Annotated in this window: 63 protein-coding genes, 2 tRNA genes, 1 rRNA gene and 2 pseudogenes (1 of these 68 only partly in view); 44 read left to right on the forward strand and 24 right to left on the reverse strand. The window is 50.4% G+C overall.

What is annotated here, in order from left to right:
* Positions 1 to 198 precede the first annotated feature (198 nt).
* From rrf to AC0YNV_RS34060, 12 genes are all read left to right on the forward strand, one after another.
* Positions 199 to 315 (forward strand): 5S ribosomal RNA (gene rrf, locus AC0YNV_RS34005).
* 201 nt (positions 316 to 516) lie between these two features.
* Positions 517 to 1764 (forward strand): putative glycoside hydrolase, encoded by a 1248-nt coding sequence (locus tag AC0YNV_RS34010; RefSeq protein ID WP_475772016.1) that lies wholly within the window; start codon positions 517 to 519, stop codon positions 1762 to 1764.
* 310 nt (positions 1765 to 2074) lie between these two features.
* Positions 2075 to 3532 carry an IMP dehydrogenase gene (gene guaB / locus AC0YNV_RS34015; protein ID WP_210046888.1) on the forward strand — a complete coding sequence of 486 codons (1458 nt, stop codon included), beginning with the start codon at positions 2075 to 2077 and terminating at the stop codon, positions 3530 to 3532.
* Between the two features lie 201 nt (positions 3533 to 3733).
* Positions 3734 to 5032, forward strand: coding sequence for a D-alanyl-D-alanine carboxypeptidase family protein (locus tag AC0YNV_RS34020; RefSeq protein ID WP_379113794.1), 1299 nt, complete (start codon positions 3734 to 3736; stop codon positions 5030 to 5032).
* 132 nt (positions 5033 to 5164) lie between these two features.
* Complete coding sequence (gene pdxS, locus AC0YNV_RS34025; protein ID WP_210046887.1) at positions 5165 to 6046, forward strand: pyridoxal 5'-phosphate synthase lyase subunit PdxS; 882 nt, start codon at positions 5165 to 5167, stop codon at positions 6044 to 6046.
* A gap of 37 nt (positions 6047 to 6083) precedes the next feature.
* Complete coding sequence (pdxT, locus tag AC0YNV_RS34030; RefSeq protein ID WP_210046886.1) at positions 6084 to 6671, forward strand: pyridoxal 5'-phosphate synthase glutaminase subunit PdxT; 588 nt, start codon at positions 6084 to 6086, stop codon at positions 6669 to 6671.
* A gap of 76 nt (positions 6672 to 6747) precedes the next feature.
* A complete protein-coding gene (gene serS / locus AC0YNV_RS34035) occupies positions 6748 to 8031 on the forward strand; it encodes a serine--tRNA ligase (protein WP_475772017.1) in 1284 nt (427 codons plus the stop codon).
* Positions 8032 to 8118: 87 nt separating this feature from the next.
* Positions 8119 to 8207: transfer RNA gene (locus AC0YNV_RS34040), tRNA-Ser, on the forward strand.
* Between the two features lie 180 nt (positions 8208 to 8387).
* A complete protein-coding gene (locus AC0YNV_RS34045; RefSeq protein WP_475772018.1) occupies positions 8388 to 8735 on the forward strand; it encodes a hypothetical protein in 348 nt (115 codons plus the stop codon).
* Between the two features lie 41 nt (positions 8736 to 8776).
* Complete coding sequence (locus tag AC0YNV_RS34050; protein ID WP_210046883.1) at positions 8777 to 8953, forward strand: hypothetical protein; 177 nt, start codon at positions 8777 to 8779, stop codon at positions 8951 to 8953.
* Between the two features lie 27 nt (positions 8954 to 8980).
* Complete coding sequence (locus tag AC0YNV_RS34055; protein ID WP_210046882.1) at positions 8981 to 9124, forward strand: small acid-soluble spore protein P; 144 nt, start codon at positions 8981 to 8983, stop codon at positions 9122 to 9124.
* Between the two features lie 165 nt (positions 9125 to 9289).
* Positions 9290 to 10411: a hypothetical protein gene (locus AC0YNV_RS34060; RefSeq protein WP_475772019.1), complete on the forward strand. Its 1122-nt coding sequence runs from the start codon at positions 9290 to 9292 to the stop codon at positions 10409 to 10411.
* Positions 10412 to 10520: 109 nt separating this feature from the next.
* Here the strand turns inward: AC0YNV_RS34060 and AC0YNV_RS34065 are convergent, their stop codons facing one another.
* Both AC0YNV_RS34065 and AC0YNV_RS34070 read right to left on the reverse strand, forming a co-directional pair.
* Positions 10521 to 11354 carry a helix-turn-helix domain-containing protein gene (locus tag AC0YNV_RS34065; RefSeq protein WP_475772020.1) on the reverse strand — a complete coding sequence of 278 codons (834 nt, stop codon included), beginning with the start codon at positions 11352 to 11354 and terminating at the stop codon, positions 10521 to 10523.
* A gap of 108 nt (positions 11355 to 11462) precedes the next feature.
* Positions 11463 to 11539: transfer RNA gene (locus AC0YNV_RS34070), tRNA-Arg, on the reverse strand.
* Between the two features lie 329 nt (positions 11540 to 11868).
* On the opposite strand from AC0YNV_RS34070, the gene AC0YNV_RS34075 reads away from it, so the two are divergent.
* The gene (locus AC0YNV_RS34075) at positions 11869 to 12066 is read left to right on the forward strand and encodes a Spo0E family sporulation regulatory protein-aspartic acid phosphatase (RefSeq protein WP_210046879.1); all 198 of its coding nucleotides are present in this window, start codon (positions 11869 to 11871) and stop codon (positions 12064 to 12066) included.
* Between the two features lie 11 nt (positions 12067 to 12077).
* Here the strand turns inward: AC0YNV_RS34075 and tadA are convergent, their stop codons facing one another.
* Positions 12078 to 12554 (reverse strand): tRNA adenosine(34) deaminase TadA, encoded by a 477-nt coding sequence (gene tadA / locus AC0YNV_RS34080; protein WP_379113796.1) that lies wholly within the window; start codon positions 12552 to 12554, stop codon positions 12078 to 12080.
* A 284-nt stretch (positions 12555 to 12838) separates the two neighbouring features.
* On the opposite strand from tadA, the gene AC0YNV_RS34085 reads away from it, so the two are divergent.
* On the forward strand, positions 12839 to 15151 hold the full coding sequence (locus AC0YNV_RS34085) for an ATP-binding protein (protein WP_475772021.1): 2313 nt from the start codon (positions 12839 to 12841) through the stop codon (positions 15149 to 15151).
* Positions 15152 to 15198: 47 nt separating this feature from the next.
* Positions 15199 to 15897: a pseudouridine synthase gene (locus AC0YNV_RS34090; RefSeq protein WP_210046878.1), complete on the forward strand. Its 699-nt coding sequence runs from the start codon at positions 15199 to 15201 to the stop codon at positions 15895 to 15897.
* Positions 15898 to 16069: 172 nt separating this feature from the next.
* On the opposite strand, the gene motB is transcribed toward AC0YNV_RS34090, so the two are convergent.
* Both motB and motA read right to left on the reverse strand, forming a co-directional pair.
* Positions 16070 to 16882, reverse strand: a complete 813-nt coding sequence (gene motB, locus AC0YNV_RS34095; RefSeq protein ID WP_210046877.1) for a flagellar motor protein MotB — start codon at positions 16880 to 16882, stop codon at positions 16070 to 16072.
* Positions 16866 to 17666, reverse strand: coding sequence for a flagellar motor stator protein MotA (gene motA / locus AC0YNV_RS34100; RefSeq protein WP_475772022.1), 801 nt, complete (start codon positions 17664 to 17666; stop codon positions 16866 to 16868). Before motA ends, motB begins: the two co-directional genes overlap by 17 nt.
* A gap of 275 nt (positions 17667 to 17941) precedes the next feature.
* On the opposite strand from motA, the gene AC0YNV_RS34105 reads away from it, so the two are divergent.
* From AC0YNV_RS34105 to AC0YNV_RS34115, 3 genes are all read left to right on the forward strand, one after another.
* Positions 17942 to 18235 carry a hypothetical protein gene (locus AC0YNV_RS34105; protein ID WP_210046875.1) on the forward strand — a complete coding sequence of 98 codons (294 nt, stop codon included), beginning with the start codon at positions 17942 to 17944 and terminating at the stop codon, positions 18233 to 18235.
* A 25-nt stretch (positions 18236 to 18260) separates the two neighbouring features.
* Positions 18261 to 18563, forward strand: a complete 303-nt coding sequence (locus tag AC0YNV_RS34110) for a 4a-hydroxytetrahydrobiopterin dehydratase (protein ID WP_475772023.1) — start codon at positions 18261 to 18263, stop codon at positions 18561 to 18563.
* Between the two features lie 156 nt (positions 18564 to 18719).
* Positions 18720 to 19961, forward strand: a complete 1242-nt coding sequence (locus AC0YNV_RS34115; RefSeq protein ID WP_475772024.1) for an EAL domain-containing protein — start codon at positions 18720 to 18722, stop codon at positions 19959 to 19961.
* Between the two features lie 145 nt (positions 19962 to 20106).
* Here AC0YNV_RS34115 and AC0YNV_RS34120 read toward each other — a convergent pair whose 3' ends face one another.
* The gene (locus tag AC0YNV_RS34120; RefSeq protein ID WP_475772025.1) at positions 20107 to 20310 is read right to left on the reverse strand and encodes a DUF378 domain-containing protein; all 204 of its coding nucleotides are present in this window, start codon (positions 20308 to 20310) and stop codon (positions 20107 to 20109) included.
* 135 nt (positions 20311 to 20445) lie between these two features.
* A complete protein-coding gene (locus AC0YNV_RS34125; protein ID WP_475772026.1) occupies positions 20446 to 20961 on the reverse strand; it encodes a GNAT family N-acetyltransferase in 516 nt (171 codons plus the stop codon).
* 170 nt (positions 20962 to 21131) lie between these two features.
* Here AC0YNV_RS34125 and AC0YNV_RS34130 point away from each other — a divergent pair, with 170 nt between their 5' ends.
* On the forward strand, positions 21132 to 21563 hold the full coding sequence (locus tag AC0YNV_RS34130; protein WP_210046871.1) for a universal stress protein: 432 nt from the start codon (positions 21132 to 21134) through the stop codon (positions 21561 to 21563).
* A 136-nt stretch (positions 21564 to 21699) separates the two neighbouring features.
* Here the strand turns inward: AC0YNV_RS34130 and hflC are convergent, their stop codons facing one another.
* Entirely contained in the window at positions 21700 to 22566 is an 867-nt protein-coding gene (gene hflC, locus AC0YNV_RS34135; protein ID WP_475772027.1) for a protease modulator HflC, read from the reverse strand.
* On the reverse strand, positions 22563 to 23594 hold the full coding sequence (gene hflK / locus AC0YNV_RS34140) for an FtsH protease activity modulator HflK (RefSeq protein WP_475772028.1): 1032 nt from the start codon (positions 23592 to 23594) through the stop codon (positions 22563 to 22565). Before hflK ends, hflC begins: the two co-directional genes overlap by 4 nt.
* A gap of 185 nt (positions 23595 to 23779) precedes the next feature.
* Between hflK and AC0YNV_RS34145 the strand changes: the two genes are divergently transcribed.
* The 6 genes from AC0YNV_RS34145 to AC0YNV_RS34170 all read left to right on the forward strand — a co-directional run bounded on the left by AC0YNV_RS34145 (position 23780) and on the right by AC0YNV_RS34170 (position 28356).
* Positions 23780 to 24994 (forward strand): MFS transporter, encoded by a 1215-nt coding sequence (locus AC0YNV_RS34145; RefSeq protein WP_475772029.1) that lies wholly within the window; start codon positions 23780 to 23782, stop codon positions 24992 to 24994.
* A 15-nt stretch (positions 24995 to 25009) separates the two neighbouring features.
* Positions 25010 to 25849, forward strand: a complete 840-nt coding sequence (locus AC0YNV_RS34150) for a sulfurtransferase (protein ID WP_475772030.1) — start codon at positions 25010 to 25012, stop codon at positions 25847 to 25849.
* Between the two features lie 45 nt (positions 25850 to 25894).
* A complete protein-coding gene (locus AC0YNV_RS34155; protein ID WP_475772031.1) occupies positions 25895 to 26272 on the forward strand; it encodes a hypothetical protein in 378 nt (125 codons plus the stop codon).
* Between the two features lie 111 nt (positions 26273 to 26383).
* Positions 26384 to 26866: a DUF2975 domain-containing protein gene (locus tag AC0YNV_RS34160; RefSeq protein ID WP_475772032.1), complete on the forward strand. Its 483-nt coding sequence runs from the start codon at positions 26384 to 26386 to the stop codon at positions 26864 to 26866.
* A 10-nt stretch (positions 26867 to 26876) separates the two neighbouring features.
* Positions 26877 to 27095: a helix-turn-helix domain-containing protein gene (locus tag AC0YNV_RS34165; RefSeq protein ID WP_210046864.1), complete on the forward strand. Its 219-nt coding sequence runs from the start codon at positions 26877 to 26879 to the stop codon at positions 27093 to 27095.
* 13 nt (positions 27096 to 27108) lie between these two features.
* The gene (locus tag AC0YNV_RS34170; RefSeq protein WP_475772033.1) at positions 27109 to 28356 is read left to right on the forward strand and encodes a DUF4153 domain-containing protein; all 1248 of its coding nucleotides are present in this window, start codon (positions 27109 to 27111) and stop codon (positions 28354 to 28356) included.
* 140 nt (positions 28357 to 28496) lie between these two features.
* Here AC0YNV_RS34170 and AC0YNV_RS34175 read toward each other — a convergent pair whose 3' ends face one another.
* Positions 28497 to 28811, reverse strand: a complete 315-nt coding sequence (locus tag AC0YNV_RS34175) for a hypothetical protein (protein ID WP_210046862.1) — start codon at positions 28809 to 28811, stop codon at positions 28497 to 28499.
* Positions 28804 to 29172, reverse strand: a complete 369-nt coding sequence (locus tag AC0YNV_RS34180) for a DUF6864 domain-containing function (protein WP_475772034.1) — start codon at positions 29170 to 29172, stop codon at positions 28804 to 28806. The genes AC0YNV_RS34175 and AC0YNV_RS34180 overlap by 8 nt, the downstream gene beginning before the upstream one ends.
* A gap of 287 nt (positions 29173 to 29459) precedes the next feature.
* Here AC0YNV_RS34180 and AC0YNV_RS34185 point away from each other — a divergent pair, with 287 nt between their 5' ends.
* Genes AC0YNV_RS34185 through AC0YNV_RS34195 form a run of 3 tightly spaced genes read left to right on the forward strand, consistent with a single transcriptional unit; the run spans position 29460 to position 30622 of the window.
* Positions 29460 to 29909 carry a MarR family winged helix-turn-helix transcriptional regulator gene (locus AC0YNV_RS34185; RefSeq protein ID WP_475772035.1) on the forward strand — a complete coding sequence of 150 codons (450 nt, stop codon included), beginning with the start codon at positions 29460 to 29462 and terminating at the stop codon, positions 29907 to 29909.
* Positions 29910 to 29927: 18 nt separating this feature from the next.
* Entirely contained in the window at positions 29928 to 30254 is a 327-nt protein-coding gene (locus tag AC0YNV_RS34190; protein ID WP_475772036.1) for a luciferase domain-containing protein, read from the forward strand.
* Positions 30251 to 30622, forward strand: coding sequence for a VOC family protein (locus AC0YNV_RS34195; protein WP_475772037.1), 372 nt, complete (start codon positions 30251 to 30253; stop codon positions 30620 to 30622). The genes AC0YNV_RS34190 and AC0YNV_RS34195 overlap by 4 nt, the downstream gene beginning before the upstream one ends.
* A 110-nt stretch (positions 30623 to 30732) precedes the next feature.
* Here AC0YNV_RS34195 and AC0YNV_RS34200 read toward each other — a convergent pair whose 3' ends face one another.
* The 3 genes from AC0YNV_RS34200 to AC0YNV_RS34210 form a co-directional block, all read right to left on the reverse strand.
* Complete coding sequence (locus tag AC0YNV_RS34200; protein WP_210046858.1) at positions 30733 to 31023, reverse strand: transporter; 291 nt, start codon at positions 31021 to 31023, stop codon at positions 30733 to 30735.
* 40 nt (positions 31024 to 31063) lie between these two features.
* The gene (locus AC0YNV_RS34205) at positions 31064 to 31384 is read right to left on the reverse strand and encodes a hypothetical protein (RefSeq protein WP_210046857.1); all 321 of its coding nucleotides are present in this window, start codon (positions 31382 to 31384) and stop codon (positions 31064 to 31066) included.
* A 168-nt stretch (positions 31385 to 31552) separates the two neighbouring features.
* A complete protein-coding gene (locus AC0YNV_RS34210; protein WP_475772038.1) occupies positions 31553 to 32497 on the reverse strand; it encodes a substrate-binding domain-containing protein in 945 nt (314 codons plus the stop codon).
* A 176-nt stretch (positions 32498 to 32673) separates the two neighbouring features.
* Here AC0YNV_RS34210 and modA point away from each other — a divergent pair, with 176 nt between their 5' ends.
* The 8 genes from modA (at position 32674) to AC0YNV_RS34250 (ending at position 39340) form a co-directional block, all read left to right on the forward strand.
* Positions 32674 to 33477, forward strand: coding sequence for a molybdate ABC transporter substrate-binding protein (modA, locus tag AC0YNV_RS34215; RefSeq protein ID WP_475772039.1), 804 nt, complete (start codon positions 32674 to 32676; stop codon positions 33475 to 33477).
* Between the two features lies 1 nt (position 33478).
* The gene (modB, locus tag AC0YNV_RS34220; RefSeq protein ID WP_210046854.1) at positions 33479 to 34144 is read left to right on the forward strand and encodes a molybdate ABC transporter permease subunit; all 666 of its coding nucleotides are present in this window, start codon (positions 33479 to 33481) and stop codon (positions 34142 to 34144) included.
* 168 nt (positions 34145 to 34312) lie between these two features.
* Positions 34313 to 35065 (forward strand): RNA polymerase sigma factor, encoded by a 753-nt coding sequence (locus AC0YNV_RS34225; RefSeq protein ID WP_475772040.1) that lies wholly within the window; start codon positions 34313 to 34315, stop codon positions 35063 to 35065.
* 25 nt (positions 35066 to 35090) lie between these two features.
* Positions 35091 to 35768: an HD domain-containing protein gene (locus AC0YNV_RS34230; protein ID WP_475772041.1), complete on the forward strand. Its 678-nt coding sequence runs from the start codon at positions 35091 to 35093 to the stop codon at positions 35766 to 35768.
* 187 nt (positions 35769 to 35955) lie between these two features.
* Positions 35956 to 36864 (forward strand): MBL fold metallo-hydrolase, encoded by a 909-nt coding sequence (locus AC0YNV_RS34235; protein WP_475772042.1) that lies wholly within the window; start codon positions 35956 to 35958, stop codon positions 36862 to 36864.
* A 132-nt stretch (positions 36865 to 36996) separates the two neighbouring features.
* Positions 36997 to 37986, forward strand: coding sequence for a helix-turn-helix transcriptional regulator (locus AC0YNV_RS34240; protein ID WP_475772043.1), 990 nt, complete (start codon positions 36997 to 36999; stop codon positions 37984 to 37986).
* Positions 37987 to 38152: 166 nt separating this feature from the next.
* Complete coding sequence (locus tag AC0YNV_RS34245; protein WP_475772044.1) at positions 38153 to 38794, forward strand: DUF2306 domain-containing protein; 642 nt, start codon at positions 38153 to 38155, stop codon at positions 38792 to 38794.
* Positions 38795 to 38872: 78 nt separating this feature from the next.
* Positions 38873 to 39340 carry a VOC family protein gene (locus AC0YNV_RS34250; RefSeq protein ID WP_210046849.1) on the forward strand — a complete coding sequence of 156 codons (468 nt, stop codon included), beginning with the start codon at positions 38873 to 38875 and terminating at the stop codon, positions 39338 to 39340.
* Between the two features lie 71 nt (positions 39341 to 39411).
* On the opposite strand, the gene AC0YNV_RS34255 is transcribed toward AC0YNV_RS34250, so the two are convergent.
* Positions 39412 to 39795, reverse strand: a complete 384-nt coding sequence (locus AC0YNV_RS34255) for a hypothetical protein (protein ID WP_475772045.1) — start codon at positions 39793 to 39795, stop codon at positions 39412 to 39414.
* Between the two features lie 426 nt (positions 39796 to 40221).
* Between AC0YNV_RS34255 and AC0YNV_RS34260 the strand changes: the two genes are divergently transcribed.
* From AC0YNV_RS34260 to AC0YNV_RS34290, 7 genes and pseudogenes are all read left to right on the forward strand, one after another.
* On the forward strand, positions 40222 to 41235 hold the full coding sequence (locus AC0YNV_RS34260) for an ABC transporter substrate-binding protein (protein WP_475772046.1): 1014 nt from the start codon (positions 40222 to 40224) through the stop codon (positions 41233 to 41235).
* 110 nt (positions 41236 to 41345) lie between these two features.
* Positions 41346 to 42872, forward strand: coding sequence for an AraC family transcriptional regulator (locus tag AC0YNV_RS34265; protein ID WP_475772047.1), 1527 nt, complete (start codon positions 41346 to 41348; stop codon positions 42870 to 42872).
* Positions 42873 to 42940: 68 nt separating this feature from the next.
* Positions 42941 to 43327: a GNAT family N-acetyltransferase gene (locus AC0YNV_RS34270; protein WP_475772048.1), complete on the forward strand. Its 387-nt coding sequence runs from the start codon at positions 42941 to 42943 to the stop codon at positions 43325 to 43327.
* A gap of 260 nt (positions 43328 to 43587) precedes the next feature.
* A pseudogene (locus AC0YNV_RS34275) lies at positions 43588 to 44301 on the forward strand (carbohydrate ABC transporter permease); the annotation flags it as partial.
* Between the two features lie 486 nt (positions 44302 to 44787).
* Positions 44788 to 45378: a TetR/AcrR family transcriptional regulator gene (locus tag AC0YNV_RS34280; protein ID WP_475772049.1), complete on the forward strand. Its 591-nt coding sequence runs from the start codon at positions 44788 to 44790 to the stop codon at positions 45376 to 45378.
* A gap of 106 nt (positions 45379 to 45484) precedes the next feature.
* On the forward strand, positions 45485 to 45913 hold the full coding sequence (locus tag AC0YNV_RS34285) for a DUF6157 family protein (protein WP_475772050.1): 429 nt from the start codon (positions 45485 to 45487) through the stop codon (positions 45911 to 45913).
* Between the two features lie 386 nt (positions 45914 to 46299).
* A pseudogene (locus tag AC0YNV_RS34290) lies at positions 46300 to 47324 on the forward strand (ABC transporter substrate-binding protein).
* Positions 47325 to 47432: 108 nt separating this feature from the next.
* Here AC0YNV_RS34290 and AC0YNV_RS34295 read toward each other — a convergent pair.
* The 4 genes from AC0YNV_RS34295 to AC0YNV_RS34310 all read right to left on the reverse strand — a co-directional run bounded on the left by AC0YNV_RS34295 (position 47433) and on the right by AC0YNV_RS34310 (position 50712).
* Complete coding sequence (locus AC0YNV_RS34295) at positions 47433 to 48197, reverse strand: exodeoxyribonuclease III (RefSeq protein WP_475772051.1); 765 nt, start codon at positions 48195 to 48197, stop codon at positions 47433 to 47435.
* 173 nt (positions 48198 to 48370) lie between these two features.
* Positions 48371 to 49210 (reverse strand): lipoate--protein ligase family protein, encoded by an 840-nt coding sequence (locus tag AC0YNV_RS34300; protein ID WP_475772052.1) that lies wholly within the window; start codon positions 49208 to 49210, stop codon positions 48371 to 48373.
* Between the two features lie 139 nt (positions 49211 to 49349).
* A complete protein-coding gene (locus tag AC0YNV_RS34305) occupies positions 49350 to 50033 on the reverse strand; it encodes a Rossmann-fold NAD(P)-binding domain-containing protein (RefSeq protein WP_475772053.1) in 684 nt (227 codons plus the stop codon).
* Positions 50034 to 50115: 82 nt separating this feature from the next.
* Positions 50116 to 50712, reverse strand: a complete 597-nt coding sequence (locus AC0YNV_RS34310; protein ID WP_475772054.1) for a TetR/AcrR family transcriptional regulator — start codon at positions 50710 to 50712, stop codon at positions 50116 to 50118.
* Between the two features lie 113 nt (positions 50713 to 50825).
* Here AC0YNV_RS34310 and AC0YNV_RS34315 point away from each other — a divergent pair, with 113 nt between their 5' ends.
* Complete coding sequence (locus tag AC0YNV_RS34315; RefSeq protein ID WP_475772055.1) at positions 50826 to 51371, forward strand: hypothetical protein; 546 nt, start codon at positions 50826 to 50828, stop codon at positions 51369 to 51371.
* A 350-nt stretch (positions 51372 to 51721) separates the two neighbouring features.
* Here the strand turns inward: AC0YNV_RS34315 and AC0YNV_RS34320 are convergent, their stop codons facing one another.
* From AC0YNV_RS34320 to AC0YNV_RS34340, 5 genes are all read right to left on the reverse strand, one after another.
* A complete protein-coding gene (locus AC0YNV_RS34320; protein WP_475772056.1) occupies positions 51722 to 52270 on the reverse strand; it encodes a DUF2812 domain-containing protein in 549 nt (182 codons plus the stop codon).
* A complete protein-coding gene (locus AC0YNV_RS34325) occupies positions 52263 to 52613 on the reverse strand; it encodes a PadR family transcriptional regulator (RefSeq protein ID WP_210046205.1) in 351 nt (116 codons plus the stop codon). Before AC0YNV_RS34325 ends, AC0YNV_RS34320 begins: the two co-directional genes overlap by 8 nt.
* Positions 52614 to 53276: 663 nt before the next feature.
* Positions 53277 to 54674: a sulfatase family protein gene (locus tag AC0YNV_RS34330; protein ID WP_475772057.1), complete on the reverse strand. Its 1398-nt coding sequence runs from the start codon at positions 54672 to 54674 to the stop codon at positions 53277 to 53279.
* 106 nt (positions 54675 to 54780) lie between these two features.
* A complete protein-coding gene (locus tag AC0YNV_RS34335) occupies positions 54781 to 55614 on the reverse strand; it encodes a carbohydrate ABC transporter permease (RefSeq protein ID WP_475772058.1) in 834 nt (277 codons plus the stop codon).
* Positions 55611 to 55908, reverse strand: the end of a protein-coding gene (locus AC0YNV_RS34340) for a carbohydrate ABC transporter permease (protein WP_475772059.1). The gene runs 581 nt beyond the window's last position; only the last 298 of its 879 coding nucleotides appear in the window; the start codon falls outside the window, past its right edge; its stop codon occupies positions 55611 to 55613. Before AC0YNV_RS34340 ends, AC0YNV_RS34335 begins: the two co-directional genes overlap by 4 nt.

The following is a 55908-nucleotide window of genomic DNA, read 5'->3' on the forward strand; positions in this document are numbered from 1 at the left end:
GGAAGCATCGCAAGATGTGCAGCTGACGAATACTAATCGGTCGAGGGCTTATCCTACACCGGAACAAGAGAAGTCTTGTTCCACCCGTCAGCCGAAGGGCTGAAGGGAATCGACCGCTAAACGTTTCGCAAACGTTCGTATCCAGTTTTCAGGGTGTAACCACCCTTATGATGATCGGTCCATAGCCGAGCCATCCCGTTTGGTAGCAATGGCGAAGGGGAACCACGCGTACCCATCCCGAACACGACCGTTAAGCCCTTCAGCGCCGATGGTACTTGGACCGCAGGGTCCTGGGAGAGTAGGACGTTGCCAAGCACGAGAAGCCGACCGCAGTTCTGCGGTCGGTTTTTTGTTGTCTGCTGATATCTTCCCTGAATGGTATCTCACCCGGTTTGTTCCTTGCCCTCCAGTGATCCCCACTTCTGGCTATAACTCCTTTACAACTCCATGTATCGGTATGCTCATACTACATAGGAGAGCAATGATTGAGGATGATGGGGGGTATTTATTATCATTATGACTATATGGGTTAAACGATGCTTGGTCTTGGTGCTATCAGGTCTGATGATATTAGGTTATTCAGGATGCAGCGCCAATCATCGAAGCGGCAAGTCATCGGCTGAAATATCGGAAAAGAACCAAGCACAACAAACAATCGAACAATCATCCAGCCGTTCATTATCTACTCACTCTCAATCCCAACGAAAAGAACCTGCTTCTCTCCCCACTGTCTTGAATGCTGACCAAAAAGAGCAGATTAGAAAGCCAAGCGAACCCGTCAGAGGGATATATGTCTCCGGATGGGTCGCAGGCAGTCGGAAGTACATGGACCGCCTCATTCACCTAATAGATACGACGAATCTGAATGCCATGGTTATCGATGTGAAAAATGACTATGGCGAACTAACGTATCGTTCCAATATTCCGGAAGTACGTACAATGGGAGCGGCCTCTCATCCAGCCATCAAGGATATTCATGCTTTAATCAACAGGCTGAAATCCAGGAATATATACTGCATCGGCCGTATTGTCGTGTTCAATGATCCGTTATATGTTCGGAAGAAACCAGAGTTGGCTTTTCAAAAGAAAAACGGTGGTGTATGGCTTGATCATCAAGGTAAGTCATGGATCGACCCTTATCAACCGGAACCCCGTTCTTATAACATCGCAATAGCAGAGGAGGCGGCCAGCCTCGGGTTTGACGAGATCCAGTTTGATTATGTCCGTTTCCCGGACAATGGGGCAAGAGTGGACACGGAAGTGCGGTATGCGGATATAAATGGCAGCAGCAAGGCTGAGGTTATTCAGTTATTTTTGCAGCAGGCCAAAGATCGTCTTCACTCTGCGGGAGTACGCATTTCGGCGGATGTATTCGGCTTGGTAACATCATCCAAGGATGATATGGGGATTGGACAGTCATGGCCGGCTATAGCGAGCGTTGTCGATGTTATCTCACCCATGACGTACCCGTCCCATTATTCGCAGGGAATGTATGGAATAAACAGTCCTGATCTTCAGCCCTATAAGGTTATTCGCAAGGCCATGGCGGATGCGATGCGGCGCAATAAAGCGTTGAATGCCACCCCCAACAAACAGGCTGCACAAATCCGCCCTTGGCTCCAGGGCTTTACAGCCACCTGGGTACACCCGCATCAGCGTTATGGGGCGCATCAGATCAATAAACAAATTCAGGCTGCGAATGAGCAAGGTGTAAATGAATTCCTGCTTTGGAGCTCCAATTGTAAATATGATTATCGTTCATGATTGGAGTATTAAGAGGGCATCGCGAATCCTTGACAGCCCCTAACCCCTCTGCTAATATTGCAATAATATAAGTGAGTCGAATCAATTTATTCACAATAAGAAGCCCGATTTTGAAATATAAGAAAGTATCGATTAGCTCTATACTTTAATTATATTTTTAAGGGAAGGAACATGGCATACCGCCGAAAAGGAGAAAAGGCGAGCGTAAGATGAAATGACTTTTCGGCTCGTCTGCGTTAACAATGTTTTCTTGCACAGCGGTGGCCGTTTCTTCCCTCTTTCGGAAACCATTTGAAGGAGGATCATATCAGTGTGGGAAAATAAATTCGCCAAAGAAGGATTAACCTTTGATGACGTTTTGCTTGTACCCCGTAAATCGGAAATTTTGCCGCGGGAAGTTGATGTTTCAGTCAGCCTGAGCGCCAACGTGAAGCTGAATATTCCGCTGATCAGTGCGGGTATGGATACAGTAACGGAATCGGCTCTGGCGATCGCTATGGCGCGTGAAGGCGGTATTGGCATTATCCATAAGAACATGTCCATCCAGCAGCAGGCCGAGGAGGTTGACCGGGTTAAGCGCTCCGAGAGCGGCGTTATCACGAACCCTTTCTCCTTGACGCCTGATCATCATGTATATGACGCTGAGGAATTGATGGGCAAATACCGGATATCCGGCGTTCCGATTGTAGATGAGAATCAGAAGCTGGTTGGTATTTTGACAAATCGCGATTTGCGCTTTATTCACGATTATTCGATGAAAATCAGTGAAGTGATGACCCATGAGGAATTGGTAACCGCTCCTGTAGGCACTACGCTGCAGCAGGCGGAAGGTCTGCTCCAGAAGCATAAGATTGAGAAGCTTCCGCTGGTTGACGATACCAATACCCTTAAGGGACTTATTACGATCAAGGATATTGAAAAGGCGATCCAATTCCCCAACGCTGCCAAGGATACACAAGGCAGGCTGCTCTGCGGAGCGGCCGTAGGCATAGCCAAGGACACACTGGAGCGCGCTGAGGCGCTTGTACAGTCCGGTGTGGATGTTCTTGTTGTGGACACAGCGCATGGACATCAGATCAACGTGCTGGATATGGTGAGAAAGATTCGTGAGAAATATGAGAATCTTGTTATCGTAGCCGGCAACGTGGCGACGGGTGAAGGTACGCGCGATCTGATCGAAGCCGGAGCATCGGTCGTTAAAGTGGGCATGGGACCTGGCTCGATCTGTACAACACGGATTATCGCCGGTATCGGGGTTCCGCAAATTACAGCTATTTATGACTGTGCCAGTGTGGCACGTGAATATAATATTCCGATTATCGCCGATGGCGGTATCAAATACTCAGGTGATGTTACCAAAGCAATCGCTGCGGGTGCAAGTGCGATTATGATCGGCAGTTTGTTCGCCGGAACGGAAGAAAGCCCGGGCGAGTCCGAAATTTATCAGGGACGGCGCTTTAAGGTTTATCGGGGTATGGGTTCATTGGGGGCAATGAAAGAAGGCAGTAAGGACCGTTACTTCCAGGAGAATGAGAACAAGCTCGTGCCTGAAGGGATTGAGGGACGCGTAGCATACAAAGGACCGCTTGCTGATACGGTACATCAATTGATTGGCGGTTTGCGTTCGGGTATGGGGTATTGCGGAACGAAAAGCATCGAAGAACTGAAGCATGATACACAATTCGTTCGCATCACCAATGCCGGTCTGCGCGAGAGCCATCCGCATGATGTTCAAATCACTAAGGAAGCACCAAATTATTCTCTGTAATCTATCATTAGAGTTATTTAATCATATTGTCAGCTTCGCTTGTTGTAAACCGAGATACGGATCGGATAGAATTCTAGATAGAAGGTTCGTGCCCAGGCAGGAAGATGGTGGGATCACCATTTTCCTGCCTCTCTTTTTTCATGCGCGTTCCATGTGGTACAATAATAGATAGACAATCTACTGGAAGAGGGAGAGAAGACGTTGGAACGGAATAAAAGACCGGTACGTCTCGTATCGGCGATATCCGCATTGTTAGTCGGCTTGCTTTTTACTACGATTATAGGTTCGACGTCGGCTTACGCCGCTGCTGCAAAAGATGCATTCACACCGAATTCACTTGGACTTGAGGTTCAATCGGCCATACTTATTGATGCGGATACCGGTCAAGTGCTTTATCAGGTAGCGCAGGATGAAGTACGCCCCCCTGCCAGTATGACGAAGATGATGTCGGAATATATCGTTTTAGAAGAAATCCAGCAGAAACGTATTAAATGGGACGACATTGTAACGGTAACGAAGGAAGCAGCTTCCACGCCTGCGGATGGATCTCAAATCTACTTGGCTGAAGGCGATAAGCATACGGTAAAAGACTTATATATTGCCATGGCAGTAGGTTCAGCCAATGACGCGACGGTCGCGCTGGCGGATCATATCGGCGGCGGTACCGAGCAGGGATTTGTTCAGAAAATGAATGATACCGCTAAATCGCTGGGGCTGAACTCCGCTCATTTTACAACGGCAACAGGACTGCTCGACACAACGGTGATTTCCGCAGCTGATCTGGCGAAGTTCGCAAGGCTTCTTCTGCAGAAGCACCCGGAATTCCTGGACTATTCTAAAATTCAATCCTATAAATTTCGTGAGCGCGACAAAGAGCCCATGATCAACTGGAACTGGATGCTGGGCAGCAATAAGGACGTGCCGTCCTTTAAGAAATTTGCCTATGAAGGCTTGGACGGAATGAAGACAGGCTACATCGGAGCAGCCGGCTATTGCTTTACGGGAACAGCCAAGCGCGGCGATTTGCGCCTGATTAGTGTTGTCATGGGAACAAGCACCAAGGAAGCCCGTTTTTATGAGACAGCAAAGCTGCTCGATTATGGCTTTAACAATTTTGAAAAGAAAACGGTAGTCGCTCCAAAAACAGTGGTAAAAGATGCGGAAACGGTCAAAATAAACAAAGGCGTTTCGAAAACTGCGCCTATCGTGACAGCGAACGATATCACGTTCCTGGTCAAAAAAGGTGCAGCGCCGCAGATCTCCGCTCCTAAAGTAACCTTGCAGACAGAAGATAAGCTTGTAGCTCCAATCAAGCAGGGGCAGGTTGTCGGAACAGCTACCTATTCGTATAAGGATGCAGATACAGGGGAAACCATTGAAAAGAAGGTTGACCTCATTTCTTCCGAGAATGTGGATAAAGGAAGCTGGTGGCGCCTGATGTTCAGAGCGATCGGCACTTTCTTTGCCGGACTGTTTAATGGGATAGTGGACTTGTTCTAATTTAAGCCAATACCAAGCATTTCACTATGGATTAAATGGTTGTCGATTTTGATTGGATCATGTAAAATAAATGGTTAGAGCTAACTCGGATATTCGAGGGATGAGAACATTATTTTAGGAGGACTCGGGAACATGGAAACAGGAACATCACGTGTAAAAAGAGGCATGGCGGAAATGCAAAAAGGCGGCGTCATCATGGACGTTATGAGCGCCGAGCAGGCCAAAATTGCTGAAGCGGCAGGAGCTACAGCGGTTATGGCGCTTGAGCGTGTGCCTTCCGATATTCGCGCCGCAGGCGGCGTTGCCCGCATGGCCGATCCAACGATTCTCGAAGAAGTTATGAAAGTCGTATCCATTCCGGTTATGGCCAAAGCCCGTATCGGACATTATGTAGAGGCAAGAGTGCTTGAAGCACTCGGCGCTGACTACATTGACGAGAGTGAAGTGCTCACGCCGGCAGACGAAGTGTTCCATATCGATAAACGTGACTTCACTGTTCCCTTCGTAAATGGCGCCAAGGACCTGGGAGAGGCGCTGCGCCGCATTCAGGAAGGTGCAGCTATGATGCGGACCAAGGGTGAGCCGGGAACGGGTAATATCGTTGAGGCGGTTCGCCATATGCGTATTATTACAGGTCAAATCCGTAAGGTGCAAAACCTTGCCAAGGATGAGCTGTATGCGGAAGCTAAAGTGCTGGGTGTGCCTTATGATCTGTTATTAGAGGTTCACGAAACCGGCAAGCTTCCGGTTGTGAACTTCGCGGCAGGCGGTATTGCGACTCCTTCCGATGCTGCACTCATGATGCATCTGGGCGCTGATGGCGTATTTGTAGGCTCGGGTATTTTCAAATCCGATAATCCGGAGAAATTTGCACGTGCGATCGTAGAAGCAACAACCCATTTCACCGATTACAAGCTTATCGCGGAAGTGTCCAAGAATCTTGGCGCTCCGATGAAAGGCATTGAAATATCCAAGCTTGATCCAGCTCAGCGGATGCAGGATCGCGGACTGTAAGAGAGCAGCTAGCTGGTAAAGAAAGAAGGCATAACGAATGAAGATTGGCGTGTTGGCGCTGCAGGGTGCGGTTGCCGAGCATATGCGAAGTATTCAGGCAGCTGGCGGTGAGCCTGTTGCAGTCAAACAGTCTGGCCAGCTGGACGAGTTGGACGGCCTCATTATTCCTGGTGGAGAGAGCACAACGATCGGCAAACTGATGCGCAAGTATGATTTTATGGATGCTATTCGCAGCTTCTCTGATGCCGGCAAACCGATTTTCGGTACATGCGCAGGACTTATTGTACTAGCCGACCGGATAGAGGGTCAAGAAGAAGCGCATTTGCAGCTGATGAATATGACGGTGGCACGCAATGCCTTCGGACGGCAGCGGGAAAGCTTTGAGACGGATTTAGCCGTTATCGGAATTGATGAGCCGGTAAGGGCCGTCTTCATCCGGGCCCCGCTTATTAAGGAAGTGGGCGAGGGTGTTGAGGTGCTTTCCACTTATAACGACGAGATCGTAACCGCAAGACAAGGGCATCTGCTTGTATCTTCCTACCACCCGGAACTTACGGATGATTATCGTCTGCACGCGTATTTTTTGGACATGGTTAAGGAAGCGGCTGCCGAGTCCGCGCGTTAGAAGAGCCGGAGACTGCGAATTCGCAGTCTCTTTGCCAATAGATACGAGTGTTTAATTAGAGAGGGGTTACCTTTTCGTGTTGGATGTTAAATTGCTAAGAAATGATTTTAGTAAAGTTGAACTGGCGCTCAAAAAACGCGGGAAATCTGCCGAGCTCATCAGTGAATTCCCGATTCTGGACACCAAGTGGCGCGATCTATTGCAGGAAAGCGAGCAGTTGAAAAGCCGCCGCAACACTGTCTCCCAGGAAGTGGCCAAGCTGAAGAAAAGCGGCGGCGACGCAGAAGCCCTTATTGTGGAAATGCGCGAGGTCGGAGACCGGATTAAAGTGCTCGATGAGGAAGTGCGTGTAGTCGAAGCGGAAATTGCCGAGTTGACGCTGGCTATCCCGAACATTCCGCATGAAAGCGTGCCTGTTGGCTCTTCAGAGGCAGATAATGTGGAGATTCGCCGGGTCGGTGAAGTGACGGAGCTGCAGTTTGAGCCAAAAGCCCATTGGGAGCTTGCTCAGGAGCTCGGTATTCTTGATTTTGAGGCCGCCGGCAAGGTAACAGGCTCGCGGTTCGTGTTTTACCGCGGCTTGGGTGCCCGTCTGGAGCGTGCGCTTATCAACTTTATGATGGATTTGCACAGTGACAAGCATGGTTATGAAGAATTGCTTCCACCTTACATCGTAAATCGGGATAGTCTGGTTGGAACCGGTCAGCTGCCGAAGTTCGAAGAGGATCTCTTTAAGCTTGCAAATACCGAGTATTATTTGATTCCGACGGCGGAGGTACCGGTAACCAATATTCACCGAGACGAAATTTTGTCAGTGGATGATCTGCCCAAAAATTTTGTCGCCTACAGCGCATGCTTTCGTTCGGAGGCCGGCGCCGCCGGGCGCGATACCCGCGGACTTATCCGCCAGCATCAATTCAACAAGGTGGAGCTTGTAAAGCTGTGTAAGCCGGAGGAGTCGCATGCGGAGCTCGAATCGCTGACTCTAAACGCAGAGACTGTGCTTCAGCTGTTAGAACTGCCCTATCGAGTCCTGACGCTCTGCACGGGCGATATGGGCTTCTCGTCGGCCAAGACCTATGATATCGAGGTCTGGCTGCCAAGCGGCGGTACATACCGGGAAATTTCCTCCTGCTCCAACTTCGAGGACTTCCAGGCCCGCAGAGCCAATATCCGTTTTCGCCGCGATTCCAAAAGCAAGCCGGAATTTGTGCATACCCTTAACGGCTCCGGACTTGCTATCGGCCGAACGGTCGCCGCGATTCTGGAGAATTATCAGCAGGCTGACGGCTCGATTATCATTCCACAAATCCTTCGTCCTTATATGGGGGGATTAGAGGTAATCGGCGCTCGTTCCTGATCTGGAGCCACAGGTCAAAATTGGTGTTGCATATCCATTTTGGCCTGTGGTACAATATATCTTGTGGCCTAAAGCTACATCTTATCTGGAGAGGTACCGAAGCGGTCATAACGGGGCGGTCTTGAAAACCGTTAGGGCGCAAGTCCACGTGGGTTCGAATCCCACCCTCTCCGCCAACTATAAGAAACCAACGCCCGGGCATTTTGCCCGGGCGTTTTTTGCTTTCTCTGCTGATATGCCAATTTTCATAAGAAAATAGCGGGTTTCGCTTTCTTCTTTGTGTCCGCATCTACACCGGAGGGACTGCATAAAAACCGCCCCATGTCGGCATATTATCCGCATGGAGGTGGTAAGGGATGAGTAAACAAGACGAGCTTCAGATGGATCAGCAGCAGTTGGTTGATGCCTGGCAGCGCACGCTTCCGGAGTATTTGAATGAGTCGGATCGTGTGTCTGTTTTGGCAGATGAGGCTGATGAACAGACACTGCGTATTACGTTGGATACCGCAGGCCATCAAATGTACAGCTTTGACTTTAAAGCGACCTATGTGGACAGCCGTGAAATCAAGGTCACATTGATCGATGTGGAAAAAGACGGCCGCTCGGTTGACGAGAGAACGCCGATCATCCAGCAGCTTGTAGAAGATTACACCCGTCATATTCATGAATGCGCCCAGGCGCTTCATGTACTGACGAATGCATAGATAGACGATTGCCAGCCATCTGAAGGGGAGGCTACACCGCTATGACTAAAAATAAAGGCAGCGCCGATAAAAACTTGAGCAACGTTGTAGAGGCGCTTGATATCAATCCCGTTAACAGCCATCATGCCCAGCAGCTTCAGCAGGACAAGAACGATCGCCGCCATCAAGATGCGCTCAATCATGATGAGCCGACCGATTTGAAGCATCCGCGCAGCTAAAAACCAGCAAGAAAGGAGGGCAAAGCGATGAGCAAGCCAGACAGTACTCCGGTCCCTAATCCTTATGACCATCAGGAGAAGCCAAAAACCCACAATCAACAAGAGCCATTATCTGGATCCAAGAAGGTGAAACAGCTCAATCATACCCGTCATCACAATCCTCAAGGCTGATAAGCTAAAGATTTGGTAAATATTGATTATAGCCCTTTTTTTCCGGTTAATTAACCGGGAAGCAGGGGCTTTTTTTATATGCCTGAAAACAGACAATAGTCTTTTCGAACTGGCAATTATGGTTTAGAATGAGAGTTGCGTTAGAAAATGGAGGGGAAATCCGAGATGAAGAGAATCAAAACCGGATTCATTGTTTTACTGGCTGTCATGATGGTTGCCGTGGCAGGCTGCAGCAAGGGGAAGCCGCCTAAAGAAGCTGTTACATCGGCATTAACCAACATGCAGAAAGCCAAATCCATGAGCTTCAAAGGATCCTTTGGCATTGACAACGTTACGCTGCCGGACAGTGCCGCAATGGACAGTACAAATGCTGCCGTGGCATCTGGAGTCGTTAATTTTCTTAAAGGCGCTACGATCAATATGAATGGTGTCATTCAGACGGACCCGCAGCATGCTGAGTTCACACTGGATATGGCGCTTGGCAGTGAAGATATGAAATTCAATCTGAAAATTCCGATTATCGTGACGGATGAAAAGGTATGGGTTAAAGCGCCAACTATCCCGGGCTTCCCCATTCCCGAAACGATTGCCGGGAAATTTGTCGAGATTGATGTGAAGAAGCTCGCTGAAGAGCAGGGCGGAGCTGCCATGCCGGATGCGGCAACCATACAAAAAATGAGTCAAGACATGATGAAAACAACCCTTGATAATTTTGATGAAAAGACCTATTTCAGCGAGCCCAAAGCCGGAGATATCAAGTGGCTGCCGGGGGACTATAAAGCTGACCAATTTGTCCGCTTTTCGATTAATCCGCAAAACTTTGAGACAGCGATCACCACTGTAATTGAAAAAGTTGCACCCCAGATCATCGATCTTATTCTTAACAATGAAGCGTATATGAAAACACTCCAGACCAGCAAGGAAGATCTGGAGCGGGCCAAAGCGGAATTGGAAGGCAAGGAAGAAGGCGAAGTGAAGGATGCGATCGCTGAGGTCAAGAAATCCCTTAAGGTCAATGAATTCACGTTGACGAGCGGTATCAAAGACAATTATCTGACCTATCAGGATATGACGATGAATATGGACTTTATTGATGAGGCTGACACAACCAAGCTCGCGGCTCATATGTTTATGACGTATGCGGATATCAACAAGGACGTGACATTCGAGTACGGAATCCCGACAGATGCGATTCCTGTGGAACAGCTTCAGGAACTGCTGGTCCCGCAAGGATTGGGCGATATGACTGGCATAGAAGAGCTGCCGGATCCCACGAAGGGACTTTGAGTTGATTTTACGCATTGCCATGCAATAATTTGAAAAGTGCGTTCTTCGAGCCCGGAGCTCAAGAACGCACCTTTTTATTATTTAGACGAGTTATGGAACCGTACCCTGCTTATTGTTTGCTGATTTGGCGGTAGCCGGAGGGTGTGAAGCCGCTATGCTCCTTAAACAGGCGGGAGAAATAAAATAAGGTCATCCCTACACGCTCTGCCACTTCGGAGACAGGCATGTCCGTGGTAGACAGCCATTGTTTGGCTTTGTCGACACGCATGGCGTTGAGATATTGAATGGGAGAACTCCCGGTGAACTGTTTAAATACCTGGATGAAATAATTGGGATGGTAATGAACCAGCTTGGCCAATTCATCGATTGTCAGCTGTTCTTCAAACCGCTGCTCCATGTAAGAGATCGCGGTATGGATCTTATCAACGACAGCAGAGCTCCGATTGAGCTTGATTTCCCCGATTTGCTCGATGAAGCAAGCCATGATCTCCATAATCAGCGAATTGACACGAAAGCTCGCGGCGATCGTATCACGCTGGATATATTGCTTCAGCGAGGCGAAAAGAAAGATCCAATGCTTCCAGCGCTCTTCGTCGTCGACAGTGAGAATATATGGAGTTTCCATAATATCGAACAATCTCAAATCTCCCAAAGTTGCGGTGAAATGACACCAGTACTTTCCGTAGGTTTCATCGCTGATGGTGGAATAGCTTTGGCGTACGCCTGCAGGCATCAGTACCACCTGTCCCTTGACGGGATAATACTCCTCGTCCTCGATACGAATGAGACCTACACCCTCCTGGATCAAATAAAAACGGTTAAAGGTGGGAATATGATCGAATTCCTGCCAGGAACGCTGTACTTTGGTATATTCTGCGGTCCACACCTGGAAGCGGGCAGAAGCCAGAAGTTCTTCCCACAAGCGGCTGTTTTCATCCGGCATAAAGGTTGTACTCTCCCCTTTTGGGCATATATTTAGAGATATCCTGAAAAAATAATTGCCCTGCTTCGATGGCAGAGATCGAGGCAAGGCAAGAGGCTTCTGGTAAAATGGCGCGCCCGATACGATTCGAACGTACGACCTGCAGTTTAGGAAACTGTCGCTCTATCCTGCTGAGCTACGGGCGCGCGGCAACATTTATAATATCACGTTTCCTTTAGGCCGTGCAAGCCTTAACGAGGAACAGTGAGAAGCAAATGCGGGGAAACAGTTAAAAAGCGGTAAACGGTTGGAGTAAGAACAAGGTACTAGAATTTCATGATCCTCCACAAATAATCCTGACAATCAAACGATTTTCATCGAAAGAAGCGGGTTCTTGTTGTTTTATGTCGAAATATTCCCTAAAATACTGTCGAATCCTCGACATGTTTTTACAAAATCCTGTAATCGATAGGGGTATAATTAACTTGTTACTGTTTGTAACCCAAGAGGTGATAGGAGCGATTAGCAAGGAGTCATGAACGACAAAAAAAAGCTGCTCGACGAGTTGCACGTTCTTCGCATCAGACTTTTGGAGGCTGCGGAGACGCGCGGAAGTTTAACCGACCCAGAAGTTCTTGCTATCAGTGAAGCAGCCGATCAGCTTATTGTCACCCTACAATATATTCAGAAAAGAGAGTTAAACCGGCAGAGGCATCCTACTCCTTTATCATAGTAAATCTTCATCTACAACCGCCCTCTTAATCGACGAAAAAATTGCGTGAGCAAAGCTGAGCATTCTTCCTGCAATAGTCCGCTGACAAGCTGGGTCTCATGATTGAACCGCGGTTCCTGCAATAAATTCATTAATGTACCCGCACAACCCGCTTTAGGGTCTGCTGTGCCGTACACGACTTTTTTTACACGACTTTGGATAAGGGCTCCCGCACACATCGGACAAGGCTCCAGGGTGACATACAGGGTGCAATCCAGCAGACGCCAGGCGCCAAGCTTGCGGCTGGCCTCACGTATGGCAATGATTTCGGCATGCGCGGTGGGGTCCATAGAGGTCTCCCGTAAATTATGTCCTCTACCGATGACTTCATCGCCATGTACGATTACCGCCCCGATGGGAACCTCCCCGAGCCGTTCGGCTTTCAATGCTTCTTCAATTGCTTCCTGCATCCATTGCCGGTCTTTGTCCTGAAAATAAAAGTTATCCATAGAACGTCTCCTCCATCTACTCGACATATTGTGCCACGAACAGATATTCGTTGTTAACAGCATGTGTATAGAATTGTGTATAACTCATCCGTTATGCACAGATTTATACACATTACCGAAATTAATTTGTGGATTTGGGGATAAAATTGTGGATAACTATGTGAATAGTCACTTTTCTGACCCATTTCTAGTCTGTAATCATGGCTGCAGTTACTTTCATTTTATGACAAATATGTTATGATCCAAGTAGATGTCCACAAGCGTGCAAAAGGGTGTGTCGTTAGTTGTCGGTAAAAACGAAGCTATCGTTCATGATTTCGTTCATCGTATTTTTGCTGCTGATTGTTAATGTGATTTTGAACGAATATTCGACCAGAGTCAACATGAAGGCTGAGGTTGAATCAAATATGACCCATATCAGCGAGCAAATCGCCGCCTCCGTAGCCCAGCACACCAGAGAGTATGAATTATTGCAATCGGTATTCGACGAAAAACTGAAGATGGCTTCAGCGGAAACAGCCAAGCGGCTGCAAGACAGCGCAAATCCCGTTACCAGTGAAAAGCTGGGACAGCTGGCCAGTCAGCTGGGTGTGACCCAGCTCTCGCTCATTGTACCCATAGATGGAGAATATATCATCAAGCAATCTTCCGATTCGCAGTTAAGCGGACTTAATATGAAAAGCCTGGGGAAGCCTGAGCAGCTGCTAAAGCAGGGACTTACCAATCATTCAAGTGAAGCGCTGCAGAGATTGGGTTATTATTTCTGGTCCGGACCCATCGAAATAAATACAGCTTCAACGACTATGGCCTATCCCGGCAAGTGGGGATTCTATATGCTGAACGATCAGGAATCTATCATTGGCAGCTATATTCAAAATAATCAAACGGAGGGCTATGGGGAAATTAACAGTCCCACTTCCGTATTATCCCAAACCATGACTAATAATCTGATTATTCTGGAGATCAGCGGCTTCAATCCGTTATTATTTGGCAAAGAGCCCGTCGGTGAAATCCCGAAAATGACCAGCGCGCAGCAGATGGCGGAACATCCGGTTTCATTCGGCAGCTATCATTACCGGCAGCCCCAAATGGATGAGAGAAATATTCTTGCGGCATCCCGGGGCCAGAATGTTTTTCGATATACCACCGTTCAGGGCAAGGATGTGATAAAAAGCTTCGTCAAAGTCGCCGCTCCTGTCCCTTATGTCATTGGCCTGGTGTTGGATGGACAGCCGCTAACGAATAAAATCGATGAACAGCGCAACAACCAGATTTTTATTTCCGCTATTCTTCTTATTATTGTCGTGTTCTGCAGCTATTGGTTGTCCGATATTCTGATACGTCCCATCCGATCGATTTTGTGGAAAATCAACGAAGTTTCCTATGGACGTTTTGATAATTCAATTGAAGTCAAGCGCAAGGATGAGCTTGGGCAGCTGGCCCAGCGGGTCAATGCCATGTCCAAGAACCTCGGGATTTATATGACCAAGCTCAAACTGGCATTCGAAGAGAACCGTTCAATGAAAGAATATTTGGAATCCTTCATTAACCATACGACGGATGCGATCCATGTGGTTGATCTGAGCGGACGCATTACCCAGGTGAACCGGGCATTCGAGCAGCTGTTCGGATATACAGCGGATGAGGCAACAGGTCATACCCTTCCACTGGTTCCGGAGCATTTGCATATGGAAGAGCTGCAAATGATGGAAGGGCTCAAGTCGGGCAAACATTTGACAGCCAGGGAAACAATCCGGGTCAACAAAAGCGGGGAGTGGATCGCCGTCAGTGTGACGACATCGCCGATCAGGGACAAGCATGGAACGATCCACGCGATTGCGAGCATCACCCGTGACATGACGGGCCGCAACAAGATGGAGGAGCTGCTGCGCCGGTCAGAGAAGCTCACGACGGTCGGACAGCTGGCGGCAGGGGTCGCCCACGAAATCCGCAACCCGTTGACCACGCTTCGCGGATTTCTGCAGCTCCAATTGGAAACAAATAAGCTGAATACCCGGCATGTCGATATCATGCTCTCCGAGCTGGACCGGATCAATCTGATTGTGGGAGAGTTCCTGATCCTCGCCAAGCCCCAGGCTACCCGGTTTGAGGAGAAGGATGTCCGTTTTATTCTGGGGGATGTCATCTCCCTGCTCGACAGCCAGGCTCATCTATGCGATATCGAATTTATTGCCAACTTCAACATGGACTCCTGCCTGATCTCCTGTGAGGAAAATCAATTGAAGCAGGTGTTCATCAACCTGCTGAAGAACGCCATCGAGGCGATGCCGGACGGCGGGGAAATTCAGGTGAGCATCGACAGCAAGGGAAGCAGCGAAGTGTCCGTATCCATAATCGATGAAGGAATCGGCATCCCGGAGGAGATGATCTCGAAGCTTGGCGATCCTTTTTTTACCGGTAAGGATAGCGGCACGGGGCTTGGGATTATGGTCAGCCAGCGGATTATTGAAAGCCATCATGGTATGATGGAGATCAAGAGCAAGGTCGATGTCGGCACAACGGTAACGATCACCCTGCCGCTTATTCAGAAGCCTCGGGAAGAGACAAGCGAAGATCAACCGAATCATGTACAATAGTAGCTGCAGCGACATACAAAGCAAACGGTGCGGGGTGAACTTTCAGCTTGAGAATTAACAAATTTATTAGTGAAACCGGATATTGTTCCAGACGGGAAGCAGACAAGCTTGTCGAGTCGGGACGCGTGACGATTAACGGCATAACAGCAGAGCTCGGGAGTCAGGCGGAGCTTGAGGATGATGTAAGAGTGGATGGGGAGCCGATAGGCGAGCAGAAGAGCCATGTATATCTTGCGCTCAACAAGCCGATCGGCATTACAAGCACAACCGAAGCTCATATTGAAGGTAATATTGTTGATTTTATCGGTCATGAGGAGCGGATATTTCCGATTGGGCGTCTGGATAAGGATTCGGAAGGACTCATTCTGCTGACCAATGACGGAGATATTGTGAATCGTATTCTGCGGGCAGAAGGAAGGCACGAGAAAGAATATATCGTAACCGTTGACCGGTCGCTTACGCCGCGGTTTCTCAAGGCGATGAGCGAGGGTGTCCGGATTCTGGGCAGCATGACGCTTCCCTGCAAAGTGACGAAGGAAGGGGACCGTGTCTTTCGGATCATACTGACTGAAGGAAAAAACCGCCAGATTCGGCGGATGTGCGCAACCTTTGGTTACCAGGTGCACGGCCTTCGCCGCGTCCGCATTATGAATATTCATCTTGGCGAGCTCGGAAGAGGCAAGTGGCGTGACCTGACAAAAGGCGAGCTGCAGGAGCTGATGGCGTTGCTGGAGAATCATGGATGAGAGGGCGGTCATCGCGAGCTTTTTATGCTAATGCCTCTTGAGAGCGGCATAACGGAGGCTGGCCTGCAAGCTGGCATGTAAATAATAAATAAAGAAAAAACCAACGTTTTCAGCAGAAATGCCGGATATACGTTGGTTTTTTGTGTAATTACGTTTGATTTGATGAATGCCTTTAAGCTTTTGGGGTTGCCGGAATTTCCTGGGCCTTGGTGGCATCCATGAATTTTCGGATAATGGAAACTTCCACGCGGCGGTTCTTGGAGCGGCCGAGCGCCGTATCATTGGTGTCCACGGGACGATACTCTCCGTAGCCGATTGCGCTGAACAGCTTCGGATTCAGGTTCTTGTTGAGCAATAAGACATCCATGAAGCGTATGGCACGTGAGGAGCTTAAATCCCAATTGGATTGAAACTCCGCGGTCGAAATCGGCTCATTGTCGGTATGCCCGGATACGACGATTTCATAGTCGGAATAAGGCTGCAGCATGTTCGCGATCGCTTTCGCAAGTATGCGCGCTTCCGGCTTGACTGTAGAGCTGCCGGATGGGAAGAGCGCATTGTCGCTTATCGTAATCATAAGCTGCGATTGATTAAGCTTTGTATCGAGCTGAGTTGTGAGGCCGTTCGTCTGGATGTATTTATCAATCTGCTTCTTGAGGTCCTCCAGCTCCTGCTGCTCCTGCTTCATCAGCTCATTGCGCTTCGCATCGGTGGTGGCATCCTCCGGTTTGGTCTGGTTTTTGTCATCCCGGTCCAGATCCTCGCCGTTGCTGACGACGGAGGTATTATCCAGAACGCCGACACCGCTGTCGAGAGCCACGTTAAACGCTCTGCTCATATCCTCAAACTTCTTGGAATCAACGGAGTTCATTGCATATAATACGATGAACAAGGCGAGCAGGAGGGTAAGCAAATCGGCATAGGGGATCAGCCACGACTCGTCGGCATGTTCTTCGTGATGCTCGCTTTTATGCCTTCTGCTCATTGACCTCCGCCCCCTTCTCACTCATTTTCAAACGTTGAGTAGGTGTTAAGTATACAGACAGCTTCTGATTGATTGCGATGGTCGATACACCGGATTGAATGGACAGGAGGCCTTCAACCATCATCAGTCGAAGCTCGACTTCACGTTTGGAGAGACGCTTGAGCTTGTTGGCAATCGGATGCCACAGCACGTAACCGGTGAAAATCCCGAGCAGGGTAGCAATGAAGGCCGCTGCGATCGCATGCGCCAGCTTCTCCATGTCGCTCATATCTGCCAGTGCGGCAATAAGACCGATAACGGCGCCGAGAACCCCAAGCGTAGGAGCGTACATGCCAGCCTGGGAGAAAATAAGGGCTCCGGCGCGGTGGCGCTCTTCTGTAGCGGATATATCCTCAAGCAGCACGTCGCGTACAAAATCCTGATCGTTCCCGTCTATAATCATCCGCATTCCGTTGCGAAGAAAAGGATCCTGGATATCATCGACCTGGGTCTCAAGTGCAAGGAGGCCTTCGCGGCGGGTGATGGTAGCCCAGTCCATGAATAAGCTGATAAGCTCTTCACGCGGCAGCAGCTTCTGTGCGATGAAAGTCATCTTGAGCAGCTTAGGGAATTTTGCGATCTCGTTCATGGGAAAAGCAATGAAGAGAGAAGCTGCGGTACCCACGATAATGATCGTGAACGCAGCGGGGTTGACCAGACTGCTGAGCGGCGCATGCTTGAGCGCCATACCAAGAATAACAGCCACGAGCCCAAGCACAATACCAATAATCGTTGATTTTTCCATGACACACCTCGTCCGATAAAATATTGACAATGGGATAGCTGCCGACTTAAGGCAGCTCGGATCCCGTTGTTAGAATTGCAGGGCGGTACACGGAGTGTCCGGCTGACAAAATAAAACTTCTTTCGACAATGCAGTCTATATCTATTTATCGTCAAAATCAGCGTGTAGATTAGAGCAATTTGGATGTTTTAGAAGCAATTGATTATTTTTTATGTGATATTCGTGTAAAATGATGATGAAGAAGCTCCATTTGAGGGTAAAGGTGGTTATAAGAGATGGGCGTTAAGCACGCTAGAGAATATACCGACATTTTGAAGGATCTGACCGAGGCAATCGGGTCGATTGAGGACAGTTATACCTTTTTTGAAATGGAACGGGCGGACTGGATGGCGCTTGAGCCGCAGCAGCGGACCGAGCTGATGGAGGTTCTGGCGGATGACCTGTTCTATGCGCTTGGTGAGGATTCTGTCATTGAAGTCGGGCAGGGAGTGGTCAATTACCGTTCCAAACACCATTGCATCGAGGTTTCGGTCGATGGGAAGGAAAGCCGGATTGTCCGCCTGATTTAAACTGTTGGATGAAGGAGTGAGTATCGTGGCCAGAGTGGAAAAACTGCCGAAGGCGATAGTGGATGAAGCGATATCGGGGCTTGAGGGCTGGGTTCGCGAGGATGAGAAATGGATGCGTGGCAGCTACAAGCTGGGATCGTTCAAGAATGCGATGGCATTCGCCCAGCAGGTCGCCGTCATTGCCGAGGAGATGGATCATCATCCCTATATTATCATCGATTACAAGAAGGTCATTCTTCGATTGAGCACTCTGGATGCTGGCGGCTTGACAGAGCTGGATATCCAGGCTGCCAAACGCTACAATGAGGCCTCGCTTGCTTATCTTTAGGGAATAGAAGGCAAACAAACGGATGTGTGGACTCCAATGCCGTGTGCCTAGGGCAGTTCTGGCCCTTTACAACGATTCGACACTATTTTACAATAAGAAAAAAGTGTTAATTGTTAGTAAACATGACATTAAGATATCATGAGGGGCGCGGCGGCGATGACGGAAGCACACAGCATGACGTGGTCAATGGAAGAGAATACGGTTGATCAACTCATCCCGTTTTACCAGCCGGTGCTTGCGCTCGATACCAGGCTGATTATGGGCTACGAGGCGCTTGGCCGTATTCGAACCCGTCAGGGAGTACGCAGTCTCGGGCCATTTTTTGAAAACAAGACAATATCGATGGAGGAGCAAATTCGCGTTGACCGGCTCTTGCGGGAGCAGGCGCTGGCCAAATTTGCCGCGGATTCCGCATCGTCGGACCAGGGGATGCTGTTTCTGAATTTAAAGCCCTCCTGGATTTTTCAGACCTATGCGGATACCGGGGAGCTGCCGACGCTTCGGCTGCTGGATAAGTATGGCGTCGATCCTGGCCGTGTGGTGATCGAGATTACGGAGGAGTCGTTTCTGGATCCTATGGAGCAGCTGCGGGCTGTTGTCGATGTGTACCGCAAGGAAGGCTGCCGGATTGCCATAGACGATGTAGGCAGCGGATTCAGCAATATGGACCGGATTGCGCTGATTCAACCCCATATTCTGAAAATCGACATCCATATGCTCCAAAAAAGCGAACTTCACAGCGGCTATTACGGCGTTCTTCGTTCCTTCTCCACGCTGGCCGACCAGATTGGCGCTTCGCTGCTGCTTGAAGGTGTGGAAACGGAACAGGAGCTCCAGCGCGCCATCGAGATTGGCGCGAGGTATGTACAAGGGTATTTGTTTGCTCCGGCAGAGCCGGAGTTCAGGGCCTCCGGCAGCTTTGTCGGATTGATCGAAAAAGGGCTGGAACAGCGCCGCTCGCGCATTATTCTTGCCGAGCGTTATTGGACTTCCGAGGCGGAGAAGCTGCGGCTTATTGTGGAAGCGGCCTGGGAGGCAAGAGCGGAGGGGTGCCCGGAAGAGGCGGAGGATACCGTTATCGAGCAAATTCTCCCCAAACTGGAGGCATCCTGTATCCGCGTTTATATGTGCAGGGAAGACGGCATTCAGATCTCATCCAACTATCATCGGATTATGGGAGAAGACTGGAAGCGGGAGGCAGCCTTCAGAGGGCTGAATTGGAGCTGGAGGCCTTATTTTATCCCGACTTCAGTGGAGCTCGAGGGAACGATGCGCGCCGCGGTGTCCCGAACCTACACGGATCTAGACTCCTTCGACCGCATTCGAACAATCTCTATGCCGGTGGGCAAACGCGGCCTGTTATTCGCGGATTTAATCGACCCTGAAGGGGAAAGCTGACAATCTCACGGCATGACATAATAAAGAAGACATACCAGCTGCTCGGCGAGAGGAGCGGGTATGTCTTTTGTTATGATTGGGGAAGAAACTAAGCTAGGGCCGCCAGTGGACGGCGAAGCGATCACTTCTTATAAAAAACGTGATGTTAGTTCTCAGAGGATACTTTAGGAAATAAGGACAGGGCATAGAGCGCGGACAATCCTACGATAATGTAAACGATTTTGGCGCCGACTGTGTCCGAACCGTCGAAAATTTCCGATACCACATCATACTCGAACAGACCGACCAATAGCCAATTCAACCCTCCAATGATGAGAATAATCAAGCCAATGATATTCAACGTTTTCAAAATGGACCCGCCTCCTTGAAAATGGTATGCGAAGCACGAGAACGAAGCTGATGGATATGCTGCGCTCTTCACACCCCATAATACGATTATGCAAAGCGGGGATATTTTAGTACGTATCGCGAGTGCCCCACATTCTTATGAGGCATTCATCGGCTCGGGAGAGTAGGTCATGCAGTGCACTTCGATTGGGCCGTCGACCGTCCTCCTGATATAGGTATCGGTAATCACAAACCCGGCTTTCTCATAGGTGCGGATCGCCCGCAGGTTCCACACATGCACTTCAAGATCCAATATATCTTCAGGCGCGCGGCTGATTCCTTCGGCGATGATGGTTTGCAGAAATTGCAGGCCAAGCCCGTGTCCGCACAGATCCGGACGCATGCCCAGACCAATCCGGGTAAAGCCGAGCAGAGGGAAGAACTGGATAAATCCGATCAATTCGCCATCCGCATCCACGACTGCGCAGTACTGCTTCTCCCGGATCTCGGAATCGCCGAACTCCAGACCGAGCTGCAGCATGACCTCCCATGACGACCAGTTATAGAAATCAAAAGGAGGCTCATAATGCCAGCTGCAGAGCTCTTCGGCCTGCTGGGGCGAGAGCGCCGTTACGGTAAAGCTGGAATTATTGGCTGTACGTATGAGATTCATGTTTAGGCAAGCCTCCTAATGGGGATCATGACGGAAAGGATGATTGTTATTATAGCAAATTGGTACGAATTCTAGTGGAGGAAATATCCGCCTGATCGGTTTGAAATGTCTTCCTGACGGTTAAATAATAATAGGTATTGCCGAAGATGTCCACACAAGGAGGAATTACCATGCTTTTTTCTCATATCGTGGTCGCTTATGACGGTTCTATGGCTTCTGTGAAAGCACTTAATACCGCAATTGAGCTGGTGGAAAAGAAGCAGGCGAATAGAATTACCGTGGTTCATGTATACAGTGTTCCCTACATGGCGATTGCGGATTCGGTTGTATCGGTGCCGAACTCCGTACAGCGGGAATGGCTGGAGAAGGCGCAAAAATTGCTCGCTGATGCCAGCGAGAAGATCTCGCAGCTGCCTTATGCAAATACGGTTATTCTGGAGGGCAGTCCGGCTGAAGCCATTCTGCAGTATACGGAACAAAACGGGGGCAATCTGATTGTGATCGGCAGCCGCGGACTTGGTGGACTACGCGAATTTATGATGGGCAGCGTAAGCCACAACGTCGCCCAGCATGCGAGTGTCCCGGTGCTTATCATTAAATAAAATTGCAATGAAGATGTTCATTAGGAAGCAGTTAGAATAGATAGTAAAAGGGCCGTAATCCCGCGCTGCAGCGTTGGATTTACGGCCCTTTGTTCACGAAAATAACCAGAAAGGCGGCTCCTGCTTGCAGCAGGGTTTATTTGCCCAGCAGAATCCGGGTGTAAGGCGAATCAATCGGCATGAGAATAACCGGCTCGTTGGAGAGCGTCGTCACATAGCTTTCCAGGGTACGGTAGAAGCTGTAGAACTGAGGGTCTTTTCCGTACGCCTCGTTATAGATTTTGGCGGCTTCCTGCTCGCCCTGGGCAATAATTTTCTTGGCGTCGGCTTCTGCCTGGGCCAGAAGCTCGGTTGCCGTGCGGTCGGCCTTTGACGTGATTTTGCGGGATTCCTCGTCGCCTTCGGACAAGTAGCGGGCCGCGATCGACTGCCGGTCCGAAATCATCCGGTTATATACGCTCTGCTTGTTCTCTTCCGGCAGATCGGTCCGTTTGATCCGGACATCGATAATTTCGATGCCATAGTTATCGCGTATAAGGGCAGTGGAAACGTCAGCCGTAATTTCATCGTTAATATTGCCGCGTTCCGTATTCTCGCTGATAATATTGTCATAATTGATTTCCGACAGCTTGCGCCGGACCGAGTTGTATACGGCTTCGTCGATCCTCTGGATGCCCACCGATATGGTCTGGGCTGTCTTGAGGAAGAATTCAGGGTTGTCGATCCGCCACACCGTATAATTGTCAACGATGATCGGCTTTTGGTCCTTGGTCAGAATGGCGGTAGGATTGCTTTCATAGGTCATCTGATACTTGGGCAGTGTAGAGACATTTTCGATAAAGGGAATTTTGAAGGCCAGGCCGGGTGTCTTCTCTACCCTGACAGCCTCGCCGAATTTGAGCACCACCTTGTACTCGCCTTCTTTGACAATGAACATGGAGGTGAAGCACAGGATGATCACAACGACAGCTCCGGCTAAACTCAGAATCATTCGTTTACTCATGGCGTTGAACCTCCCGAGGTCGTACCGGATGATGTGGTAGAAGGTGTGGTCGTGGTCGTTGTGCTGCCGCTGCGCAGAAGCTCATTGATTGGCAAATATTTCACGGTATCTCCGGCTGAATCAGAGATGAAGATTTTGGCCTTCGGCAAAATTTTCTCCAGCGTCTCGACGATCAGACGGCTTTCAGTGACGTCGGGATTTTTCTTGTATTCGGTGAAAATGGCGTTAAACTGGGCGACATCGCCCTCTGCGTTCAGAATCCTGGATTTCTTCGTCCCTTCCGCATTCTCAAGCAGCGCCTGCGCTTCACCGCGCGCTTTGGGGATTTTGTCATTCTCATATTTGGTTGCGTTGTTGATCTTCGTATTCTTCTCCTCGCGGGCGTTGGTAACCTCGCGGAAGGCTTCTTCGACCTGACCGCTTGGGGGTTCGATGTCCTGGAATTTAATATCGATGATCTGCATGCCGGTGTGGTATCTGCCCTGAAGCTCCAGCAGTCTTTCGCGGACTTTATCCTGGATCTCGGTCTTCCCGTCGGTGATGGCATAATCGAGCTTCTCTGACCCGATTACCGAGCGGATGGAGGAGCTGGAGGCATTGCGCAGAAATTGCTCCGGATTATCAATGTTGAATAAGTATTCATGAATATTGCTGATTTTCCACTGGACGACGGCGTCGGCAGAGACAATATTCTCATCGCCGGTAATCATCATGGCTTCTTCATCAACCGGCGTAATGGTCGCACCGTCCTGACGGTAGCCGATGTAAATGCGCTGCGTCAGCTCGGCGGGTACGATAATGACCTGCTGAATTGGAAAGGGCCATTTGAAATGCAGCCCGGCCGTTGTCTCGCCTGTATATTTGCCAAATGTCAGAATAGCGGCTCTTTCCTGTTCCTGTACCGTGTAGAAGCTTGAATATCCAATAATAATGACAAGCAGGATCACGACCCCGATCGCGATCTTTTTGAACAAGCCTGGCGGCAATTCGGGTTTGTTCTTTTTACTTTCCATTCCCACGAGTTCCATTCAATCACGTGCCTCCCTTATCTTATTTCTGTATAAATCTGTCTCTGTAGGAAGTCTATACGCAGCCAGGGGCATATAGGTCTCATAAATAAATTTTACCCGGATAGTTAGGTCTTCCTTGATAAATTCCCCGCGTGGTATGATAACGGGGTCTGCATATGTGAATCAGGAAAGGAATTATACGTATGGCTCGATTGGTTTTTTTGGGTTGTGTCGCTTATTTTGTTGTCGGGTTAGGGCAGCTCGTAGTTGGAGCTGTAATGGAGCCCATGGTCCATGCTTACGGGATTCATTACGGAGATGGCGGACAATTGGTCATGAATTCGTTCCTGGGCGGCATGGTGGGCGTTCTGCTAGCGCCCTGGACGATCAGACGGATCGGCAAGAAACCGCTGCTGCTGCTGGCGCTGGGCATCATTGTGGCAGGGGAAGCGGTATACGCGCTGCAGCCGCCCTGGGGATGGATGCTGGCTGCGGCGCCGTTCGCCGGATATGGCCTGGGAACGATGGAAGCGATCGTCAGCGCGTTCATCATTGGGGCATCTGCCGGCAATGCCAACGTGGCGATGAGCCGGGTGGAGGTATTCTTCGGTGTTGGAGCGCTGCTGATGCCATTCGCCGGGGCGGCGCTCATTGCAAGCGGGCATTGGGTCGCGGCGTTCGGCGTCGTAGGCGGAATGGCTATCGTAACTTTGGTCCTGTGGCTGCTGTTCTGGCCGTCTATTCTGGATCGTCCAGCCGTTCATCAGGCTCATGAAGCGAATGAGGCAGGGCAAATGCCTAGCCGTTCGCGCATCATAGCTGTGCTGACCGCATGCTGCACCTTCTTCATCGTGTATGTCGGGATGGAGATGAGTTTTGTTCATTATTTGCCATCGCTGCTGGTGCAGAGTAATGGACTTACGGAGGAAGCGGCTTCGCTGTCCTTAAGCGCCTTCTGGGGCGCGATGGTGCTGGGCAGGCTGGCAGCCGGCCAGATGGCGGACCGATGGGGCGGCGCGGCGTATCTGTTCACAACCTGCGCCGTGACTTTTGTGCTCTTCGTGCTGATGGGCGGCTTCGGGGGGCCGTGGGCGATGTTTCTGTTCACCTTCGCGGCCGGGCTCGCGATGTCGGGGATGTTCGCCATTGCGCTTGTGTTCGCCAATCGCGCACTGCCCGGCATGACAGAGCGGACCATCAGCCTGCTGATGGCCTGCGGCGGGATCGGCGGAGCGTTCATGCCCCGGCTAACGGGATGGTTCCTGGACGAAAATGGTGCGGACGCTACGCGCTGGCTGTTCGCAGGCTATGCGCTTCTCATGTTTGGCGTCGTGATTTGGGCCCTGCTTGTATCAAGGCCAACAAAGCAGTCCATGCAGACTGCAAACCATGTAAGACTTCATTCCACTCATTCGTAAAGGAGACAGGCCTATATGAAAGCTATTGTAACGGCAGTCTGGCTGGCCGAGCATGCACAGGATAAGGACTTGGTCATCGCGGATTGTCGATTCCGACTGGATGATGTCGCTGCGGGAGACAGCGCCTATCAAGCGGCTCATCTTCCCGGGGCTGTCCGTCTGGATCTGGACCGCGATCTTACGGGAGCGAAGGGCGAGCACGGGGGCCGGCATCCGCTGCCGGACCTGGCACAGCTGGCCGCGAAGCTTGGTACGCTTGGCATCGGCAACGGGACAACGGTCGTGGCTTACGACGACCAAGGCGGCGCTATGGCCTCGCGTCTGTGGTGGCTGCTGAGGTATATGGGGCACGATGCCGGGGCTTACATTCTGGATGGCGGTTATAGCGGCTGGGAGAAGGCGGGTTATCCGCTGGATTCGGCGGTTCCTGAGCCGAATCCGCAGACGTTCCGTCTGCAGGTCCGCGAGGGGCTGACCGCGGACGTGGAGGAAGTGCGCGGCAAGCTGGGCCAGCCGGGCGTCGTGCTGGTCGATTCCCGCGAAGCGCCGCGCTACCGCGGCGAGGCGGAGCCGATTGACCGCGTGGCCGGGCATATCCCCGGCGCGGTCAACCGTTTCTGGGGCGAAGGCCGCGGCGCAGACGGAGCCTGGAAGAGCGCCGAAGCGCAGCGGGAGCGCTTCGCGGATCTGTCCAGGGACGATGAGATCATCGTCTACTGCGGCTCTGGCGTGACCGCCTGCCCGAACGTGATGGCATTGGAGGCGGCGGGTTTTACCCGGGTGAAGCTGTATCCGGGGAGCTGGAGCGATTGGATTTCGTACAGCGAGAATCCGGTGGCAACGGGGGACGAGTAAGAGCCGAGAGACCGCGTCGGACGCGGGTTTGGGGGTTGTGACAGGTTGCCGATGGGTAGCCTGCTGCGGCCCTCTTTGGGCTTCTCTGCAAACAGCTTGCAAACAAGAAGTCGGAGAAAACAGTTGCAGGAGGCCCGGAGCCAGCCACAGTCGGGTGCCGCCAAAGCTATGGTGGCGTTAGTTCTGTTCATAATAATTCTTCCATGGCGCGTCGATCAAGTGCTTACAATGGCATATGAATTCATGGGTACAGAGCGCGGGGAGATAACGACCGCTGCTCTGTATTTTTTTGAACGATCAGAAAGGCTGAAATGTGGCCGCGCCTTTTCTGATATTTTTGAGGAAGAAACTAACTTTACGCATAAGGACGGCGAAGCCGTTTCTTCTTATATAAACACAAGGACGGCCGGAACTCCTTTCTAAGGTGCGGATATTTTAACAACAAAAATATATCTAATATCATCATAAACATATTGTAAAACGATAAATATATGTTAAAATCGTATTAATTCTTCTAAAGTGAGGGGCTTTTTTATGAAACGAGGAACAACACTATTTTTAAAGGTAGCTGTTATTCTTATTGGAATCCCAGTTCTTGCTTTATGCGTCTTTTTGGTGCCTGAGATCGCGAATTATGCGGTGGAATTGTATCCGGATATGACGTATTTGAAACTTCTCGTGTTTATTGATCTTTATGCATCGGCGATCCCTTTTTACTTCGCCCTGTATCAAGCTTTTAACCTTTTGAGCTACATTGACAAGAACACGGCGTTCTCGGAATTATCCGTGCGGGCTTTAAAGACTATCAAAAACTGCGCGATCGCAATCAGCGGCCTGTATGCGGCAGGCATGCCGCTCTTTTACCTCATCGCGGAGAAAGACGATGCCCCGGGAATCATCGTCATTGGATTGATTATTATTTTTGCCTCTATGATGATTGCCGTTTTTGCCGCCGTTCTCCAAAAGCTCTTAAAAGAAGCTATCGATATCAAATCGGAAAATGACCTGACGGTCTGAGGTGAATATTATGGCGATCATAATCAACATTGATGTGATGTTGGCTAAACGAAAAATGAGCGTAACCGAACTTTCGGAGAAGGTTGGAATCACAATGGCTAACCTGTCCATATTAAAGAACGGAAAGGCAAAAGCGATTCGATTATCCACTTTAGAAGCGATTTGTAAGGCTTTAGCATGCCAGCCGGGGGATATTTTAGAATACAAAAGCGACGAAACCCAAGCATAAGGGAGGCATAACGATGGACAATAACAATCTCATTACCGAAAACATGGATAATCCCCGCGAACTGGAGAGAATGTTTAGAAAAACCCCAGAAGCCTTTAAAAAGTCGTTCTCCCACGCATGGGAACAAAACCCCGATTCGCAGGTTCTTGCCGTTTGGCAGGAAAGGCTGCATTTCAAGGAGACGGAAAATACAGAAAAGACTTCTTTGCTTCGGAAAAATTTCGTATTCGTGGGTATTTTAGCAATCCTGGCCGGGATTAGCACGAGGCTCCTTTTTCATTTTACCGAACAGGAAGCAATAGCCCCGATTAACCTTGTTTTCGGCATACTTCCCTTTATGGCTATCTATTTTGTATACAATAACCCCTCCAAAAAAAATGTGATCTACACCCTTTCATCGTTATTTCTGATCTCCGGATTTTATCTGAATATGCTCCCGCTAGAGAATAAAGACAGCATTATCATGGCTTATCTTCACCTTCCCATTTTCTTATGGGTAGTTATGGGGCTGGCATTTACAGGAAATGAATACGGCAGAGGCAGCGCAAGATTAGCCTATCTTAAATTTAATGGGGAATTTGGCATCCTGTACGCCTGCATGGCCATCAGCGGAATGGTGCTAACCGCAATAACGATGCAGTTATTTAGATTTGTCAGTACGGATATTTCGGAATTCTACTTCAAAAATGTCGTTTTATTCGGTGCTGCCGCCCTGGCGATCGTGGCTACATATTTGGTATCAAGGGACATTAAGCTTGCAAAACATATAGCGCCCTATATAGCCAAAATTTTCAGTCCGCTTGTACTGGCAACATTGCTGGTCTACTTTATAGCGGTTATTTGGATTGGAAAAAATCCATTCCTGGACCGCGATTTCCTCTTAGTTTTCAACGGAGTGCTCCTTAGCGTATTGGCCGTCACCATTTTCTCCATTACCGAAAGCGGCACGGACGAGAAAATGAACGTTTCCGATTATATTAATTTTGCCCTCATCGCCCTTGCTCTTATCATTGACGGTGTAGCTTTATCGGCCATCGTGTTCAGGCTTTCTTCCTATGGGATTACGCCCAACAGACTTGCTGTTTTAGGTGTAAACCTGCTGATTTTTGCCAATCTCATTTGGATTATTCTCTCTTATGTGCATTTTCTACGAAACAAAACCGGACCGTCAGCTATTCAGGATGCCGTTACGAAGTATTTGCCGGTCTACGGACTGTGGGCTGCTTTCGTTACCTTTACTTTCCCTTTGTTGTTTAAGTAGAAAGGATTTGCATTACTATTGCGACTGTTATTCAGCATATTGTCGAATGCCACAAGATCGTGCAGTGAATCCGAAATGAGTGAGGTAGTGCAGCTGGAGTGACTGGATCAGCTATAAGGGAATCCCCGCATGCAGCTAATTCAGCTCAAGTTATCTTTCGACCGCGACCCTATCAAGTAGCCGATAATCGTCGATTCGACGGGGATCACCACGAGCGTCCACATATCCTTTAATCCAAAGTCGGCCGAACGGTACCGGTCGGGCGTCAACGTATAGACAAGAGCGATGAGAAGAACGCCGAGTGCGATCGTCCCTACGATATACAGGCGTACATTTTCTCCTGATCCGAAAAACTTGCCAAGAAAGCCGAGCTCCGCTTTGCGTTTATCACTTTCCGCGTTCGCCGCTATGATCTTGCTCGCTACTTTCGGGTCCTGGATTTCGATCTTATTCATGCTCAGTGACCCCCTCGCCCGAGAAAAATGTAAACGTCAGCGCCCAGGACGACGCATCGAAATTTATGGTCACCTCGTAACGCAGAGAGAGTTTGCGGTTGTTCAGGACGCCAAGATGAACCATGTCGTCGTTGCCGGTCGGCTTGCCTCTCGGAAAGTTGACACACGCGATCCGGACCTCATTGTAACGAACAAGCCGGATATCCGTCATGAAATCGTCCCTCGACGGTTCGTGTTCGATGCAGAAGACGAATGTTAACGGATCGTTTTCTTCCGACAACACGATTTCGATGGGACTCATCCCATAGGCGAATACTCTGCCGTGATACACAACTTCGAATCCTCCAGACGTAATTTTCATCTTTATCCCTCCGAGGCGATCTGTCATCGTACGAGCTTCCTTGATATAGTGTACGAACGAGTGGACGGGTTCATGTCAACAGTCGGTCTGCCCGCGCGAATTGAGCATCAGGGGATGACCGGCTGAACGATAACTGTATGGCGAGACGGCTGTGTTTCTCCTTGCGCCAAGGGAACACGGCCTTTTTGTTCACTGCATAATTTTTCGTTCTAATAGTTGCAATAACATCCTATTTCGCATATACTGAAATTAGTTGCAATAACATCCTATATAGGAAGGTGAATCTGATGGAAGTGGATTGGGCTCATGAATCCAAGGGAGCTGTTGAATCGCACGGGAAGTACATTTCGGCCATTTATCGCCATATGCAGGTTCTAATCGCAGCTGAGCTGGCGCCCTTTCGCATCGGGAGCGGGCAGTATATTTTTCTGATGGCGATCGCGGGCCAGGAGAAGATCACGCAGAAGGCGCTGAGCGAGGATCTGCTCATCGATAAGACAACGACCGCGAAGGCGATCGCCAAGCTTGAAGCCGAGGGATACGTGCGGAGGGAAGCCGATCCCGCTGATAACCGCTACCAGCTGCTCTATCTGACAGAAGCGGGCAGAGCGGTGGTTCCGAAGGTTCAGGAAGGATTGAACCGCATCAAGAACATCGCCCGGAAGGGCATCAATGACGAGGAGTATGCGTTCATGCTGAGCCTGTTGAAAAAAGTGCTCCGCAATGTGAGCGAATAGAAGGGGAGGCGTTGATCCATGAGTGCGAGTGAAAAGGCCGGCTTGACCGATGAGCTGCTGTCTTGGGCAGGGGTGACAGTGCAGCCTCACCGGTTCGGAGGAATCGAGTTTCAGCTGGAAGGCAAGGAAATTGGACATCTTCACGACGATCGCCTCTTCGATCTGCTTTTGCCGAAGGCTGAGCGCGATGTATGGATTCGTGCGGGAAAAGCGGAGCCGCATCATATTTATCCGGAGTCGGGCTGGGTATCCATTTATATGAGAACTGAGGAAGACATTGCCCATGCAATCGAAATTGCACGTGCCAAATACGAACGTATGACAAGAAGGAGGATGGAATCATGATTATGGCTTGCCCGTTTATCGTGGTCGATAATTGCAAAGAAGAGATCAAGTACTATCGGGACGTGCTTGGCGGCGAGATTAACATTTTGAGAAAACAGGGGGATGAGGTCTTGAACGCGGATCTGCATCTGGGCGGCGTTACAATTAAATTTGGCGACACACAGGCTGCCAGGCCTTCATTGAAGGGCGATTATGTAAGGGTCTTCCTGAAGATCGAGGCGGAAGAAGCGTTTCACCGCATATACGGACAATTCGCGGCTGGCGGCCATATTAATACGGAGACGTACGAGGCACCGTTCAACGGATTGCTGGCCGTCGTCACGGATCGGAACGGCGTTTGCTGGGTGCTTTCTTACTACCGGGAGTAGTTGAAAGGACTGGGGTCAGATAGGTGTAAAAAATTATAAAACCGGGAAAGCCTCCGCTGAAAGGGAGCTCCCGGTTTTTTGTCAGCCTTATCTTCTTATATCCAGCCGTATTAGACGCACGTAAACGATTCGATCCGCTGAAGATCGAGACCGGAGAACATCCAGAAGAAGCCGTTCCAGCGAAATCCGGCCACGGACGTCCGGCCGACGAAGACCGGATAAAACCAGAAGCCTGCGCCGCCGCGCGGCCAAATGTACGTATAACGAAACATGCAGCGGGAGATCGCGCCCGGATCAATGGCAAGCGTTGACGCTAGGGGCTGCACTGGGATGTTTTGAGGCGGCGGTGAAGAGGGGGGCTGCTGCCCGCCCTGCATTTGGAAGGGAGGCGTAAAGGCCAAGATAATCACTCCTTAGTGGTTGGTCAGTTGCCCTGCACCCTTAGAGCAGGGAGATGGTGAGAAGGTTAAACAGAACGAGCGGGAGCACAAATCGGTTGTAATAAGGATTAGGGGGAACGGGAAAGAAACCGCGGTTGTGGACCTCGTTCAACAGGCAGATGTAGACAATCCCCCTGTCGCAATGAACGATGTGCCCCTCGAAGACATCGCCGTCCATGGTCTCGATCCTGACCAGCCGGTTGGCGTGGCGGCCGCACAGCTGATGCAGATGGTCTCTAATGGACCGCAGCGTCTCATGATGGTTGGAATCACATTGATAGATCGGGCTCAGCTCGGGCTGAACCGTAGTTTTCGAGCTCATGGCAAAGACCTCCGTATTCATTCGAACATGGAGTATTCTATGCAGGAGCCCAGTCGGGCGTTACAGATGCCCCGAACAAGGGCAATCACGCGGGGATGATCGGGCAGATTGCAGAGGTCAATACGTGGAGCTTCCCATTTACAATTCCAGCAGGGCGCTTGCGCCCGTTCAGGTTTCAAAAATCACTTCACCCGTGCGGGACAAGTCGTAGCCCTGGATGGATTTGAGTTCATGCTTGAAGGAATCGGACCGCAGGATTTGTTTTAAATATTCGATCCATTCGAGGTTTTGCGGCAGTTTAAGCATCACAAGATCATATCTTTCCGTAATCAGCGGGATAAAGTCAACCCCTGCCACCATATACGCTGCTTTCTCGATTCCAACGCCAACATCGGCCTCACCCAAAGCGACTTTTCCGGCAACGCCCATATGATTGGATTCCTCTGTCTCATAGCCCTGCAGGTCTCCAGGCAGGATACGATGAAGCCGGAGCTGCTCGTCCAACAGGATGCGCGCCCCGGATCCTGGCTCACGATTAACCAGGGAGAGACCCCGTTTGCTCAGATCCGCCCATGCCGTTATATTTTTCGGATTTCCCTTTTGCACATAAATGCCTGCGGACCGCATGACGAGATTGATGACCAGCAGCGGGCGGCCTGTAAGGATTTTGCGAATATAGGATATGTTATACTCCCCGGTGTCTCCGTCAAGCAGATGGGTGCTGACCAGATCAACCTCGCCCCGGTAGAGGGCGATCAAGCTGTCCAGACTGCCTACATAGGAGCGAAGGGGGCGAATGGCTTTGGTCGTTTTTTCAAAATGCTTGGCCAGAATATCCAGACTTGCATCCTGGCCGGTGATGATCATGGATTTTACCCCTCCACGCTGGATGTCCCCACTCCTGGAACCATGATCGGCCGACACTGCTGATGGCGCGAATGAATCCCCTTTTTCCCGCTTTTTATACGCCTCCAGATCCACCGCATCCACCCGCATCTGTCTGCCGACCCGATAGGAGGGGAGCTTTCCTTTTTTAATCAGATCGTAGACCGTCAGCTTGGAAATTTTCAAAAGCGCGGCGATTTCCTCGGTCGTATAGGAATCATTGTTCATTCGGCTGTCCACCTCAATGTATGGCTTGATGTATTCTATGATAGCAGGTTTTCATTTTGCCGTGAATATTTATGTCTGTTTATGTCTATTTATATGTAAACCTTATTAGATATATTTAAAAAGCTAAAGATCTGTGCTAATATTCTTCCTATACCTATCAAGTTGAATAAGGCGGGATGAAGCGGATGAAAAAGAAATATTTCATTGTTTTTAGTTTGGTATTGATGATGGTGATGGGTCTGGTTCCGGCGGGTGCGTTCGCAAAAGAAGCCCGGACAGAACTGGTGATCTCTGCAGCAGCCAGCCTTCAGGATAGTCTGCTTGCGATACAGCCTCAATATGAGAAGGAGCATCCGGGGGTCAAGCTGTCCTTTAATTTTGGCGCATCCGGAACGCTCCAGAAACAAATCGAGCAAGGCGCGCCTGCCGATGTTTTCATCTCTGCCGGCGCCAAGCAGATGAAGTCGCTGGTGGATAAAGGCCTCATCGATTCGGGCGATCAGACCACTATTCTTTCCAATGATCTGGTGCTTGTCATGCCCGTTAATACCAAAATCAAGCTTGCAAAGCAAACCTCCGCAGAATTGACAAAAAGCGAATTCAAGCATGTTGCCATTGGGATTCCCGAGACGGTTCCGGCTGGACAATACGCGCAGGAAACGCTGCAATATTTGAAGATTTACGATAAATTGGGACCCAAGCTGGTGCAGGCCAAGGATGTCCGCCAGGTGCTCACTTATGTAGAAACGGGCAACGCGGATGCGGGATTCGTATACCGGACCGATGCTTTGACCTCCAAAAAGGTGAAGATCGTGCTTACGATCGCCCAGAAGGCCTACGAACCGATTGTTTACCCTGCCGGCATCATTCAAGATACCAAGCATCTCAAAGAAGCAGCGGATTTCTACAGTTATATTCAAGGGAAGGCCGCAACAGCGGTGTTCCTGAAATACGGATTTAAACTCCCTGCAGCATCTTGATATGACGATCAACTGGCATGATTTTATATCACCTGTTCTATTGTCATTGAAGATCGGATTCGTCTCCAGCATTGCGGTGTTTCTGTTAGGGACTGCTGCTGCATGGCTGATGACGATAAAGCGGTTCTATGGCAAAACGCTGGTGGAAACCGCGTTTTTGCTGCCGCTGGTGCTGCCCCCGACGGTTGTCGGGTTTGTGCTGCTCATTGTGATCGGCCGAAGAGGCTGGGTTGGCGAACTATTCGAGCGGCTTTTTGACAATACCCTGGTATTTACCTGGTGGGCTGGCGTTCTGGCCTCCATTGTCATTTCCTTCCCATTGGTCTATATGACCATCAAGACAGGCTTTCTCTCCATCGATAAAGACCTGCAGGATGCCTCGCGATCCATCGGCGCGGGAGAGTGGCAGGTGCTCCTGTGGGTAACCCTGCCTTTATCGGCCAGAGCGCTGGTGTCAGGCTATATCCTGGGTTTTGCGAGAGGGCTGGGGGAGTTCGGAGCGACGATCATGGTTGCCGGAAACATTCCGGGCAAAACTCAAACGGTACCCACCGCCATCTATGTGGCCGTCGATAATGGCAAAACGATGTTGGCCTGGTATTGGGTCATCTCGATTGTAATTACTTCATTTTTCATGTTGTTGATCGCAAATTTGAAGAGGAATTAAATGATAGTTGCCATATTGCGCTATTATGACGAAATAGAGGAGCGGCTGCAGTCTTGATGGATGCAGCCGCTCTTTTTTGCATTTCCCGCCGATTCAGCCGCATTCTTGCAATACTGAATGCGGACAAGGAAAATACCAGTTATTTGTAGAAGTTATTGGAGGGATATATTGAATCAGAAGACAATGGAACCGAACGATTCCCACTTTGCGTGTGAAAGGATAAATATGGCGATATCCGACCTTGACCTGATTCAAATCAAGCAGAAAATATATCGGTATTGTTTGCGGATTACGCAAAATCAATGGGAGGCTGAGGACTTATCGCAAGAGGTTCTCATCAAGATATTTCGTGCGGTGGAGGCGGTCCCCTCAAGAACGGTAACGAATGCTTATCTGTATCGCATCGCCAGCAACGCATGGAAAGATAAAATAAAGATGGATAGACATCGCTTGCAGATAACCGACGCGGCTTTGATCGATACAGCCGTCCATGATGGAGAACTATCCGCAAGGGAGCTGCTGGAGGCTCTGGCTGACCGGATATCGCCAAGGGCTATGGTCATTCTTTTACTGATGGATGTGTTTGATTTTACAGCCAAAGAAACGGCAGAATTCCTTTCATCCACAGAAGGAACCATACAAGTGACATTGGGGCGTGTACGGACAAAGTTGAAGAAGCTGGCTCTGCTTGCGGAAATGGATATGAAGCCGGGAGCGCATGATCGGAATTCGCATGCAGGGTTACTGGATCTGGACTCGCTTGTAGAAGCCTTTAAACGGAGAGATCCTGAAGCGATATGCAAATCGTATCTGGGGCTTGTCAGACAGCGGGTGAGAATCAGCAAATTAAGCTGGATAGAGGGCAAGCTTGCTTTCTATATTGAGGATCCTGATGGAAACCGGTTCTTGGTGACGGAATAATAAGATAATTAAGGGGAGGCTGATTATGAAAGGTCCGGATTATAATTTCGATCAACAAGAACAGGTGCAGGTCATTGAGGCCGCGGAACGATTTGCCAAAATGGCACTGGAGAACGATCCAACGGGGCATGATTGGTGGCATATCTACCGGGTCGTCAATATGGCAGGAAGATTGGCGCGGGAGGAAGGAGCCGACCGCTTTATCTGTGTGTTGACCGCGCTGCTGCATGATGTTGCGGATGAGAAGCTCAACGAGTCCAAGGAAGCGGGACTCCGGAAAGTCAGCGATTGGCTGGAGTCCCAACCACTATCAACCGTGGATCGTGAGCATGTGATGGAGATCATCTCCACGATGTCTTACAATGCCGGGGTAAACCCGCCCATGCGTACGTTGGAAGGAAAAGTGGTGCAGGATGCGGATCGTCTTGACGCGATCGGGGCCATAGCAATCGGAAGAACGTTCCTCTACGCGGGATGGAAGGGACATCCGATTCATGACCCGCACCTGCCGCCGCGCGATGCAATGACAACCGGGGAGTACCGACAGGATAAAAGCTCGGCCATTAACCATTTTCATGAGAAGCTCCTTAAGCTCAAGGACCGAATCAATACCTCTTCGGCCAGAGAGATCGCGGAAGAGCGGCATAGCTATATGGAGGAGTATGTAGAACGGTTTTATCAGGAGTGGGAAGGGCAAGTGTAAGCGGGAATGCAGGCGCCGCAAGTAATGATAGTATTCAGGGGCTGTGACAGGCTGCCATAAGGCGGCTTGCTGCAGCTCTTTTTTTCATATAATGGTGTTAAAAATAAAAGTTTCCTTGTTGACACTCTGTTGTCAACAAGGATGATCTAAGATAAATATAATTTTGGTAATGAAAGGGGGTATGGAAATGAATCGGAAGTTGGAGATGCAAAAGATGAGTGGAAATCAGCGGTCAATAACAAATTCCGCAGAGAATTTCTTTGTGAATTCAGCTTGCATTGGCTGTGAAGTCTGCAGTCAGTTTGCGCCGGATATGTTTTCCGTAATAGACAGTCATGCGGTCGTCATTCAGCAGCCTAAGCAGCTGGAGGATAAGCGCCGCGCTTTCCATGCATTGTTGGCCTGCCCGACAGCAGCCATAGGCAGCAGGGAGAAAGAAGGACTCTCCACGGCTTTAACGGACTTTCCGTTATTGCTAGCGGAGAATGTATACAATTGCGGCTTTACATCGGCCAAATCCTATGGGGGCCACAGCTATTTCATTGCGCATCCGGATGGCAACTGGCTGATTGATTCCCCCCGCTTTGTTCCGGCCTTGGCCAAAAAGCTCTCAGAGCTGGGAGGGGTGCGAACGATCTTTCTCACACATTATGATGATGCCGAGCATGCCGATGCCGTTATTTATGCCAAAAAGTTCGGAGCAGAGCGTATTGTTCATATCGAGGAACAGTCAAGGACTTCACAGCAGGAGGCAGCCGAGCATTTAATCGAAGGGAACGCCCCGGTAAATTGGCATCCGGATTTCCGGTTTCTAATCGTCCCGGGACATACCAAAGGTCATATGGTACTGTTATATAAAGGGAAATACCTGTTTACGGGAGATCATCTCTTCTGGCAAAAAAGGACACAATCCCTTGGAGCCATCCGCGAATACTGCTGGTATTCCTGGCCTGAGCAGGTGAAGTCCATGGAGCGCCTGGCCAAAGAAGAGTTCGAGTGGGTTTTGCCTCGTCACGGCGACCAGATTCAACTCGAAGCAAGTCAGATGAAGCCGGCAATGGAACGGTTGCTCCAGCATATGAATGAGATCGACTGAACCGCCGCGGCTTTGCATGGGGCGATGTCTTGCACATATTGCCGCTGCCTAGTGCTGAGAACGGCCGGCACCGTGCCAGAGTATGTGCGAATCGCCGCTTAGGTTGAATATTTGGGATTGGGAGGGACTGCAATGAAGCTGGAACGGCTTATGGCGATCACGATGCTTCTATTAAACCGCAAACGTGTGCAGGCGCAGGAGCTGGCTGAACGGCTGGAGGTGTCCTTGCGTACGATTTATCGTGATATGGAGTCATTGAGTCTCTCCGGAATCCCGATTGTATCGCACACGGGGACGGACGGCGGCTTTGAAATCATGGAAGGCTATCGGCTGGACCGCCAAATGCTTACTTACGATGAACTGACTGCCTTGATCACCGCTCTGCGTGGTCTTCAGTCGACGCAAGCGATGGATCGCCTGAATATGGATCGTCTGCTTCAGAAAGTTGGCGCATTGGTCTCGCAGGCGGAACAAGGGCGTCTGGCTGATCGCGAGCACATACACATTGACTTTACTCCCTGGAAGAACAGTGAGTCCGAACGAAACAAATATGACGCTCTGCTCAAGGCTGTTCAGGACAATAAGCTGATCAGCTGTGCGTATACCGACGGCCAAGGGGGGAATACGAAGCGGTGCATTGAGCCGATAGGGCTGGTGCTCAGGCGGTACGATTGGTACCTGCAAGGCTATTGTTTGGACCGTGAGGATTATCGGACATTCAAGCTTTCCCGTATCCGGGACCTGTGCGTATTGGAAGATTCCTTCCAATGCAGGGATGTGGCGCTTTCCAATCTGAATGAACGATGGAAAGCGCCTGGATATACGGGGACAATTGACCTTGTGCTCAGATGCTCCGGCGAGTCTATAGCTTCGGTTGCGGACCATTTTGACGAGAGTGAGCTGGAAAGGCTGCCGGATGATTCCATTATGGTGCGGACTACACTCCCGAATGAGAAGTGGGTGATCGGTTTTTTGCTGCATTTCAAGTCCGATGTGCTCGTTCTTGAACCCGCTTACATTGCGGCAGAGGTCAGGAGGGTAGCGCTGGAGATATCCGCTTTGTATCGCGATTCCGGACAGAGAAGTGTGATGGGCAGCCCGGAAGAACCGGCGGAAGAGTAGAGGTCGGTAACAGGGTTTTTTTCACTTGAGAACTGAGGAAGGCCGGATTTAGCCGGTTCTTCTTATGGATTTTATACTTTATTTATAGTTTGTTTACAGATTACAGAGAGCGGGGGATTAAGATAAGAATAAGAACATTAGCAGAATGAAGCCTGGAGTTGAATTCGTGAAACAGAAGAAAAGCTGGTGGATTTTGATTTTGGTCTCTTTTGGAATTATGATCCCGTTCATGGTTCCCTATTTGACCCTGAACCCTGTGAACAGCCGTATTAGCATCACATCGGGGACGGTGCAGTATCCGGTGCTGGTTGCTCATATTGCTTTTGCGTGTATAGCGTTAATCGCAGGGTTCCTTCAATTTGCGGACCGTATTCGGCTTCACCGTCCAAAGCTGCACCGCTATGTGGGCCGGGTTTACGTCGGAAGTGTTTTGATAAGCGGGCTTCTTGCCCTGGTATTGGTCTTCTATGTCGGGGATTTCACCAAAGCTGTGTCTTTCCTGGTGTTATCGATTCTGTGGATGCTCACATGCTGGAGGGGTTACCGGACCGCTGTTCAACACAAATTCGACGAGCATCGCATATGGATGATACGCAGCTTCGGGTTCACGTTAGTGGCCGTGAGCGCCAGGCTGCTGGTGCCCCTTCTTCTTCTGACCTACTATATGTTGAATGATTTCTCCCTCCCGGGCGGCCGGGAAAGGATGGTCGGGGAAGTATTGAACGTAAACATCTGGGCCGGCACCGCCTTGAATGTCGTGATTACAGAGTGGGTTGTGCTGCGAAAAATCAAGAGAGCAGGAATATAAAATAATTTTCGTCCCTGTTTGGTTTTCATTCGCATTCTCGTTTATTAGAGGTAAGTCTATAAGGAAAGGGTGTTAGGTATGTCAAGTAATAAGCTGCAAGGCAATGGCTTGAAATGCATCTGCTCGGTGTATGTGCCTGTCAAAGACCCGATCAAATCTGCCCATTGGTGGCAGCAGCATTTCGGGTTGGATTTTGCCGTTCCTTTCAACCCTGAGGAAGCGCAAGCGATCATGAAGCTTTCTGACGGACAATGGCTGCATCTGGTTGAAACGAAAGGCAATATTGATAATCAATTTGTCAACAAAGCAGGCTACGAAATGTTCCGGCTAACCTTTGAAGTCAGGCAGATCGAGGTGCTGCATGATCATTTGCTGGCGAATGGCGTGAAGGTTGACGAGCTCAAAGACCGTGGCAGCTGCGGCATTAACTTTGTATTTTACGACCTGGATGGGAATAAATTTGATATCAATGAAAATGTGAGCGTGCAGCGGGAGCCCGAAGAAATTGACAAAGTGAAGCAGCATTTATTCTCGCATGCGAGATAAGAAGGGCAACAAAAAAAAGAAAATGCGATCCCGAAGGACGCATCTTCCTTTTTTTTGTTTATTATCGATTATTAATAAGGTGCAGATATGGCAACCGCTTGGTAGGATTTCGTTCCATAGTTCCATACAATATAGGCAATTACACAGCCATCGTTTGCGGTGATGCTCGTTGAATAAGGGCTGCCTGCATCCGCCCATTGCCATCCGCCGTATTTATACGTGCCGGAAGGATCGTTTTGAGCATTCTCCGCGTTCTCAAAAACGCCAACCCAGTCCCACCTTCCATAGACTTGAGGCGTTACGCTCCAGTTAAGTATAAAATCTCCTTCATGTACCCCCAAATTAACGGAATAGGAAACGTTACTTTCGGATGCCTGCAACGGTGCTGCTTGATCTTGCAGTAGTTTGGCTTGTTCTGCCGGATTCTCGGCCCTTGCAATTAGATCTTCACTCATCAATTATGCCTCCCATCAAATATAAATCTTTCTATATTTTAGAATAATTACATTTTATGTATATGATTCTAAAGTATGCAACATGCGGCAAACCAGAAAATAAAGCTTTGGATTTTGCAGCTGATACCACATCAAATCAGGTTATGTGTTTTGCTTCTCCTGCAGCAAGGTGATCCAGGCCTTTGTTTATTCTCTCGTACTTAAATATTTCCATTTCCAATCAGGAGTTCTCCGCTGCCGAGCCGCCCATGCGGGGCCATTGCTCAACTCTTATCCGTTTGCCCGTGCTGGACGCTTCACAACTATGCGGTCATTTTGAAAAAGAGAGCATTATCGGTTATTCACAAATGGGATGTATCCTACTATACTGTTTATAGAGAGAATGATAATCAATATCAATTAAAACAAGTAGGGAGTTAGAAAAAAATGAAGGTCATAAACCGTTTCATGTACACTGCTATCACGATTGTAATCATCAGCATGCTGGCTGCATGCGGCAGCTCTGTCAACGATCCGGAGCCATCCGCCTCTGCAAATACGGAGCAGCCTGCCAACGCCGCAGACACTGCAAATTCCGCAAATACTGCGGACACGGAAGGAAGCACTCCGGCCGATGCCGACTCATTCCGTCTGCTGACGGATGTCATGGGCCATGAAGTGAAGGTGCCGACCCATCCGCAGCGCGTTATTGCTCCTTTCATAGAAGATCCGCTAACAGCCCTCGGCATAAAGCCCGTTGCCCAATGGGGCGCAGCAGGCGTTCCGCAGCATTATTTGCAGGACAAGCTGGCGGATGTACCGGTGCTGGACATGGCGGGAGGCTTGAAGCCGGAAGAAACGCTTTCTTACAATCCGGATCTCATTATTTTTCTGGCTCCAACCTATCTGGCCAACGGCACCTACGAGCAGTATGCCAAAATAGCACCAACCTTCGTGCTGTCCGACAATGAGGCCGATTGGAGAGGAAATCTTCAGAAGCTCGGCGCTTTGCTTAATCAGGACGAAGCGGCGGAGAAGGCGATTGCCGACTACGATCAGAAGCTTAAAGAAGCCAAGGAGCAGCTGGGAAGCATACCTGGCAGCAAGACGGCCATTCTCATGCAGGCGGGCGACGAGAAAGGCTTCAAGCTGTTCGGCCCCAAATTTTATGGAGGCTCGATACTCTATGAGGCACTGGGCTTCAAACAGCCTCAGGTGCTTAAGGGCGACTACGAAACCTACTCGCTTGAGACACTTGCACAGTTAAACGAGGTCGACTATATCTTCGTGATTTCGGGCGAGGGACGCGCCAAGCCGCCGGTTGACAACCCATTGTGGCAGGGATTGCCTGCGGTCAAAGCAGGCAACGTCTTCGAGGCGGATTCCGGGCATTGGTTCAATGCCAATCCGATTGCGAACGGCTTGATGATTGACGATGTATTACGGGATATTCATGAATAACAAGCGCGAAATCGACCTGCAGCATTCTGCTGCGGGTCTCATTTGCTATAAGCTGCTGAATGTCGGAATCGTCAAGAGCAGCTTGCGGTCTCCCCTGCAGGAGCGTCATTTTGTGGAGACGAAGTCACATCTGCTCATTCTCCACTGCCCGCAGCGGGCAATTGGTCATCGATGGACGTCCCTGCCCCCTTCGCCCCGGAGCGGTATTCGTCTGTTCGCCCGGCCAATTAGTGGAAGTGACCAACTATTCAGGCAGCGAATCGGGGCTGCTGCTGCTCTATTTTCAGATCCATGTTCTGCCTCCGGAAGATGGGGCCGTTATGTCCTCACCGCACCCGGAAGCTGCTTTTCCCTTTTTGGGTGAAGCCCTGGTAAGCCCGACTTCACTGGTCATCCAGCTGTTCGACATGATAAGCTCCAATTGGAACGAAGGGGTTTCCTCGGCCAGGCTTCGCTGTGAAGCGGGTCTCCTCGAGCTTCTCAGCCTTGTATTGGGTTATCAGGAGCAGCAGGTGGCCCTTGCGCTTGAGAGCGCCCGCCTGGAACTGGAGCGGCATTACCGGAGCGAAATCACCATAGACAGGTTGGCGGGTATCGCCGGTCTGAGCCGGTATCATTTTATGCGGTTATTCAAGGAACGCTATGGCAGAGGCGTTATGGAATACCGGACGGATCTCCGGCTCATGGAAGCCAAACAGCTTATGGAGGGACCGGCTGCCCTCCCGCTAAGCAGCATAGCCTATCAGATCGGCTATAAGAATGAGAACTATTTCAGCAGCCTGTTCAAAAAGCAGACCGGCATTGCCCCCGCTGTCTACCAGCGCAATCAGAAATGCAGGATTGCCGCCTACAGCTGGATCAATTTCGGACAGCTGCTTGCGCTTCAGATCATTCCCTTCGCCGCGCCGTTCGATCAATACTGGACGGATTACTACAGAAACAGGTACAAATATGAAGTAAAGGTGCCCTTAAGCCATCAGTATGAATTCAACCGCGAGGCATTGCGCAAGGCGGAGCCGGACTCTATTATCGCTATGGACAGTCTGATTCCGCCGGAGGAGCAGGAGAAGCTTCGGCGTATTGCGCCGGCCCTGTTCCTTTCCTCGGAGGAAGACTGGCGTCAGCATCTGCTGCGCATAGCGGAATTTCTGGGAAGAACGGAAGAAGCGCTCCAATGGCTGAACCGATATAACCGTAAAGCGGCTGCGGTACGGGAACAGCTAAAGCCCGTTGTAAGCGGAGATACCGTACTGGTTCTCCTGATCAGCCGCGACCAGCTGCATGTTTGGGGAAGCAGGGCGGGAACGGTGTTGTATGATGATCTGCAGCTTGCCATGCCGCAAGCTGTGGCTGATTTTGAATGGAAGAAGCCGATTGGATTGCATGAGCTGGAGGCTTTCCATGCGGACCGGATTCTGCTTCATGTTGAGGGGGACGATGTATCGCAAGCCGCATGGAGCAAGCTGTCCCGGAGGGATGGCTGGAGAAATCTAAAAGCCGTTCGAGAGAACCGGGTTCACCTGATTTCCGGCTATCCGTGGTTCGAGGTCCCTTGGAGCGAGTATACGGCGGATAATTACGACCGTTTTATTGGTGAGGTGCCGGGGTTCTTTGACAGTGGCGCCTTTCCAAAATAACAGGCAGGAATCCTTTCTGATCGTTTTTAAAAGACATTTTCATACCTAATCCGGATAGGGGCGATCCATTGCACACGATACTTATCAACCCTTCGATCAAAAACCACGAGGTGCCCGACCTCAGAGAGCTGGTTGGCTGGGAAAGACGGGATCATGATTTCCCGGCGTTATTGGAAAAATGTAATTTCTGGGCTGGATTGAGGGACGCAGACAATACCCTTATTGCTTTTGGATATATTTGTGGAACGGGACTACAGCATGGATATATGGAGGACATCATGGTGCATCCGGGTCACAGGAAGCAGGGGGTTGGTGTGGCCTTGGTAAACGGCTTATTGAAGGAAGCGGAACTCAGAGGGCTGGAGATTGTAACTGTGACCTATGCTCCCGAGCATGCCGAGTTTTATAAGCAAAGTGGATTTATCCCCTGCCCTGGCGGACTTTGGAGAAAATAATCTTATACTTGTTTGCATGCGGTCCCGCTTATCTAACCTTACGGTTAGGCAGACGGGACTTTCTTTTTTCTCATGTGATTATGTATAGTAGTGTCTACAACGACATGACGGAAGGGAGTACAGGATTTGATCAACCTCGGACGCTTGAACACGCTGCGCAATCAAATCTTTCTCGGTTTCATGCTCGTTATGGTGATCGTGCTGACATCGGTGGGGGTTTTTATGTATGATCAGGTCTCGGTCCTGCTGCGCAACAGTAAGTATTCAATCTTCCGCCATTGTCGCTGCCGATGCATCTCCGCTGGGAAAATTATGAGAAAGTATGGAGTGCCGGAAATATCGATGTCTATTTTCTAAACAGCGTATGGATTACGATTGCGGCCACACTGCTTACCGTTGTCCTGGGGAGTCTGGTCACCTTCGCCATTACGAGGATGAAGTGGAAAGGAAGCTCCCTCGTGCTCGGCTTGTTCATGGTGGCCATGATGATTCCCGTCCACTCTACGCTTATTCCGCTGTTCAGTCTTTTCAACAACATCGGCTTGACGGATCAACCGTTATCGCTCATTTTGACATATGTGGCATTCAATATGCCGATCACCATAATGATCTTGTTAGGCTTCTATTACGCATTGCCGCGTGAAGTGGAGGAAGCGGCGGTCATTGACGGCTGCTCGGTAAACCGGATGTTCATCCAGATCGTATTCCCGGTGACGAGCTCCGTTCTGGCAACGACCGCGATCATTAATATGATCTACAACTCGAACGAATTTATTTTCGTCAATACGTTCATCAGCTCGGATGCCTACAAGACGCTGACCGTCGGCGTTCAGAACTTCATCGGCCAATATTCCACCGATTGGGGGGCCGTCGGGGCGACGCTCATGATCAGCATTCTGCCAATTCTGGTTACCTTCCTGTTCCTCAGCGACCGGATTGTGGAGGGCATCGCCGCAGGCTCGGTTAAAGGCTGAGGCTTCGATACGCTCCAAGGCTAATCGACCCCAGCTGAATTCCATCCTGGGAATGGCTGAAATTCATCAGCCTATAGGGGATGAGAGGATTGTGTAAGGAGGTCAATATCGTCAGCTTAGCTGAAAGACGCCTTCAAGCGAAATAATGAAGCTTAAGCCCAAATAAGGCTATGAAAATGGATTTCTTAGATTACATTAACATGAATTGAATAAATTTACACTAAGGATTTTATGGGTTTTTCCGCTGTCATATTAACTAGAAATTTAGGGGGGATACTGGATTGGACTTCCTTGTGTGCCCTCCAGGAGCTTCGGTTCAAAAACGTCTGACGGTGGAACGAATCATTGACAGCCCATCAGAAACAGCTTAAATTAACATTGACTGACTAAATCAATCTGTTATCTTTTGCTATTTTTCCACTGTGTAACTTGAGACTCGGAACTGCTATGATGAGATCAGAATATGTCCAAGAGGGAATGAGAACATTGGCGCCATTAAACGAAGAACAATTGATACACATCCGCGATGAACGCACAGAACAAATTATGGCCGCGGCACTTAAAGTATTCGCCCGCAGGGGGATTATCGGCACCAAAATGAGCATGATCGCTGCGGAAGCGGGCATTAGCCACGGTCTTCTCTACCATTACTTCAAGTCAAAGGACGAGCTCTTTACGACACTCGTTCAGCGTGCGGTGACGGAGTCGATATCCGCATTGAAGAATGTTTACCAGCTGCCGGGATCACCGATCGACAAGCTGAGAAGTTTGACCGAATCTATGATTGAGGCGGAAGGCGCTCCTTTTTTTATGCTGGTTCATCAGGCGCGCACGTCGGACGGCGTTCCGGAGGAATCCCGGCAGCTGCTTAAAGAATATCCGATGAACGCCTATGTGGATATCCTGCTTCCTCTATTGAAGGAAGGCCAGGAGGCCGGAGAGATTGCGCCGGGCCGGCCGGAGGATCTGATTGCAGATTATTTGTCTGTGCTTTCCGGCCTTATGGTGCTGGATGCGAAGCAGACGGAGGATTACCGGATGCCGGAGGTAGACAGACTGCTGCGTATATTAACGTAATGAAGTCGAGAGCAGCAAGGGATAAATTCAATGACTTCACTGGCCGTTATTGTCAGCATAGCCGGGGTATAATGTTGATATAAGCGTATCGAATGGAGGGACCAGGATGGAATGGAATTACTATAATACGTTCATCACGGTAGCCCGTGATTGTCCTGCGGAGAAGGGCATGACACCGCCCGACAAAAAAAACGGAAAAACAAAGCCCGGCATTGAGTTCGAGCTGGTCGCGGATCATCCCTATGCATACACGCAAGAGGAACTATTATTTGAAGTGCACATCAGGCATAAGGAAATACCGGAAGAGGAGCTTGAGGCGCGGGGGACGCAGATGAAAGATGAATTTTATCAGAAGCCGATGCCCTGCCTGCGGGCATCCATGCTGCCGAAGAAATACGGGTGGGGCATCCATTTCAACGCCGAGGGGAAAATGGCGCTCATCCCGGTGGACTCTCCGGAATATCACCGTTTTGTGAACGGGGAATACGAGGATGTAAGGATCGTGCCGGCGATGAGCAACAGCAAGGCAAAATAACAGCGCGTACGCATCAAACAGGCCGGGAAACGCCGTCATGGGTTCCCGGCCTGTTTGTGTTGTCCTTTGCCGCCAAAGGACGGTAAAGCCGTTTCTTCTTAACCTTATAGCATTTATAGTTTCACGCCTGTAAATGTCTATAAGGTTTGAGGGAAGAAACTAACTTTGCCGCCAAAGCACGATAAAGCCGTTTCTTCTTACGTGAAAAAATCTGGCTGCTCATGCGAAGAAATGTTCTGCGTCCGCTGCGACAGTTAATCATGTTCCCATAAGGAAAGGTTTATATTGACAGGAGAAATAGGGTCTGATAACATGCTAAATGATAATGATTCCCATTATCATTTAATGGCGAATGATTAACTGATGATTATTCCGGGAGGTTTACCATGCTAAAGAGAAAGTCGTTTTTTATTACTTCGGCAATCATTATGATGCTGTCCGTGCTCATCACTGCTTGCGGATCAACGAACAGCGAGACGAACGGCGGCGCTGAGCCGAACACACAGGCAGAAGCAAACAAGACCGAAGAGGAAGCAGCGGAAACCGATAAGGAAGAGGAGCCTGCGGCTGCTGAATTCCGTACCTTCGAGACTGATAAAGGGCCAGTGGAGATACCGGTGAAGCCGCTTCGCATCGTGACGGATTATTATGGCGGGGAACTGCTCTCTGTAGGAGCAAATGTGATCGGCATTGAGCCGACGACCTTCGACAATCCATTCCTGAAGGATCTGCTGAAGGATGCCAAGGATGTAGGCGCGCCTATCAACTCGGAGAAGGCATTGGAGCTGGCGCCCGATCTCATTGTCGTCATGTACGACGACAGCTACGAAGCGTTATCCAAAATCGCGCCGACGCTGCATATCCCCTTTGGCACAGCAACCAACATTCGGGAGACGGTGAGACTGTTCGGAGATATCGTAGGCGAACCGGAGAAAGCGGAGCAATTCCTTGCGAATTACGAGAAGAAGGCCGAGGAAGGCCGTCGAAGCTGAAGGGGGTTGTGGATGAGAATGCAACCGTGGGCTTGTACGAGCTGACTGATAAAGGAGAATTATGGATATTCGGCGACAATGCCGGCCGGGGCGGACAAGCGGTATACGATGCGCTGAAATTCAAAATGCCGCACCAGGAAAGCTCGGGCGAGCAAACGCTGAAGCTGTCCATGGAGGTGCTGCCGGAATATGCGGCCGACTATATGTTCCTGACGACCTACGATCCCGAGAAGAAAGGGGATCAGCTCAAGAAGCTGAAGGCTTCTGGCGTCTGGTCGGGGCTGGATGCCGCGAAGAACAACCGGATTTTTTATAATGATTATGATACCTTCTACCGTTATGACCCGATCGCCATTGTCGGACAAATTGATCTGATTGCCGATATGCTTATTGAACAAGCCAAGGAGAGTCAAAAGTAAGACTCGCCCTCGTCCCCGTCCCCGATCAAAATGAGAAGGCGACTCCCCGCTAAGCTCAAAGAGCCCCATACCAAGGCAGCCTGCCTCGGATGGGGCTCTTTGAAAGCTTCAGGCTTGCGTGTCCCCCAGATTCAGAACAACCGGGCAATGGTCGCTTCCTGTAATATCACAGTCGATCTGCGCATCAAGCAGCTGGCTGCCCAGCCTTGTGGATATCAGGAAATAATCGATCCGCCATCCGACATTGCGCTCTCTCACCTTCGGCATATAGGACCACCAGCTGTAAACATCTGTCCGCTCCGGGTAGAGATGACGGAAGGTATCGATAAATCCGGCCTCCAGCAGCCGGGTCATCTTGTCACGCTCTTCCGCGGTAAAGCCCGAATTGCCGTGATTGGCTTTGGCATTCTTCAGATCGATCTCCTGATGGGCCACATTCAGATCGCCGCAGACAATAACGGGCTTCTTGGCATCCAGCTCCAGAAGATAGGTCCGGAAGCGGTCTTCCCATTCCAGCCTGTACGGCAGTCGGGTCAGATCGCGCTTGGCATTGGGGGTATAGACATTCACGAGGTAGAAGTCATCGAATTCCAGGGTAATGATGCGTCCTTCGGGCTCTTCATCCTCCTCCATGCCGTAACGGACCGACAGCGGCTTGATCCGCGTGAATACGGCTGTTCCGGAATATCCTTTCTTAACGGCATAGTTCCAATACTGTGTATAGTCTTCCCCATGATCCAGGCTGATTTGTCCTTCCTGGAGCTTCGTTTCCTGAATGCAAAATATATCGGCTGCCGTTTCCTTGAAATACTCATTGAATCCTTTGTTCACGCACGCTCTCAGGCCATTCACATTCCATGACACCAACTTCATAATTCCCAGGTCTCCTTGCTGATCGTTAGATGATTGCTGCTACCAGTTTATCATAGAAAGTCGTTCTTCTTGTTTCGATTTAGTAGATCTCACCATTCTTCTTCGTAGCAAGTTAAACAAAGGCCGGAATCACTCATCCAGTGAGAGATTCCCGGCCTTGTTCATGCTCTGCTTCAAGGCAGCGCATAACGCTTCTTAAGCTGCGCGCACATCGCCTCCAACGCGTCTGCCTCCGGCATGCGGAAGAGTCCCGCTGGAGCAGCCGTCTCCTGCGGGTACCGGTTCGCATGGACCGCTTCCTGAACAGCATGCGCGAATACGGCTGATCCGCCGGCTCCGACGACGGATCTTTCCTCCAGGCTGGTCATCCGGTCATCTTCGACCTGCGGATAGGCAGAGGGGGCCGCCCCTGCGGCTGCCCGCGCATAGAAGGCCTGAACCAGCTCAGCGCGTGTTCGTCCCGAGCCTTCCACTATAATGAAGGCCTGAATGATGGTGGCGCGAAGCTGCCTGCGCTGGGCAATTCCGCAAAACTTTAATCCCTGGATATGCAGGTCATAATCGCCCGGGCAATAGGATCCCGCTACCTCGCCCTTATTCGCTTCAGCGCCCAGAGAAGCCACAGCCCTCCGGATCAAGGCGTACATCCGGTCAAAATCGCGGTAAATCCCCTGTCCTTTAATGCCCTCGCCAGGCAGGATCAACGACAGATTCACGACGCCCATGTCCAGCGGAACGGCGGCTCCGCCTGAATGGCGGACAAGCGTCGAATAGCCCTCGCCCGCAAGCCAGCGCACAGCGTCGGCAGCGCCAGGCAAACGGCTGTCCCGGGAGCCGATCACGAAGGCCCGGGGATGCCGCCAGAGATGGCATACCGGCGGGCTGCCATCTCCGGTTTGCCTCCCGATCAGCTCGTCCAGAGCGAAGGGATAGCTTATATCCTGGTCATTCTTTTCATTCGTGCGGTCGAGCAGCACCATGCCGCGGGTCCAATCCCATTTATCCTCGGTCACTGCAAGCTCCCCTGTCCGGTCCTATTTTCCCCATGAAGAGGAATGCAAGCTAACAGGTTTCAGTATAAACAACAAAAAGAGACTCTTCAACCGGATGGAAGAGTCTCTTTTTGCCGCTAGGCAAGGAACTTGAAGGCACTCATGGTTTCGCCAGCCGATGAATATCCTCACACTCCAGAATGGACGCATCATAGCCCTTATTTACGGTATGGATCATGGCCACTCCCAGTTCGTTCAAGGAAACCGCGTATTTGGGCAAAAACCGCTTCAGGAAGGGATAAAACAAGGACAAGACGGCGTAATAGCCATGCGTGTTTTTCATTCCCTTGATGGGATGGATATAACCGGGGCGGAACATATACGCTTTTTTGAAAGGGAGCTGCAGCAGACGGTTCTCCGTTTTTCCTTTTACCCTGGCCCACATGCTTCTGCCCCTTTCGCTGCTGTCTGTACCGCTTCCCGAGACGTAGCTGAACACCATATCCGGATTTAGGCGGGCAAGCACACTGGCCGCATGAAGAGTGAGATCATAGGTCAAGCGGCTGTATTTAGCCTCCTTCATACCCGCCGAGGATACGCCCAGGCAGAAGAAACAGGCATTGTACCCGGTTAATTGCGGCTCTATAGGGGACAAGTCAAAGAAATCCTGGTGCAGAATTTCAACAAGCTTGGGATGGGACACGCCGCATGGCTTCCGGTTGATGACCAGAACGCGTTCCACATCCGGATGCGCAAGACTCACATGCAATACACCTTCTCCAACCATTCCGGTGGCGCCTGTAATAATGACTCGAATGTTGGAGGTATCAGAACGCAGAGGCATTATGTTCTCCTGCTTTCTTTATAGGATTCATCTTATAACTCGCATGTTAAATGATCATTCAATTAAAGTCAAATTGTAGTTTTTAAACCGGCTGGAAAAGGCGATCCAGATGGCCGGAGATAATAGTCATCATCTGTGCTTGGCTGAGCTGCTCCGGGTAGACGGTATGATGCAGGACCAAACCGTCCACAAGCGCATGGAGCCTGCCCGCCTCGTACTCAGCATCGATGCTTTCCCTGATCAGTTTCCCGGCAATTAGAGAATCGATCATTTGGCGAAAAGCGGCACGAAGCTCGTCATGTACCTCATGACTCAATGCCCGGATTGCAGGATCAGAGATCGCTTTCCCCGCAAAAACCAGCCAAACCTCGGATTCGCAGCGCCGTTCTTCATCAAGAGGTACCAGCTCGGCAATGATCATTTCCATATCAAGCCGCGGATTCCCGCTGAACGGCAGATTTTTAATACGATGGTTTGCACGCTGTGAAACAAGCCTCATGGCAAAAGCCAGAAGCTCATCCTGGGTAACAAAATAATGCCGCAGGGATCCAAAGGAAATACCTGTTTCCTCCGCAATCCGGCGGACGGTTGCACCATCTAGGCCATCCCGGCGTATGACCCGCCAAGCGGCTTCGGCAATTTGTTCTTTTCGCTGCTGGTGATTCACAATTTTAGGCATAATTTATTATAACACGGTTGTATTATAAAACAAACGCGGTATAATTTATATCATACAGTTGTATTAAGAAGAAACAGATGAAGTCTATATATGTATAAAAAAGGAGAATCAAGATGATCACTGTCGTTATCATTGGCTGCGAAATTGCATTCTGGATATTTGTGCTGGCCGGACTGGTATGCCGATACATCCTGAAAGCGAAGAGAACAGGCGCCATACTGCTGTATTGTACCCCTGTCATTGATCTCATACTCCTTATTGCTGCCATCACCGATTTGCGGGGAGGCGCAGAAGCCAGCGCTGCTCACGGTCTGGCTGCCATCTACATCGGCGTCTCCCTGATCTATGGCCACGGGATGATAAAGTGGGCGGATGTCCGCTTTGCCCATCGTTTTGCCAATGGTCCGGCTCCAGTCAAGAGAGTCAAGCATGGAAAGGAGCATGCCAGGAATGAGCGGAAAGGCTGGTTTCAGCACGCGCTTGCCTGGGGAATCGGCTGCGCGATCCTATATGGAATGATTGTGATGGTCAACGCAGGAGACCGGACAGCGGGACTTATGCAGATAATTCGGATATGGTCGCTCGTGCTCGCTATAGACTTTGTGATCAGCTTCAGCTACACGTTGTGGCCAAAGGCCAGGAAGGATACTGCCTCTTAATTCACCGATCGGATTGATTGGCGGGCAGTGCAGCTTATGAGCCTGGTTCAATTATGAGGCGAAAGATACCTTGAATTAGCGGGGCAGCTGATGTGGAAGCAGCCTGAAAGCCGCGGTTTTACTGGGCTTGTAAGAAGATACTGCTTTTTTTGTAATCCTTAGTAATACTAAAAGTTATCAAGTATTACTGTTTGATGAAGATGATTTTTTCAACAAACGAGAATGGAAAAATCTTGCTTGCTGATCGCTGACATTCGTCACCCGGGGTCATTTTCTCTGCCCTCCGCGATGAGGACGGGAGCATCAACGCCAAGCGGAGGAATGTCTGTCAGCTGGCTGTTTGTGCTCAATTAGGTTCGGTTGACCCTTCTTAATCGGATCATAAGGGATGTATATGTCATCAGCACCGGGATGCTGATGACAGCTCCGAGTGCAATCAGGACTCTCAGCGTTTTTGCCAGAGCCAGCGCAGTCTCGTCAATGGATGGAACAAACAGAAGCAGCGCCAGCAGGACGAGCGTCAGGACAGGCGCCAGCAGCAAGGGTCTCATCATCTTGACAGAGCTGTTGTACTTCTCGTAATGGGTGTCGTTATCTGTGTAAATTGGCGCCGTTCCCTTCCTGGCGGAAAAGATGTGGATTCGCTCGCTTGAGCAGACCTTGTGCCAGCCACCAGCTTCGAATAGTTCCACGTAATCAGTCATATCGCGTTCATTCACCTGGTTATAATCCACGCAGTAGGTTAACTGCCGCGGCTCGCTTCGCCGCAGGCGGTATCCAAGGAAAGCAAAGGATTCGAGAATCCATCCCTTGGCCGCAAGGCGGCTCAGTCTGTCCATGTCTCGTTCCTCGGTGAAGGCAAGTCCCCCGGAAGCCATATATTTGTATCGTTTACTCATAACCTGATTCCTCCTTCGAAGAATGTAAAGCTTGCAATCCATGCTGCGCCATGCGGGAGCGGCGCTCAATCTCCTCCGCGACAATTCGCCTGCCTTTCTCCGTAATCATGTAAGTTTTGCGCCTATCGTTATCCTCTTCCTCTGACAGCACGATATATTGGCTTCCCAGCAGCTTCTTGATCAAGGTATAGGCCGTAGCAGGCCCGATAATGACTTCTTTATCCGTCAATTGCTCGATGTAGCTCATAATGCCATATCCATGTCTGGGAGCGAGCACGGACAGCAGAATATAATAGGCGGCATCCGTTAACTGCTCATTATCCAGAGAGTTGCTTCGGGACAAATAAATACCACCCTTCCACTTTTATATCCATAATGGATATATCTATTACGGACATAATAACAAGCCGTTTTGCGGCTGTCAAGCTCCCTTGTGAAAAATGGGCAGCGAAAGAGCGGAAACAGCGATGCAGAGGACGGCACGGCCGATTCTTCTTAGGATAAAAAACAAAAGCCGGGCACCGCTCACTGATGGGCGGGGAACCCGGCCTTTATTTTAAAATATCAGAAAGTATAAAATATGGCCTCACCTTTTCTGATATTTCTGAGGGATGAAACTAACTTGCTTGCCAAAGGACGGCGAAGCCATTTCTTCTTCTAACTGCGTTACCAGAGGCATTGCGGCGCCTGTCCCTCAATCAGGACAAAGGGACCTTTACCGAGAAATTGTCGAGGATCTGGATCGGGTAGTTCTTTCTGGCGGCCAGAAGAAAAAGGCCTCCTGTCAACATGCACAGGAAGCCTGGTAACCAATGTTATTTTTTGGGCCAGGGGAAATGTATAGGAGGGGAGAACAGTGCTGGCTTCGCTACATACACGGGCCAGGGTCCGTGATCCTAAATATTCTGGCCTCCAAATTGTTGGGCCAATAGAATAGCAGAGTGGCTTAACCACTCTGCGTCATGGACTGCGCAGCAACTACAGCTGGTCAGCGATCAGCTGGCTGTCATAAATAAATCTCCGCCTCATCCACTATCCGCTGGCCGGAGGTTATGGCGGGAGCGTCTTCAATAACCGGTGCCGCTTCGCCTGCCTGCTGCATCCGTCTGATCAGTGTTTCACGGAGATGGTCCGACACCGCGCGGTGGGAATCGAAGCCGGCCAGATTCGTAAGCTCATAGGGATCGGCATACAGATCATATAGAAATTGCTCGATATACCGGTCGGCGGATGCCGCCGGATGCGCAGCGGTATCCGAGGCGGTCACGCCATATTTCCAGCGCTGCGTCCGAACTGCCCGGCCCGTCTGGGATTCGCTGATCTGCACGAATACTTCGCCGGGCCAATCGCTGCGCCTGCCATTCAGCAGCGGCATCATCGATCCTCCCTGCATATGCCCGGGAACCGGAATACCGGCAGCCGCAAGCAGCGTCGGGGTAAAATCGACCAGACTGACCAGCTCCCTGATCTGGCCGCCTCCGGTAAACCGGCCGCCGTAGAACGCGGCGGGAACGCGGATAGAGCTTTCGTGGCAGGAGCGCTTATATTCGGAGTTGCGCGTTTTGAAATGCGAGCCGTGGTCGGAGGTAAACAGAATGATGGTGTTCTCCGTCAAATGCAGGCTTCGAAGCGCGTCCCGGATCCGGCCCAAGGCCTCATCCAGGCGCTTCACCATGCCGTAATAGCCGCCAAGCTGCTGATGCGCCGTCCCTCCGAGCGCGGACAGGTCAGGCGGAGTCCATCTGCCGGTATAGGCATCGCGGTACACATCCGGAGCGGGATAATCGTCCCGGCGGTTCTGATGGTGGGGCTCCAGATAGGACAGGAACAGAAAAAACGGCTTGTCCTTGCGCTTGTCGATAAAGCGCACCGCCGCATCCGTTAGCGCGTCGACGCGGTATCCCGGCAGGCTGACAGGCTGCTCATCGTTGTCATAAAGCAAAGTCTCGTACGCATCCGACGTATGCTCCAGCGCGTCAGCAGCCAGCCAGTAGTTGTAGCCGCCGCGCAGATGCTCCGGCACCGGCTTGTCGCGGGTGACGGCCAGATGCCACTTGCCGATATAGCCGGTGTCGTACCCGGCATCGTTGAAATAATGGGCGAGCGTCGGCAGGTCCTGACGCAGCGGTATCCCATTGCGGTAGCAGCCGGTCTCGGTGGCGTACAGCCCGGTCTGCAGGCTGGAACGGGCCGGCGCGCATACCGGTTGACATGTGAAGGCATGCTCCAGATGCGTTCCGGAACGGGCCATCTGGTCGAAATTCGGCGTGAGCCCCAGCGGATTGCCGTGCACGCCTGTCGTGTCCCAGCGCTGCTGGTCGGTAAAAAACACAATCACATTCGGCTGCTCTGCCGCTTCTTTTCCGGTTCTGCGGGCAGCAGCGTCCTTTTCAATTTCCGCCACTACGATTCCTCCTAAAAGTTATTGCATGATTAACCTTAAGCATTCCGGCCCTGCTGGATGCCCAAGCGACCACTCACTTCGAAAGCGATACTTAAGATCGTCATGTTCAACCCTTCAATCCCGTTGTGGAAATTCCTTCGATAAAATACTTTTGCGCCAGAAAAAAAACGAGCACACAGGGCAGAATGGCCACGACGGACATAGCCATCACCTGGTTCCAATGAACCGCCCCTTCATTGTCAAGCGTCATGCGCAGCCCGAGGGAAACGGGGAACTTCGACACGCTGTTGATATAGATCAGGGCGTTGAAAAACTCGTTCCATGTCCATATAAACTGGAAGAGCGCAGCGGTAATCAGAGCCGGCACGGTCAGGGGCGCCAGCACCTTGGTCAGAATGCCCAGCGAGCCGCACCCGTCCATTACCGCGGCCTCGTCCAGATCCCGGGGAATGCCGCGCAGGAACTGGATCAGCAGAAAGATAAAAAAGGCGTGTACGGCCAGCAGAGCGGGAACGTAGAACGGCAGATACGTGTTGAGCCAGCCGAAGCGGCGGAGCAAAATATACCGCGGGACGAGGACGACCGCATCAGGCAGCATCAGCGTCGAGATCATCAGGGCGAACAGGAGCCGCTTCAGCGGAAAGCGGAAACGGGCAAATCCGTACGCCACAAGTATGCTGGACAGCACGGTCAGCACCACTACCGGAACGACAAGAATCAGCGTATTGCGGAAAAAAACGCCAAAATTATTCGCGCCGATCCCCATCCAGCCCTTGCTGTAAGAATCCCATACAAAAGATGACGGCACAAGGCCGATCGAGGAAAATACTTCGGCGTTCGGCTTGAACGATGCCGACACAAGCCAGATCAAGGGATAGACAAACAAAATGCCGAATACCGACAGCAGCAGAACGACTGTCGTATTTCGCCGCAGCGTCACAACCGCCCACCCCCGTCCTCATAATACGTCCAGCGGCCCGAAAGCTTCATCAGGACGTAGGTAACCGTCAGAATAATAAGGAACAAAATCCACGACAAAGCGGAAGCGTACCCCATTTTGAAATAGTGAAAGGCGTTATCATACAGCATCAGTCCGTACAGGTATGTCGATTTCACGGGTCCGCCGCCCGTTATGACGAATGCGGCGGTAAACTGCTGGAAGGCGCCGATCGTCTGCATCACGAGGTTGAACAAAATAACGGGTGTAAGCAAAGGCAGCGTGATATGAAAAAAC

The organism is Paenibacillus sp. JT31N11 (assembly GCF_056269285.1).

What these genes read in the sequence shown, in the direction of transcription:
- AC0YNV_RS34010 (WP_475772016.1), top strand. Translation starts at nt 517, where the DNA reads ATGACTATATGGGTTAAACGATGCTTGGTCTTGGTGCTATCAGGTCTG.
- pdxS (WP_210046887.1), top strand. Translation starts at nt 5,165, where the DNA reads ATGGAAACAGGAACATCACGTGTAAAAAGAGGCATGGCGGAAATGCAA.
- pdxT (WP_210046886.1), top strand. Translation starts at nt 6,084, where the DNA reads ATGAAGATTGGCGTGTTGGCGCTGCAGGGTGCGGTTGCCGAGCATATG.
- AC0YNV_RS34045 (WP_475772018.1), top strand. Translation starts at nt 8,388, where the DNA reads ATGAGTAAACAAGACGAGCTTCAGATGGATCAGCAGCAGTTGGTTGAT.
- AC0YNV_RS34050 (WP_210046883.1), top strand. Translation starts at nt 8,777, where the DNA reads ATGACTAAAAATAAAGGCAGCGCCGATAAAAACTTGAGCAACGTTGTA.
- AC0YNV_RS34055 (WP_210046882.1), top strand. Translation starts at nt 8,981, where the DNA reads ATGAGCAAGCCAGACAGTACTCCGGTCCCTAATCCTTATGACCATCAG.
- AC0YNV_RS34060 (WP_475772019.1), top strand. Translation starts at nt 9,290, where the DNA reads ATGAAGAGAATCAAAACCGGATTCATTGTTTTACTGGCTGTCATGATG.
- AC0YNV_RS34065 (WP_475772020.1), bottom strand. Translation starts at nt 11,354, where the DNA reads ATGCCGGATGAAAACAGCCGCTTGTGGGAAGAACTTCTGGCTTCTGCC.
- AC0YNV_RS34075 (WP_210046879.1), top strand. Translation starts at nt 11,869, where the DNA reads ATGAACGACAAAAAAAAGCTGCTCGACGAGTTGCACGTTCTTCGCATC.
- tadA (WP_379113796.1), bottom strand. Translation starts at nt 12,554, where the DNA reads ATGGATAACTTTTATTTTCAGGACAAAGACCGGCAATGGATGCAGGAA.
- motB (WP_210046877.1), bottom strand. Translation starts at nt 16,882, where the DNA reads ATGAGCAGAAGGCATAAAAGCGAGCATCACGAAGAACATGCCGACGAG.
- motA (WP_475772022.1), bottom strand. Translation starts at nt 17,666, where the DNA reads ATGGAAAAATCAACGATTATTGGTATTGTGCTTGGGCTCGTGGCTGTT.
- AC0YNV_RS34105 (WP_210046875.1), top strand. Translation starts at nt 17,942, where the DNA reads ATGGGCGTTAAGCACGCTAGAGAATATACCGACATTTTGAAGGATCTG.
- AC0YNV_RS34115 (WP_475772024.1), top strand. Translation starts at nt 18,720, where the DNA reads ATGACGGAAGCACACAGCATGACGTGGTCAATGGAAGAGAATACGGTT.
- AC0YNV_RS34125 (WP_475772026.1), bottom strand. Translation starts at nt 20,961, where the DNA reads ATGAATCTCATACGTACAGCCAATAATTCCAGCTTTACCGTAACGGCG.
- AC0YNV_RS34130 (WP_210046871.1), top strand. Translation starts at nt 21,132, where the DNA reads ATGCTTTTTTCTCATATCGTGGTCGCTTATGACGGTTCTATGGCTTCT.
- hflC (WP_475772027.1), bottom strand. Translation starts at nt 22,566, where the DNA reads ATGAGTAAACGAATGATTCTGAGTTTAGCCGGAGCTGTCGTTGTGATC.
- hflK (WP_475772028.1), bottom strand. Translation starts at nt 23,594, where the DNA reads ATGGAACTCGTGGGAATGGAAAGTAAAAAGAACAAACCCGAATTGCCG.
- AC0YNV_RS34145 (WP_475772029.1), top strand. Translation starts at nt 23,780, where the DNA reads ATGGCTCGATTGGTTTTTTTGGGTTGTGTCGCTTATTTTGTTGTCGGG.
- AC0YNV_RS34150 (WP_475772030.1), top strand. Translation starts at nt 25,010, where the DNA reads ATGAAAGCTATTGTAACGGCAGTCTGGCTGGCCGAGCATGCACAGGAT.
- AC0YNV_RS34160 (WP_475772032.1), top strand. Translation starts at nt 26,384, where the DNA reads ATGAAACGAGGAACAACACTATTTTTAAAGGTAGCTGTTATTCTTATT.
- AC0YNV_RS34165 (WP_210046864.1), top strand. Translation starts at nt 26,877, where the DNA reads ATGGCGATCATAATCAACATTGATGTGATGTTGGCTAAACGAAAAATG.
- AC0YNV_RS34170 (WP_475772033.1), top strand. Translation starts at nt 27,109, where the DNA reads ATGGACAATAACAATCTCATTACCGAAAACATGGATAATCCCCGCGAA.
- AC0YNV_RS34175 (WP_210046862.1), bottom strand. Translation starts at nt 28,811, where the DNA reads ATGAATAAGATCGAAATCCAGGACCCGAAAGTAGCGAGCAAGATCATA.
- AC0YNV_RS34180 (WP_475772034.1), bottom strand. Translation starts at nt 29,172, where the DNA reads ATGAAAATTACGTCTGGAGGATTCGAAGTTGTGTATCACGGCAGAGTA.
- AC0YNV_RS34185 (WP_475772035.1), top strand. Translation starts at nt 29,460, where the DNA reads ATGGAAGTGGATTGGGCTCATGAATCCAAGGGAGCTGTTGAATCGCAC.
- AC0YNV_RS34190 (WP_475772036.1), top strand. Translation starts at nt 29,928, where the DNA reads ATGAGTGCGAGTGAAAAGGCCGGCTTGACCGATGAGCTGCTGTCTTGG.
- AC0YNV_RS34195 (WP_475772037.1), top strand. Translation starts at nt 30,251, where the DNA reads ATGATTATGGCTTGCCCGTTTATCGTGGTCGATAATTGCAAAGAAGAG.
- AC0YNV_RS34205 (WP_210046857.1), bottom strand. Translation starts at nt 31,384, where the DNA reads ATGAGCTCGAAAACTACGGTTCAGCCCGAGCTGAGCCCGATCTATCAA.
- AC0YNV_RS34210 (WP_475772038.1), bottom strand. Translation starts at nt 32,497, where the DNA reads ATGAACAATGATTCCTATACGACCGAGGAAATCGCCGCGCTTTTGAAA.
- modA (WP_475772039.1), top strand. Translation starts at nt 32,674, where the DNA reads ATGAAGCGGATGAAAAAGAAATATTTCATTGTTTTTAGTTTGGTATTG.
- modB (WP_210046854.1), top strand. Translation starts at nt 33,479, where the DNA reads ATGACGATCAACTGGCATGATTTTATATCACCTGTTCTATTGTCATTG.
- AC0YNV_RS34230 (WP_475772041.1), top strand. Translation starts at nt 35,091, where the DNA reads ATGAAAGGTCCGGATTATAATTTCGATCAACAAGAACAGGTGCAGGTC.
- AC0YNV_RS34235 (WP_475772042.1), top strand. Translation starts at nt 35,956, where the DNA reads ATGAATCGGAAGTTGGAGATGCAAAAGATGAGTGGAAATCAGCGGTCA.
- AC0YNV_RS34240 (WP_475772043.1), top strand. Translation starts at nt 36,997, where the DNA reads ATGAAGCTGGAACGGCTTATGGCGATCACGATGCTTCTATTAAACCGC.
- AC0YNV_RS34250 (WP_210046849.1), top strand. Translation starts at nt 38,873, where the DNA reads ATGTCAAGTAATAAGCTGCAAGGCAATGGCTTGAAATGCATCTGCTCG.
- AC0YNV_RS34255 (WP_475772045.1), bottom strand. Translation starts at nt 39,795, where the DNA reads ATGAGTGAAGATCTAATTGCAAGGGCCGAGAATCCGGCAGAACAAGCC.
- AC0YNV_RS34260 (WP_475772046.1), top strand. Translation starts at nt 40,222, where the DNA reads ATGAAGGTCATAAACCGTTTCATGTACACTGCTATCACGATTGTAATC.
- AC0YNV_RS34285 (WP_475772050.1), top strand. Translation starts at nt 45,485, where the DNA reads ATGGAATGGAATTACTATAATACGTTCATCACGGTAGCCCGTGATTGT.
- AC0YNV_RS34295 (WP_475772051.1), bottom strand. Translation starts at nt 48,197, where the DNA reads ATGAAGTTGGTGTCATGGAATGTGAATGGCCTGAGAGCGTGCGTGAAC.
- AC0YNV_RS34305 (WP_475772053.1), bottom strand. Translation starts at nt 50,033, where the DNA reads ATGCCTCTGCGTTCTGATACCTCCAACATTCGAGTCATTATTACAGGC.
- AC0YNV_RS34310 (WP_475772054.1), bottom strand. Translation starts at nt 50,712, where the DNA reads ATGCCTAAAATTGTGAATCACCAGCAGCGAAAAGAACAAATTGCCGAA.
- AC0YNV_RS34315 (WP_475772055.1), top strand. Translation starts at nt 50,826, where the DNA reads ATGATCACTGTCGTTATCATTGGCTGCGAAATTGCATTCTGGATATTT.
- AC0YNV_RS34320 (WP_475772056.1), bottom strand. Translation starts at nt 52,270, where the DNA reads ATGAGTAAACGATACAAATATATGGCTTCCGGGGGACTTGCCTTCACC.